Here is a 57,671-nt window from a genome sequence, read left to right as displayed (position 1 = left end):
GTCCGGGCGCAGCTCCCCGATCCTCTTCACCAGCCACCGCAGGTAGTCCTCGAGGAGTTCGCCACCCCGGCCCAGCTTGGTGTCGACGTTGTTGATCAGGGCGTGCGGCAGGACGTCCACCTGTTTGAGGATCATCTTCTCCGCGTTGGCGTACCGGTCGTCGCCGGTCTGCGCGAACATCGGCACCGGTTCCAGATCGACGCCGGTCGCGTATTCGTCACGCACGACCTCGGCCATGGTGAGCCGCCGGCTCTGCGCGACGGCGTCGAGCACCGCCTGCGTCACGCCGTACCGGATGGCCGTGTGCAACGGGCCGGAGGTCGTACGGCATGCGTCCACCCGCCCGGCCAGCTCGCGGAACGAGCCGAGCTCCGCGCCGGCCAGCATCGGGACGAGGTGCTCCTCGACGTCCCGGCGGGCCGCCGCGGCGCTGAAGAGCGGGTCGCGGCCACCGGCACCGCTGTACTGCACCGCCGCGCAGTCGCCGTGGGCCACGGAGCCGTCTTCGAGGAGCAGCAGGACCGACAGCGCCTCGCCCGCCTGCCGGATGGCGGAGAACCCGGGCGTGATCGGGGCGCCCGCGTAGGCGAAGCCGTCGTGCTCCGCACCGGCCCTGATCGCCGCCTGGTCGTCGGCGAAGAAGCCGGTGCGAACCGGCTGTGTGAGCACGTCGACTATCTTCATTCGACCAGCCCCCGGCACAGCAGCACGACCGTGATGAACGTCTGATAGATCCACAGCGGGTCGTCTCCGACGATGACCGCCGACAGGTCCCCGGTCCGCTCGACTCCGGCGATCCTGGCGGCCAGCTCGCAGTAGTCGCTGCTGCGGAAGGACATGCCGAGCGTGACCGGGAGGCCGATGGACGGCGGCGCGGCGCCCGGCAGGTGCTCGACGGCCTCGCGCGCCCGCTCGCGGATCAGGTCCCTCGCGGCCTCCGGGTGCAACGCCTCGGCGGAGAACCGGGACACCGACCGCTTCACGACCGCGGCCTTGATTCCCGGACAGAACCGCTCGGTCTCCTCTGCGGTCGTCGCGTCGCCGGTGACCAGCACGATCGGCACCCGGTATGCGGCCGCCACGAGCGCGTTGATGCCCGCCTCACCGGCGACGACGCCGTTGATCGTCACCTCGGCGAACGCCAGCGGGAAGTAGGTGTGCGACAGGACCGAGCCCCTGCTGCCCATCGATCCGTGATACGAGACCAGGAAGATCGCGTCGAAGCTCGGGTCGAGCCCCTGCATCATGTACATCGGCTTGTACCGGCCGGACAGATAGCCGGCGCGTCCGGCGAGTGCGTCCGGTTTCAGGTTCGCCATCTTCGAGTGCGCGTCGTTCACCAGGAACTCCGTGGCGCCCGCCCGCATCGCGCCCTCGATGGCGGCGTTGATCTCCCCCGTCAGCAGCTCGGTGTAGTACGGATACTGCGACCCGCCGATGACGCACTGGTCCCAGTCCACCACGCCGGCGGTCCCCTCCATGTCGGAGGAGATGAAGATCTTCACGACAGCACGCTCCTCGGGTGGGACTCCGGTCCGGTCGAGCTCTCGGTCATCACCACGTAGTACGAGCCGGCCTGTCCCGCCGCCGCGCCGTGCCGGCCGTCCGGCGTGAGGGCGAGACAGCGCAGCTCGGCACGGAACTCGTCGGGCAGGGTGGCCGCATCGGCGAGCATCGCCAGGCACGCCGCCGAGGGGTCGAGCCCGCGCGCGATGTCCGCGACGATGCCCCGGGCGCCGAGGACCCGCATGCTCAGCTCTCCCCGGCCCGTGCAGGCGGCGCCTCCGTACCGCGCGTCGGCGTAGTTTCCCGCGCCCGGAACGGCGGAGTCCCCGATGCGCCCCGGGTACTTCCAGGGGTAGCCGCTGGTGGACACGCCCACGACGAGCTCGCCTGAGGCGTCGAGGGCGATGATGTTGATGGTCCCCCAGGGCCCGTCGTGCGGGGCGAAGCGGTTGACGAGTTCGAGCGCGGTCCGGCGGTACAGCTCGTCGCCGGCCTGCGCCGCGGTCCGCTCGCCTTCGACGGACTCGTCCGACGGCTGGAGTGCCGACAGGAACAGCTTCTTGGACTCCTCGGTCAGCAGCTCCGCGCGGGCGAATCCGTTCTCCTCGGCGAACAGCTCGGCGCCCTCGCCGACGAGGAGGCTGTGCTGGGGTAGCCGCTCCAGGACGGCCCGGGCGATGGAGACGGGGTTGGGGAATCCCTTCACCGCGCCGACGGCGCCGAAGGCCCTCGTCGAGCCGACCATCACCGACGCGTCGAGCTCCACCACACCCTGGGCGTTCGGCAGCCCGCCGGTCCCCACGTAGTGGTCGTCCAGGTTGTCCTCGCACCTGCGCAGACCGGCCTCGACCGCGTCCAGGGCGGAGCCGCCGCGGGCGAGTGTCTCCATGGCGGCGGGCAGGCCGGCCTCGCTCCGCTCGCTGCCGATGACGATCGGACCGCTCACGCGATCACTCCTTCAGAATGGTGGGAAATGTGCACGCAGGCGGCGCGCCTGCGTGCGTCGCGGGGATCGGCGAGCAGCGGCGGCTCGGCGGCGCACGCGGCGACGACCGACGGGCACCGGTCCGCGAAGCGGCAGGGCTGGGTCCCGTCGCGCGTCGCGGACCGCGCGACCTCCTCCCGCACGGGACCGAGGTCGCCGGTCTGCTCCGCCTCCGCCTCCACCGGGCCCCGCGCGCCGACCAGGCGGGGAACCGAGCCGATGAGCAGCCTGGTGTACGGATGCGCCGGATCGTCGAACAGGGTGGCGGTGGCTCCGGTCTCGACGATGCGGCCCCGGTACATCACGGCGGTGCGTTCGCAGATCTGCCGCACGACCGCCATGTTGTGCGAGACGAAGATGACCGACAGGTGGAGCGTCTCCTTGAGGTCGGCCAGCAGGTTGATGATGGTGGCCTGGACCGACACGTCGAGGGCGGACACCGGTTCGTCCGCCACCAGCACGGCCGGCTCCAGCGCGAGCGCCCGCGCGATGCCGACGCGCTGCCGCTGCCCGCCCGAGAACTGCCGCGGGCGCTGGCCCAGGGCGCTTTCCGGCAGGCCGACCAGGTGCATCAGCTCGCGGTTGCGCGCGTCCACCCTGTTGCGCGGGACCAGCTTGTGGAACCGGAGCAGCTCCGAGAGCATCTGCCCGACCGTCATCCGCGGGTTCAGCGAGCTGTAGGGGTCCTGGAAGACCATCTGGATCGCGCGCTGCTGTGCCCGGGTGCGTTTCTCCGGCAGGACCTCGCCCTCGTAGTTGATCGTGCCCGCCGTGGGGCGGTACAGGCCGACGACGGTGCGCGCGAGGGTCGACTTGCCGCAGCCCGACTCGCCGACGAGGCCCAGCGTCTCCCCCTTGTGCAGCACCAGGTCCACGCCGTCGACGGCGCGGTTCACCACCGGCTTCTTCCCGAAGAGCCGGTCGGTCACCGACACGGGAGGGCTGAAGTGCCGGGCCAGGCCCTCGATCGAGAGAATCTCGTCAGCCGCCGTCACCGCGTGCTCCCCGCTTCTTCCTCGGCCATCGCAGTCCACCGCTCCGCCGTGTCCACGCGCCGGCAGGCGCTCAGTCTCCCCGTTCCGGCAGGCACCGGCTCCGGCTCCCCCACTCGGCAGGCGTCCTCGGCGAACGGGCATCGGGGGGCGAAGGAGCAGCCGGTCAGAGGCTGGGTGAGGTCGGGCGGCCGGCCGTGGATGGTCAGCAGCCGGGCCACGCGCCGGTCCGGGTCGGGCACCGACCGGAGCAGGGAGAAGGTGTACGGATGCCGGGGCTCGGTCACCAGGTCGACCAGGTCGCCGGACTCGACGACCTTGCCGGCGTACATGACGTACAGCCGCGAGCAGGTCTGGCTGACCACGGCCAGGTCGTGGCTGACCAGCAGCAGGCCGACGTGCTCCTCCTGCTTGAGCTGCCGCAGGACGCCGAGGACCTGGGCCTGGATCGTCACGTCCAGGGCCGTGGTCGGCTCGTCGGCGAGGATGAGCCGGGGCTTGGTGGACAGCGCGATCGCGATGCAGACACGCTGGCGCATGCCGCCGGACAGCTGGTGCGGATACAGCTCGTACCGGCGCTCGGGATCGGCTATCCCGACCTCTCTCATGAGGTCGACGGCGATCGACCTGGCCTCGCCGCGCGACTTGCCGAGCCTGCGCAGCGGCGCCTCGGCGATCTGGTCGCCCACGCGCATGACCGGGTTCAGCGCCGTCAGCGAGTCCTGGAAGATCATGCTCATCGTGTCGGCCAGCCGGCGCCGCAGTCGCTTGGCCGGCAGCCCGGTGACGTCCTCGCCGTCGATGAGGATGGTTCCCGAGACGATCCGCGCCGGGCGGGGCAGCAGTCCGAGCAGCGCGCGCAGGGTGAGGCTCTTGCCCGAGCCGGACTCGCCGACCAGCCCCACCGACTCGGCCGCGCCCACCGTGAGGGACACGCCGCGGACCGCGTGCAGCCGTGCGTGCGGCATGGGGATGTCGACGTGCAGGTCGTGCACCTCGAGCAGCGGAGGGGTCATTGGTTCGCCTTCTCCACGATGCCGTCCGCGATCAGCGCCAGCGCGAGTCCCGTGACGACGACGGCCAGGCCCGGGATCGTGGCCATGTACCACTTGGTCAAGATGAACTGCTGACCTTCCTGGATCATGGTTCCCCAGTCGGGGGTCGGCGGCGGCACGCCGAGGCCGAGGAAGCCGAGGGTCACGATCGCCAGCAGGGTGAGCACGATGTCGCTCATCGAGAAGATGATCGCCTGCAGGACGACGTTCGGCAGCAGGTGCCGGAGCAGGATCCGCCACGTCGGCAGCCCGCTGGCCCGCGCCGCCATGGCGTACTCCTGCTCCTTGGCGACCAGGACCTGACCGCGGACGATGCGGCAGTACGCCACCCACCCGACCAGAGTGACCGCGACGTAGATGCTGGTCGTCCCCGGCCCCATCGCGAAGACCAGCGCGATGACCAGGACCAGGAACGGGAACGCGATCACCATGTCCACGATCCGGCCGATGACGGCGTCCACCCATCCGCCGAACCATCCCGCGACCAGCCCGATCAGGCTGCCGATGATCAGCGGCGAGATGACCGCCACGACGCCGACCCGCAGGTCGACGCGGGCTCCGTAGAGCAGCCGGGCCAGCACGTCGCGCCCGAGCGCGTCGGTGCCGAGCAGGTGGCCCTTCGCGCCGGGGTCGAGGAAGGCGGCCTGGAGGTTCTGCTTGATCGGGTCCTGGCTCGTCAGCAGTGGCGCGCAGAGCGCGAGGGCGACGATCAGGCCGAACAGGATCAGCCCGGCGACGAGCGGCGCGTTCCACCGGCCACGCCGGCGGCGGGCGCCGGAACCCGCCGGCGCGGCGGGGCCCGCGGTGGCGACCGCGCTCATGTGAGCTGGACCCGGGGATCGAGGGCGGAGTGCGCCACGTCGGTCAACAGGTTCACGACGACGACCATGATCGCGAAGACCAGAGTGATTCCCTGCACGGTGGGGAAGTCCCTTCCGAAAATGGAATTGATCATCTGCTGTCCGATGCCCGGGAGCGAGAAGACCCGTTCGACCACCAGCGTCGATCCCGTGAGATAGGCGATGTTGACGCCCAGGACGGTGACGGACGAGACGGCGGCGTTGCGCAGGGCGTGTCCGAGCACCACCCGCGCGGTGCTGATCCCCTTGCTGTGCGCCGTCACGATGTAGTCGCTGCTCAGCACCTCGATCATGCTGGCGCGCAGGCTGCGGATCACGATCGGCGCGAGCGTCAGGGCGACCGTGACGCCCGGCAGCACGATGCCGCGCAGATGCTCGGCCAGGCTGTCGCCGTACCCCCCGACCGGGAACCAGCCCAGTTTCAGCCCGAAGACCAGGATGAGCACGATGCCCAGCAGGAACGCCGGCAACCCCAGACCCACGACCGGCACCGCCCGGATGATGTTGTCGGCGACCCCGTTGCGCCGCGCCGCGGCCAGGACGGCCAGCGGTACGGCGATCAGCAGCGTGAAGAAGGTGCCCGAGACCAGCAGCCAGATCGTCACCGGCAGACTGGTCCCGATCAGTCCCAGGACCGAGCTGTTGTACACGTAGGAGAATCCGAGGTTGCCCTGCAGCAGGTGGCCCAGGAACGTCAGATACTGGCTCAGCAGTGGCTTCTCGAGCCCCATCTGATCGCGCAGTTCCTTGACCGCCTCCGGGGTGGCGTGCACGCCGAGCAGGGTCGCCGCCGGATCTCCCGGGATCAGCCGGATCAGGAAGAAGACGATGAACGAGATCCCGAGCAACACCGGGATCAGCGACACCACCCGTTTCAGGATGTAGACGACATACCTCATCGTTGCTCTCGCTCCAGGTTCTCAGTCCGCATCGGCCCGGCTCAGAGCGAGACGTCTTCCATGTGGTAGGACCCGGTCGGCAGGACCTTGAAGCCCTTCACGTCGCTCGCCGTCGCGTACGGGAAGGGCGTGTAGAAGAGGAACGCGAGGAACGCGGACTCGGCGGCCTTCGCCTGGAGCTCGCTGTACAGCGCCTGGCGCTTGGTCTTGTCGAACTCCTTCTGCGCCTGGTGGACCAGATCCATGATCTCCGGGTCGTTGAAGCCGGTGTCGAAGGAGTGCCCGCCGGAACTGGGATCGAGGGCGAACTGCGCCAGCTCGTCGGGGTCGGCCAGGTCCATCGTCCAGTACGAGTGCGCGATCTCGTAGTCCAGCTTGCCGGTCATGTCGTGCTGTGCGCTCGGGTCCACGTTCTGGATGTTCATCGTGATGCCGAGCTCCTTCAGCGACGCCTGCAGGACCTGCGCGATCGCCGCGTCCACCGCGTCGCCCGACATGGCGAGCCACGTTGTGGTGAAGCCGTTCGGCACGCTCGACTGACGCAGCTCCTCCCGGGCCTTGTTCATGTCGTACTGGATGCCGGGGCAGTTCTTGTCGTAGAACGGCGTGGACGGCATCAGGAACGAGTTCGCCGGGGTGCCGTTGCCGAACAGGATGGTCTTGACCAGCGCCTCCCGGTCGATGGCATAGGAGATGGCGCGGCGCACGTGCACGTCGTCGTACGGCTTCTTGTGCTGGTTCATCATGATGTAGTCCGTCCTGGTGGACGGGAACAGGTCGACCTTCAGGTTCGGCGTGTTCTTGAGCTGGGCGAGGCTGGAGAACGGGGGGCTCTCGTTGATGTGCGCCTGCCCGCCCTGCAGCTGGATCGCGCGGGCGTTGCTGTCCGCGACCACCTTCCAGGTGACCGAGTCCAGGTACGGCTTGCCCGACTGCCAGTACGAGGGGTTCTTCTTCAGCGTGAGGGCACTGCCCTTCTGCCAGGTGCCCCACACGAACGGGCCGGTTCCGATCGGGTTGGCGTAGAACTCGTCCTTGGTCTTGCCCGCGTAGTCCTTGGGGATGATTCCGTTGTTCGGGCAGCTCAGGTCGGCCAGCAACGGCGCCCACGGATACTTGGTGGTCACCACGACGGTGTACTCGTCCGGCGTGGTCACCTCCTTGATCGCGGAGTTGATGAACTCCCAGCCGCCCTTGGTCTTACTCGACTCGTCGATGGAGAACTTCACGTCCGCCGAGGTCATGGGCTGGCCGTTGTGGAACTTCACGCCCTTCCTGAGCTTCAGCGTGCACGACTTGTTGTCGGGCGACATCTCGTAGCTCTCCGCGAGCCAGGGCTTCACCCCCAGGCCGTCCTCCGTCATGGCCACCAGCGGCTCGTAGATCTGTGCGTAGGTCCAGATCGAGGCGTTGCTGAACACCGTCGTCTTGTCCATGTTCACCGCGTCGTGGTCACGGACGATGACCAGATCTCCCCCCTTCTTGGCAGCGCCGGACGAGGCGCCGGTGGAGGTGTCCGATGACGATCCGCAGGCTGCCAGCAGCGGCGCGGACGCGAACGCCCCGATGCCGAGCGCGCCGAGTTGGAGCATCCGGCGCCGGCTGATGTCGGGCACCCTGAGGCCGGCGAAGATCTGTGAGGCCGATGGGGCCGATGCGTCAGTGCTGTGGTCAGACATGCCTATCCTTCACGAGATGTCGCGGTGGTGCGCAGGGGTCGCTATGGACGAAAAAGGGGCCTCAGCAAGGGCCTTCAGGGGTCCGACGGAGGATCAGATCGGCCCGCGACGAAGTATTGGAGCATCACGACGTTTCGTAAAGGTTACGCGTCGATCAGCTGTCATACGTAAGGTCGCCGTCCCGACTTCACCAGCAGATGCAGACTAGAGCATTCAAATCGGTTCAGGTAGTGTCCAACGGCAAAGCCCCCCAATCACTCCCAAACCAGGCGGCTTCTCATGCAACTGACGATCATCGGCGCGGGCGCGATCGGCGGCACGATCGGCGCGCACATGATCCGCGCCGGCCACGATGTGCTCCTGTGCGACGCCGACCCCGCGCACGTCCAGGCCATCAACCGCGACGGCCTGTCCATCGAGGGGCCCGTCGAGAACTTCACGGTGAGGGCACGGGCGGTCACCCCCGATGGTCTGCCGGAACGCCTGCACCACGTCGCGATCGCGGTCAAAAGCCATCACACCGACCAGGCCGCGGAACTTGTGCGTGATCGGCTCACTCCCGACGGATACCTGGTCAGCTTCCAGAACGGCCTGACCGCCGACCGGCTCTCCGCCGTCGTCGGCGCCCACCGGCTCCTCGTGAGCTTCGTGAACTTCGGGGCGGACGTACTGGGCCCGGGCCGGATCATGCAGGGCAACATCGGCACCTTCCGGGTCGGCGAGCCGACCGGCGGTGAGATCACACCTCGGGTCCGCGAGCTCGTCGAGGCCCTGCCCTACGCCGAGGCCACCGGCAACATCATGGGCTTCCTCTGGGGCAAGGAGGCCTACGGTGCGATGCTCTACGCGGGCGCGGTCTCCGACCTGTCCATCGCCGACTCCCTGGAGGCGCCCGAGTGGCGGCCGCTCATGCTCGGCATCGCCAGGGAGGTGCTCGCGCAGGCGCCGGTGAAGCCCGAGGGGTTCGACGGCTTCGACCCCGACGACCTCGAGGGCTCGCTCGACCGGCTCGTCACGTTCAACCGCAACAGCGCCAAGTCCCACAGCGGCATCTACCGCGACCTGATGGTCCGCAGGCGCAAGACCGAGGTCGACGACCTGCTGCACGACCTCTCAGGGCCGCTGACCACCTACACCGGCCAGCTGATCAAGGCGATCGAGCGGGGCGAGCGCACCTGCGAGGTCGCGAACCTGCGGCTGCTCGCGGCGTACGAACGAGCCGAACGACTCGGCCGGCCGCTCGACGCCGTGGTCACGCTGTTCCCCGCGCCGCCGCGCGCGCCCGAGGGACCCCTGCACGGCGTGCCGGTCGCCGTCAAGGACATGATCGACATCGCCGGACACCCGCGCGGCAACGGCAACCCCGCGTCGATGCGCGCCGAGCCGGCCGCCGCCGACGCCCCCGTCGTCCAGGCGCTGCGCGCGGCCGGCGCGGACGTCTTCGCGGCGACCTCGCTGCTGGAGTACGCGGCCGGCGCGGTCCACCCGGAGGTGCGGGAGGCGATGAACCCCTACAACCCCGGGCGGACGGCCGGCGGGTCCAGCGGAGGATCGGCCGCCCTGGTCGGCGCCGGCGTATGCCCGGCGGCGCTGGGTAGCGACACGGGCGGCTCCATCCGGATCCCGGCCCACTACTGCGCCACGGTCGGATTCAAGCCCAGCTACGGCGCGCTGCCACTCGACGGCGTCGAGCCGCTCGCCCCCACACTCGACCACGTGGGGCTGCTCGCCCGCGACGTCGCGACCACGACCACCGTCTTCTCGGCTCTTACCGGCGACCGTCCCGTGACTCGATCCGGTGCCGGTATCCGGGTGGGAGTGCTCCCCGGCCTGCTGGAGCGCGCCGAGGTCGAGCCGGACGTGGCCGCCGCGGTCAGGGCGGCGCTGGACATCCTCCGCAACGCCGGCGACTCCGTCGTCGAGGTGGACGGCTCCGTCTTCCACGAACTCGACGCGGCCTTCCCTCACATCCTGCTGTACGAGGCGTGGCAGGTTCACGGGGCGCGGGTGAGCGCGGATCCCGGCCACTACGGGCCGGAGACCCTGCGGCTGCTGAGTTCCGGCTCCGGGGTGAGCGAGGCCGACTATCGGAAGGCCCTCGCCGTACGGGAGCGACTGCTGCCCGCCGCGACCGGGGTCTACGCGGGGATCGACGTCTTGCTGACTCCCGCCGCGCCCTTCGTCGCGCCCGTCACGACGCCTCCCGTGGACACGCCGGAGGGGGCCGCGGAGGGTCTGTTCACCGGCATTTACAACCTCACCGGAGCCCCGGCCCTGGTGCTGCCCTGCGGCTGGAGCGCCGACGGCCTCCCGATCGGACTCCAGCTGTCGTCCCCGCTGGGCACCGACATGGAACTGCTGGCCGTGGCCGCCCACGTCGAGTCGACGCTCGCCGTGGACGTCCGCAGGCCGGCCTTTTAACTGATCGAACCGACCCCACGAAGGAATCCCCTTGCGCGCCGCCCTCTACATGTCCGCCGGCCACGTCGTCGTCGAGGACGTGCCCGACCCCGCGTTGTCCGAGCCGACCGACGCCGTCGTGCGTGTTCTGCGCGCCGCCGTCTGCGGCTCGGACCTGTGGTCCTATCGAGGCGTCATCACCCGTGCGGAGCGGTCCCGGCTGGGCCACGAGTTCATCGGCATCGTGGAGGAGGTCGGCGGCGAGGTCCGCGCCGTCCGCCCCGGCGACCTGGTCGTCGCGCCCTTCACGTGGTCCGACAACACCTGCCCCGCCTGCCTGGACGGAATCCAGTCCTCGTGCGAGAGGGGCGGCACCTTCGGCGCACCCGGCGCCGACGGCGGCCAGGGCCAAGCGGTCCGGGTGCCATGGGCCGACGGAACGCTGGTGAAGGTGCCCGGCGGTCCGACCGGTTTCGACGAATCCGTGTACGCCGCGCTGCTGTCCGCCTCGGACGTGATGGGCACCGGTCTGCACGGAGCCGTCATGGCGGGTGTCGCCGAGGGGTCCACGGTGGCCGTCATCGGCGACGGAGCCGTCGGGCTGTGCGCGGTGCTGGGGGCGAAGGCCATCCTCGGTGCCGAACGGATCTTCCTGATGAGCCGCCACGCGGACCGCGCCGCCGTCGGCGAGTCCTTCGGAGCGACCGACGTCATCGCCGAGCGGGGCGAGGAAGGCGTCGCGGCGGTACGCGAGCGGACCGGCGGCCTCGGGGTGCGGCATGTGATCGAGGCGGTCGGCACGCCGGAGTCCTGGGCCATGGCGGTCGGCATGGCCCGGGACGGCGGTTCCATCGGCGCGGTGGGCGTGCCGCACACGGCGCCGACGCTGCCGCTGTTCCAGCCGCTCGTCCACAACCTGAGCCTGAACCTCGGGATCGCCCCCATACGCCGGTATCTCCCCGACCTGATCTCGCGCATCACGACCGGGACCCTGGATCCCGGCCCCGTGTTCGACACCGTCCTCCCGCTGGAGAACGTGGCGCAGGGCTACGCCGCGATGGCCTCCCGAGAGTCGATCAAAATCATGCTCACCACGGGCGACCTCTAGATGATCGATCCCAAGGGTTAGTGGTCGTAGCGATCCCGGACTTGCCGGACGGGTGGCGCGGCCTCATAGGCTGAGCCCCCGTCCGCACTGTTGGGGGAGTCATGACCAGTAGGTTCACCGAGTTGGTTGTCGACTGCCACGATCCGGAGCGGCTCGCGGCCTTCTGGTGCGCGGTCCTGGACTTCAAGGTGATCGACCGGAGCGAGGGCAAGGTCGAGATCGGCTCCTGGGAGCCAACCGTCGAGGAGGTCCGGGCCCGCCAGATGCCGCCCACTCTGGTGTTCATTCGGGTGCCCGAGGGCAAGACCGTGAAGAACCGGCTCCACCTCGACGTCAGCCCGATCGACGGCGGTACCGACGAGGAGGTGGCCAGGCTGCTCGGCCTCGGCGCCGCCAAGGTGGACGTGGGGCAGGGCTCCGGCCGGAGCTGGGTGGTCATGGCCGATCCCGAGGGCAACGAGTTCGATGTCCTGCGCACGCTGGCACCGTCCACGTACACGATCGGCCCGGAGGGTTAGTGGTCGTAGGCGGTCAGTGAGCGCAGGACGGGCTGTCCGCTCTGGTCGTTGTGCCAGATGGCGATAGCAGCGCGCGTGAGCGGCCGCTGTCCACGGGCGTGGAGCCCAGTGTGTCGTCGACGACGACTGGCCAGTGTGCAGGGCAGCCGAACGTTTCCAGGTCGCCGTCACCACCGCCCGACGCCGGGCCGACCGCTACCGGCGATACGGAGCAACGGGCATGGCCGACCGTTCCTCGCGCCCGCACCACGGCCTTTGCCGCACGTCATTCCATAAACTATGAATATAAAAGTGCTATGCTTCGGGCATGAGCCGTCAAGACACCGCTCCTGACGCGTCCGCCGCCATCGGGGCAGCTCTCTACGGCCTGGCCACCAGGGCCGCGAGACGCCTGCCTCGGGACATGAGCCTGACGTCCGCCGCCACCCTGGCCACCCTGGACCGGACCGGCCCGCGGCGCATCACCGATCTGGCCGCGGTCGAGGGCGTCACCCAGCCCGCGATGACCACCCTGGTCCGGGTGATGGAGGAGTCCGGCCTGGTCGAGCGGCGGGGCGACGCATCCGACAAGCGGGTCACGCTGGTGTGCCTGACCGAGGCCGGCGCCTCCTATGTCCGGACGCGGCGTCAGGCGGGCATCCAGGCGTTCGAGCGGTTGATCGGCGAGCTCACCGGCGACGAGGTCGAGGCGCTGGTGGCGGCCCTTCCGGCGCTGAAGCATCTGGCAGAGCTCGAAAGCCAGGACCGCGAAGGGCCGAAGCAGTGACCGGGCAGCCGATCGGCGAGGTCGCGGCGAAGGCGTTTCCGGTGGCGCGGCTGCTGGTCCCCGCCCTGATGTTCATCGCTTTGGTCGTGGCGGCGGTCGGCAGCCTGGGGACGCCGCTCATCACCAGCGTGGCGACCTCGTTCCACGTCTCGCTCGGCAGCGCGCAGTGGACGCTGACCGTCGCGCTGCTCAGCGGCGCCGTCGCCACGCCGGTCCTGGGCCGGCTCGGAGCCGGCCCACACCGGCGGGCCACGATCCTCGCCACGCTGGCGGTCGTCGTCGCCGGCAGCGCGCTCACCGTGCTGCCGCTGCCGTTCGCGTGGCTGCTGGCCGGCAGGGCGGCCCAGGGCGTCGGGCTCGGGCTGACGGCGCTGATGATGGGCGTGGCCCGGGACCACCTCCCCGAGGAGCGCGGCGCGGCCGTGATCGCCCTGATCTCGGTGGTCTCGATCATCGGGGCCGGTGTCGGCTACCCGCTGGCCGCACTGCTCGCCGAGCTCGGCGGGGTACGGGCCGCCTACGGCCTCGGCCTGGTCGTCACCGCCGCCGCCCTCCTGACCGCGTGGCGCTCCATGCCCGAAGCCCCCGAAGGCCGCTCCGCCCACGTGGACGTGGCAGGCGCGGTCGTCCTGGCCGCTGCGCTGCTCCTGGTGCTGTTCCTCGCCGGCGAACGGAATCTGTGGAGCCGGCACCTCGCCCTGGCGGCGGGCCTCGCCGTCGTCGCGGTGGTGCTGCTCTGCGTCTGGGCCGTCATCGAGCTGCGCAGCACGACGCCCCTGATCGATGTGCGGGCGGTACGGCACCCGGCGGTCGCCGGGGCGAACCTCGCCATGTTCGTCGGCGGGATCGGCATGTACCTCCTGCTCACGCTCATCACCCGGTACGCGCAGACGCCGCATGGCGCCGGCTACGGCTTCGGGCTGACGACCTTCGTCGCCGGGCTGGTCCTCATCCCGTTCTCGGTGCTGGGATTCGTCGCCGGCAAGCTCACGCCGCGGGTCCGGACGCGGATCGCCGACCCCCTGCTCCTGGCCGGCAGCGCCGTCGTGGTCGGCGGCGGGTTCGCCCTGTTCGCGGCGGCCCGGTCGGACCTGGCCGAACTGTTCGCGGCGATGGGCGTGCTCGGCTTCGGCGTCGGCGGCTTCTCGGCCGCGATGCCCGGCGTCATCCTGGCCGTCACCCCCAAGAGCGAGACGTCGAGCGCCATGAGCTTCAACTACGTCGTCCGCAGCGTCGGGTACTCCCTGGGCAGCGCCATCGGCGGCCTGATCCTCGCCGCGGGCACCGGCCCCGGCCACCTCTTCCCCGACGACAGCGCCTACACCACCGCGGCGCTGGTCGGCATCGGCGCCATGGCGATCACGACGCTGACAAGCCTCGCTCTCGCCCGCCGACGCTCCTCCGAGACCAACCCGTAAGTCAGATGCACTCATCCCAACACTGGAGGTTCGATGCCCAAGGGCTACTGGGTCAGCGTCTACCGCACCATTTCAGACCCTGAGAAGCTGGCTGCTTACAACAAGCTGGCCGGTCCGGCCGTCGCGGCCGGGGGCGGCCGGACCCTCGTCCGTGGCGGTCGGGTCGTGGCGCGTGACGCCGGAATCGCCGAGCGCACCGTCCTGGTCGAGTTCGACAGCTTCGAGCAGGCCGTCGCGGCGTACGAGAGTGCGGCCTACCAGGAGGCGCTGGTCGCCCTCTCCGACGGCGTCGAGCGCGACTTCCGCATCGTCGAAGGCATCGACTGACCGAGGTCCAGTCGGGTCTTCACTGAAGATCCACCGTCTTGGTTTTCGCTGGTGCGGCCGCTGGTGTGGCGGGGTTCGTCCAGCTGCGGGTGCAGCGCCGTGAGCCGACTGCCGGTGCTGGCCGACGATCTTCTCCAGCAGGTCGCGGTCCTCTGCTGGGGTGGCGTAAAAGAACTCACGGCGCGGGTTGACCTTATTGACGCGCCGCTCGCGCAGTTCGTCGTGGAGCCGGCCTTCGAGGGAGACAGCGTCCTCGCTGAAGATCAGTGCGTGGGTGTCAAACCTGAACGGCACCGAGGCGTCCCCCAGCTCACGCACCCGGTCCTCGGGCTGCAGCCGCCGGGTCATGCCGATCTTCACGACGTTCTCGCCGAACGCGCCGATGTTGGAGATCACATACACGTAGCCCGCCCGGATGTCGGCCTCGCGCGCCTCTACATCGGCGACCGCGGCGCCGATCTCCTCCAGCTTCGCCTTCAGTCCCCCGCCCCCGCCGCATCACCGTTCGACAGCAGCTTGACCACTGGCCCCCTTCACTGCTCGTCGCGGTCCATCGGCGGTTCATCGATCCGACTCATCGTCCGGTGGGGCGGACGGGGGTCGAAGGGGTCCGTCCAGTCCACCTGGACGGACCCGCCATGGCGTGATGCGCGGCCCCCTTCGAGCAGGCTCGGGCCGCGCTCGACCAGGCCTTCATGTCACGCGTCGTGTGCCCTGAGTGTGCCGGAAGTGCTTGATGCAAAAGGTCTACTTAGTCCAACGTGAGCACGATCCGGTCGGTCCGGACGTCAGCCCCGGGGACGCCAGCAGACACGGTGAAGTGCGACATTCTGGGTTTACCAGGTTTTGGACTGTGCAGTCCTTCATGCGTGTAGTTGGACTGTATAGTCCTTCTTGCATGCGCTGCGACGAGATCCGGAACTCGGCGCTGACGGAGTCACCCCTCGCAATGCACTTCACCAAGCACCCGACGCGACCGACCGCCCTCTGCCGGGTTGCGGCCAACGCGGGTAAGGCCTGCGGCGGAGCTCTGTGGCGCCAAGAGGTCGACTTGGGCTTGATGAGGACTACTCGCACCCCGACCGGAGGTCGATTCGCTATGTCACGACCCACGCGGTCCGCGCACGCAGCCGCAACCCTCACCGACTCCACGATCACTCAGGAAAGGCTCCGACATGCCGGGCTCCGAGCTTTATGAGAAATTCATGGCGCTGCACACCCGCGACGGTGGCCTTGTCATGCCGAACGCCTGGGACGGCCTCTCGGCGCTGATGCTGGCCGATGCCGGCTTCGAGGCGATCGCGACATCGTCGGTGGCGCTCGCCAGCACGCTCGGCCGCCTTGACGGGCGTCACCAAGTCACCCGCGAAGAGCACCTCGAGCATGCGCGGCTGTTTGGCCGGCTCACCGGGCTGCCGGTCAACGGAGACTTCGAGGACGGCTACGGCGAGACGCCTGAAGACGTCGCTGCGACCGTGGAAGCCGCCGTGGCGTCCGGCCTGGCCGGTATCGGGATCGAGGACACCTCGGGCAACCCCGATCAACCGATCCGCGACTTCGACGATGCCGTCAACCGCATGCGTAGCGCCGTCAACGCGGCCAAGGGACGCATCGTCGTCACCGGCCGCACCGACAACTTCATTCAGGGGCGGCCCGATCTCGACGACACCATCCGGCGGCTGACGGCCTTCGCCGAGGTCGGCGCGGATGTGCTCTACGCCCCTTTCCCGCCCGACCTCGACGCACTCGTCGCGATCGTCACCGCCGTCGCGCCGACACCGGTCAACGTCCTCATCTCGCCGGCGGACAAGGTGCTGACCGTCGCAGAACTTCAGAAGGCCGGGGTCAAACGCATCAGCGTGGGTCCAGCGCTCTACACCCACGCGATGGAAGCACTCGAACAGGCCACCAAGGCGCTCGTCGCGGGTGACCTCACCGCCGCGACGACAGGCATCAGCTTCGAGCGCATCAGCGACCTACTTGCCCGCGGCACGAACTAGCCCAAACCCTACGGACCACCGCTCCTCACATAGCGATCGCAAGAAGAAGGCAGGTTGACATGGACCTCGACAAGCTCATGAACAAGCACCTCACCAGGTATTTCGACCCCAGCAAGACCATCCCGGAGGAAACCCTTCAACAACTGCTGACGTTTCTGCGCTCCGCGCCGACATCGACGAACATCCAGCCCAACCACTTCTACGTCCTCACCACGCCCGAAGCCAAAGAGCGCCTCGCGGCCAACCTGGGCGAACGATTCCAGGACAACAGCGGGAAGATCCTGAACTCGTCGCACACCATCATCCTCACCACCCGGGCAGATCTGCCCGAGAGCCACATCGAAGAGGTGTTCGACAAGGAGACCGCCGACGGTCGGTTCCCCGACCAGGCGAAGAACGCGCTGTGGCAGTCGATGACCCGCGACTTCCTCAACATGCGCATTTACCGCTACAAGGACCTGAACCACTGGATGGAGAAGCAGACCTACTTGGTGCTGGGCCTGACCATGATGGCGGCCGCTGAGCTCGGCGTCGAGGCCACGCCGCTGGAAGGGTTCGACCCGATCAGCGTCGACGCGGCGTTCAAGATCCGTGAAACCGGACACACCACAACAGTGCTGCTGGCCCTCGGCTACCCCGACCTTGCGAAGGTGTACAACGGCCCGGTGTCGCGCTTCGAAGCCGACCGGCTGTTCACCTTCGTCTAAAAATCCCCGGCATCGGGAACGACTGTGGTTGAAGTACGCAGACCGCAGACATCTCGGTCCTCGATGTCGTCCCACCCCGGACAACCAGCTCGGCGGCAGGCGCCGCCGGTCTATCATGGCCCGCGCGATGTCGTCGGCAGTGCCAGACCGTCATCCGCAGGCCTGATTCGGGCCTTCCCGGTGAGTGACCATGGCTGAGGTGACAGCAGCCATGACAGCAACACGCTCCCACCGGCCTTGAGTCCACGCTCGCACAGCTGTACGCCGTCTCGGCCTACCTCTTCACGTCCGTGGTGCGCATCCCCGCCGCCGACCCCGTGACGATCAAGCAGGTCCTCGACCCCGAGCCGTCGCTCCGTGTTGAGGCAGATCGAGACGGCCGAGGGCGCCGCAGCCGCGGAGGCGATCGCGGCGACCCCCGGCATCGACGGCGTCTTCGTCGGCCCGAGCGACCTCGCCGCCTCCATGGGCGTCCTGGGCCAGCAGACGCACCCCGACGTCATCGCCGCCGTCCACCGCGCCTTCGACGGCGTCGCCGCCACCGGCAAGCCCATCCGCGTCAACGCCTTCGACCCACAGGGGCGTGTACCCAGTGCCGATCTGCCACGAGTGAAACAGGATTGCTTACCGGACTCAAGAATGCCGAGCCGACGAGGCGCCAAGTCGGCCAAGGGCCGGATGACCCGTCGGGACTACCTTCCCGATTGCCCCAGGTGAGGTCTCAGCGAGCCCGATCACTGTGGCTCCCAAGAGCGCCGAGTGCGTCCGGGGCTCTGAGCGCCCGGCCACCCCCTGGCTCGCTCGGGTCTCCTCATTCCCTCCGGGCGAGTGTTATGAACCGCGCCGCCACCGTGGCGAGCACGGCGGCGGCAAGGACGGTGAAGCCCGCCGTGAGGAACACCGTCTGCAGGGTTGTCGACGAGACAAGGATCGCGCCGAGGCCAGACCCTGCCGCCAGGGCTACCTGAAGGTTCGTCACATTCACCGCCGACGCGGCCTCCGGAGTTTCCGGGGCCGCGTCGAGTAGCCAGACCAGCGTTCCCGGGTTCACGACTCCCCAGACCAGGCCCCACAGCGCGAGCAACAGGCCGGCCAGCCAGGGTATGGTGCCCGCGTTCGCCAGCCCGATGAGCAATGCGGCCACCACCGTCGCCGACCCGGCGAAGCTGCCGATCACTCCGCGCTTGAACAGCGATCCGGCGACGAGCGAGCCGACGATTCCACCGCAGCCGTAGACGACGTACAGCAGGGAGACCACGCCGCTGGACAGATGCGTGTGGTCCATCAGGAACGGGGTGATGTACGTCCACGCGGTGAACTGCCCGATGAACACCACCGCGCCCGCCGCCATCCCAAACCGGGCGGCCCGCCGCGTCACGACTCCCACGAGGTCACGCAGGTGCGTACGCCCGTCCGGTGGAATGCCCGGCAGCAGGACCGTCTGCACAACCACGACAATCAGTGTCGCCGCCGCCGCAGCGGCGAAAGTGAGACGCCAGCCGACGAGGTCGCCGAGGAACTGTCCCGCCGGCAGCCCCACCACCGTCCCACCCGAGATACCCGCCGCGATGATGGTGATGGCACGAGTGCCGCCGGCCGGGCCCACCAGCTTGGGTCCGACCGGTGAGACCACGGTCCAGAAGGCTCCGAGGGTGGCGCCGAAGAGCATACGGGCGATCAGCACCAGGACGAAGGTCGGCGCCATCGCGACGACCGCGTTCGACACCAGCACCGTTAGACCCAGAACGAGAATGGCCGAGCGCCGGTTGAAGCGGCCGGAGCCGAGGAAGAACAGCGGCGCCGACACCGCGGCGCTGAAGCCCGGCACGAGCACCATCAGCCCTGCGAGGCCGAGCGAGACATGCAGTCCGTCGGCGATCTGCGGTAGCAGCCCCACAGGCAGCGTCTCCGTCATGACGACGACGAACGCGCCGAGCGCGACCGCACCGACGGACGCCCAGCCCCGCCTGCTCCCGGGCTCCGCAGCAGTGGCGGGAGCGCGGACGGCTGCGGGCTGGGTCGGGACGGCCGCGGCGCACGACGATGCCGTGACCACGCGCACCTGCGGTGCGTGGTGTGTCGGCGTCGCCTCCGCATTTTCGATCATGTGTACTCCTCGCTCACGGCATGCTCCTGACGGGGCTCTGCTCTGTAAGCACTTCAGGGTTTATCTGCACGAGTCACACGGGCATTCGAAACAGCTCACGTCGCGATCTAGCTCCATGAGCCGGTGCGCGGCCGTGTCAGCCCTTGATGAGGTGGATGATGTGGCCGAAGTTGAAATTCGACGCGAGTGCCGTCAGGTCTCCCTTTGCAGGGCGACAGCCCTGATGACTGCGCTGATGGAGGCCCCGTCGGGCAGGTTCGGAGCGTAGAGGACATCAGCTCCTGCCTCCGCCTAAGCGGAGAGGCGGCGGATGGTGTCATCGATGTCGGAAATCCCCCATAAGAAGTTGTCCGTATGACCGGTCAGAACGATCCGTCCGTGCGCAGCTGCTGAACGGTTGTTCCGCCTGGTTGGTGTCAGATCCATCCGCACCGTCTTACTCCAGCATCGGCGCAGTCGGTTCCGCGGCTGACGGCTCCTGCGTGCTCCATCCTCGAGTTGCGGCGGGTGGCTGGCCCCATGAGTTCGGCCGATCCCTCGACCAGGAGCCAACAGGACGATTTCGTCCAAGCTAGGCTATCGCGGCTTCGGCAAGCGGTGCGCTTGGTCCCGACTCAGTCGATGCCGCTCATCCACGCGATCCCACCAGCGCCGGGCCGTCGCGGCCAGCCCCGCCGGCGACAAGACACGCTCTGCACCAACCGCGGCCACGACCACGACAAGTACCGCAGACAGGCCTGCAAGGTCGGAATCACTCGGCTCATCGGCCCGCGCGGCGAGGCGTACGGCTCCGGTCCGGGCGTGTATCGCTGCACGCTCGTCGATCACCTGACTGGACTAAATGGTCCTCTACGGTGCATGATAGGCGTTCTCAAGAACGAGGACGTCGGCATCCTCAAGCGGGCCACCTTCTATTCCGACCTTCACCACAACGGCATGTACGTCGGCGGCGGCATGATGGTTCACGCCCCGCAGACGGGAGACGCGGTGAAGATGTCAGCATCAAGACGCGCCCCTTCGTGGGCGGCGTACGCCCGGTCTCTTGACCGTCACCGGTAGGCGTTCTCGTCAGGGTCGGCGTGCCGAGGCGAGGAACAGCGGTATCGCAAGGAGGAGCCGCCCCGCCTTGGCCCGCGCGGCCTGCTCAGCGATCCACCTGCCGGCTTGCTCCCGATCGAGGGCGCCGGCCGCGAAGGCTCCCTCGGCGATGCCCGAGAGCATCGGCAACATGGTGGCGTCGGTGAAGATGCCGCTGCGGACCTCTACCGACACGTCCTCGAAGCCGGCGTCGAGCAGGAGATTGCGGTAGCGGCGAGCGGCGCGAGGATTCGGAACCATGTCCGCGCGCGCCTGGACAATGGTGCGGGTGATCGTGGGAGTGTCCGAGTCGATGATGAAGTTCTCCCAGTCCTGGCCGATCAGGGCGATTCGCCCGCCGGGTGTGAGCACGCGGAACGCTTCACCGAGCGCTTTCGCCGGGTCGTCGAGCTCGTGGTACACCTTGTCGGCTCGGTAAGCCGCTACAGAGCCGTCCGGAAGGGACAGCTCGTAGGCGTCGCCCACCCTCAAGTCCAGATCCGGCCGGCGTCGACGGCCCTCATCGATCATCTGCACGCTGGCGTCGATGCCGATGGCTTCGGTCCCCCGCTCGCTCATCTCCGCCACGGCGCGGCCGGTACCACAACCGACGTCGACCGCTGGGATTCCGGGGGCGATGTGCAGCAGTTCGTAGGTTCGGGCACGGAGGGCTGCCGCGCCGGGGGATGCGTCGGCCGCGTCGAGCAGCCGGATGAGCGGATTAAGATCTTCGGCTGGCACACGGGGCATCTCGTCGTTGGACATGTGCCCCACCATGCGACTTAATGTCGACATGAAGTCAAACTCGAACCCTCCGGCGATGAGGATCGGAGAGGTGGCGGAACACTTCGGCCTGGCCACGCACGTCCTGCGCCACTGGGAGGCCGTCGGCCTGCTGGAGCCGGCGCGGATCGGAGGCGACCGCCGCAGGTACGGTCCCGATGACCTCTACCGGATCGCGGTCATCCTGCGGGCGAAGGAAGCCGGGTTCGGGCTCGACGACATCCGGGAGATGACCGCGGCCAGGGAGCCGGCGGAACGGCGCGTCATTCTGCGGCGTCTCGAGAACGATTTGAGACGGCGCATCGCCCAGGCGGAAGCCTCGCTGGAGCTCATCCGATGTGCGCTGGACTGCGACCACGATGACTTCACCTCATGTGCGCACTTCCAAGCCATGGTCACCGAAAGGATCGGGCGGGAAGCGCGACCGCATGTCCCTGTCTGAGTACGCTGAATCGAACCGGAGCCTGGCGGGTGGGCGGAGGTCAGCTCGGGGGCACGATTTTCAACGCCTGCCGAAGCGCCTCCACCTCCTTGGGGGTGAGCTCGGCGAGGAAGTGGACGAACGCCGCCGCCTGGTTGTTGCTCGTGGCCAGCGCTCCGCGCATCAAACGAGCCGTGTACGCCTCGCGCGAGGCCACAGCCTCGTAACTGTAGGCGCGGCCCTCCAACCGACGGCGCAGCCAGCCCTTGCCATGCAGGGTGTCCATCACCGTCATCACCGTGGTGTAGGCGATGTCGCGGCTCTTCTGGAGCTCGGTCAGCACCTCGCGTACGGACACGGGCCGGCCGAGAGCCCAGACGCAGTCCATCACCGCCGCCTCGAGCTTGCCGAACTCGCGCACGTCTCCTCCGCTTTCGTCCTTCCTAAGTAGGCTAGTAGATCAGGCCTGGTGCAACAAAGCGATCACCGATTCCGGACTCCTGTCGTAGGCAGTGACAGTCGACCGGCAACTGCCCCCGGGATGCCGCGACGGGGATCAGTGGCGTCTCCTCCCGGCGCCGACGATCACAGTATCCCTGTTGAGCTCCACAGCCGTCGACCTGCCGCCTGGTGGCCGAGTCCGCTGCAGAGAGAGGCGGTAGTTCAAGGCGTGTGTGGCAATCGCGCTATCGGATGTCTCTCCCGACCTACTGTCCCCAAGACGGCACCACGACTCGCTTCTTCTGCTTCCGGTCTCGGTCGACGATCGCGGTTGAACGTCAGATGCCGATGGCCCGGCAGTGGTATCGCCGGAGGCCATCACGTTCACTAGTGCGGATAGTAGTGAGTGCATAGGAAGGCATTGCCGGGTGACGCGGGAAGCGCCTGGATCGATGGGTAATGTGTCCACTGTGACTAGGGACGGTGTGGCGCGCAGGCTCGCTTCCTTGAGCGGACTACTCCTGCTTGCCGCCGTCCTGTGCGGCCTGCTCGCCATGCACGGGCTGCAGCCCTCACCAGGACCTCTTCCTACTTCTAGCGTCCTGGCCCTGCACTCCGCTCAGAGCGATCATTCGGCGATGCCGACGGCCGGATCCCACGACCGGCACAGCGGCGAACCCAGCTCTCCCCACCAGGGTCACGGTGGCGGCCAGGTCTGTCTCGCCTTCCTCCTGGCCGGGTGGGTCCTACTACTTCTCCTCGTCATAGTGGGTGCAGGCCGCTTCGGTGCCCCGCCGATTCGGCTGTTCTTGCAGTCGTTCCTCCCCCGCGGGCCGACCGCCCGTCCCAGAGGGCCGACTCTCGCGCAACTCTGTGTGATCCGGGTGTAGAAGGCGCACTCGACGGTCTGCCTCGCCGTCGAGCTCCCGCCACCTGCCTGCATCTACACACGGAGAGTGTTCATCCATGACGCGTCTTGCCATTCCCGCCGCCCTGCTGTCGGCCGGTCTGCTGGTCAGTGCCTGCGGCTCCACGGACACCGCCACCGGCGACATGTCCGCCACGTCGTCGATGTCGGCGATGCCTGCCGAATCACCGGCTCCTGCCACCAGCCCGGCCGCGGACCACAACGACCGGGACATCTGGTTCGCGCAGATGATGATCCCGCACCACCGTCAGGCCCTTGAGATGGCGAAGCTGGCCGAGGACCGTGCTGGCAGCAGCAAGGTCAAGGAGCTGGCCAAGCAGATCGAGGCCGCCCAGGGTCCCGAGATCCAGACGATGACCGGCTGGCTCGAAAGCTGGGGTGTTCAGGCCCCCGGCGAGGACGCCATGCCGATGGACCATATGGACCACGGAATGCCCGGCATGATGTCCGGCGAGGACATGAAGAAGCTCGAAGGCCTCAAGGGCGCCGCGTTCGACAAGGCGTTCCTGACGATGATGATCCAGCACCATGAGGGCGCCATCACCATGGCCAAGGAGGAGCGGGAATCCGGCGTCTACGAACCGGCCAGGCAGATGGCCGACTCCATCATCACCAGCCAATCCGCGGAGATCAGCACCATGAAGAAGCTCCTGAAGTAGGACTCCCGGCGGGTGGGCGACGGTGGCCGTCGCCCACCCGTTCCTCGAATCCCAGGCGCGAGAAGGTGAGAACTGGGAATGATCGCCGCAATCATCGCCTTGGCCGGATGCGTGTTCCTGCTCGGGCACCTCGCGGGCCCCATGCTGCTGCGTGCGCGATGGTTCGCAGGGTTGCCCGGCACCGCCGTAGCACTGTGGACCGCCGCCCTCGCCGGCACCATGCTGGCCTTGACCGGGCTGACCGCTATCGCACTCGTCTGGCCCTCCACTCCCGGTCACCGGCTCATCGACTGGCTCGCCGACTGCCTGCCAAAGGACGGCCATGCCATATCCCCGGTGGCGGCATTCGCGACGGTCCTGCTTCTCGCGGCGGTGATCACGTCCCTTGGCCTGGCCGTGCCCAGGGTGGTCCGGACCGTTCGGGAACGCCGCGAGCACCGGCAGATGCTCGACGTGGTCGCGGGGGATCTATCCGGGACACCGGACGTCCGCGTGCTCGAGCACCCCATGCCGATGATCTACTGCCTACCGGCGCGAGAACGGCCCATCGTCGTGACCACAGGCGCGCTCGACCGGCTCGGCCCGGCCGAGATGGAGGCGGTGCTGGCCCACGAGCGGGCGCACCTGCGGCAGCGGCACCACCTGGTCCTGATGCTGGCCGACGCACTGCGTGCCGCGGTTCCCTGGCTCGGCACGCTACGGCTCGCGTACGCCACCCTGCCCGGCCTGCTGGAACTGGCCGCCGACGATCACGCGGCGCACCACCACGGAAGGGCTCCACTCATCGGTGCGCTACAGAAGCTCTCAGTCGCGTCGTGCTCAGTGGGTGCCCTGGCCGTCAACCCCGCCACCGCGTACATCGCCAGGCTGAGAATCGCCCGGCTGACCTCTCCACAGACGCCTCCACGACTGCCTCACGTCAGGTCTCTGTCTTGGTTCGCCGTCGCCGCCGCGGTCGGCGTCCCCGCCGTACTGGTGACGCTGGGCGTGATGATGCTGCCGCTTCCTTGCTGAGTGTCTTCGGCAGACATGCCATGACCTTCCCAATCGCGTCAGCGACTGCGATCTTGCACGGTGCGCAGCTGAGTCCCTTGAGCGCAAGGGCGTTCATGGCCCCGATGAAGCCGGAGCCTGACATCGACAGCGCCGCGATCTCAGGGCGCAGCACCAGGCCGAGGGCGGGTACGAACACTCCCGCAGCGATGGGCAGCACCAAGGTGTTGTAGCCGATCACCCAGGCCAGGTTCTGCCGCATCTTGTGTACCGTCCCGCGCCCGATACGCGGAGTGGTGGGCACGTCCAGCGGATCGGCCCGTGTCAGCATCGCGTTTCAGTGGATGCAAGAACTACTAGGGCTCCTAGTAGCAGGGCTTCATAGTTGTGGCACCCAGCACTTTCCTGGCCGGCCGCCATCCTTCCCTTGCCGACGCCGCAGCGGGGGCGCACGCACACCTCGGACTGATCCGCACCACCGACGCCGGGCGCACCTGGACCGCCATGCTTGCCGATACCCCCTGGGGGTATTACTCTCTGACGAGTAACGAGGCCCACCTACATGTGTCGGAGTCGTCATGACCGAGCAGCACCGCCACGACCAGATGGAGCACGAGCACGGCGAGCACCCGCCGACCCTGGACCATGCAGCCCACTCGCATCACGGCGTCGGAACGAAAGCATCCTGGCGGACAGCCGCGTCCGCGACGCTGCACTGCCTGACCGGGTGCGCCATCGGCGAAGTGCTGGGCTTGGTGATTTCCACCGCGCTCGGCTGGACCACCGGCCTGTCCGTCGCCTTGGCCGTCGTGCTCGCCTTCTTCTTCGGCTATCTGCTGACCCTGCTCCCCCTCCGAAAGGCTGGAGTGGGCTGGGCCGGCGCGATCAAGTTGGCGCTGGCAGCCGATACCGTTTCCATCATCATCATGGAGATCGTGGACAACGGCGTCATGATCGCCATCCCGGGCGCCATGGCCGCCACTTTGACGTCCGCCCTGTTCTGGGGCACCCTGGCGCTTTCCCTGTTCGTCGCCTTCTTGGTCACCACGCCGATCAACAAGTGGATCATCGGCAAGGGCAAGGGACACGCCGTTGTCCACGCCTACCACCACTGAGCTGCGGTCTCGCCGGCGTGTTCGGTCAGGCCGCGGTGATGGGCCCGCCGCGGAATCCGCCACTCGGGACGGACGTCGTCTCGGCGCCAACCCCTGCTGCCCCGGGGACAGATACGCACCGAGGTCGCGCGAAGATCGCCGCCAAGAAAATCAGGGCCGACGTCCGGTGGGATCGCCGGCGGCGCGTTGCCAGGCGGCGCCTCGTAGCAGGCGCAGGCCGTTGAGCCCGACGATGACGGTGGAGCCTTCGTGCCCGGCGACGCCGAGCGGCAGCGGCAGGTCGCCGAGCAGGTCCCAGGCCACCAGTACGGCGATGAACGCGGCGGCGATGGCGAGGTTGGCGATGACCAGGCGGCGGGCGCGGCGGGCCAGGGCGATCACGGTGGGGACGGCGGCGAGCTCGTCGCGGGTGATGACCGCGTCGGCGGCCTCCAGGGTCAGGTCGGCGCCGGTGTCGCCCATCGCGATGCCGGTGTGTGCGGTGGCCAGGGCGGGGGCGTCGTTGACACCGTCACCGATCAGAGCCACTCGTGCCCCCTGCTGATGGAGTTCGCGTACGGCGTCGACCTTGTGCTCGGGCACCAGACCGGCGCGGACGTCGGTGATGCCGGTCTGTGCGGCCAGCCGGGCGGCGGCGCGGGGGTTGTCCCCGGTCAGCAGCACCGGCGGCGCCGGGATGAGGGCGCGAAGGCGGGCCACGGCGTCTGGTGCGCCGGGCCGGACGCGGTCGGCCAGGGCCAGCACCGCGGCCGGGCGGCCGTCCAGCAGCATCACCACGGCGGTATGCCCGCCGTCTTCGAGCTCGGCCACCAGGGCACGGGACGCACCGGCACCGGGCGCCGTTTCGGGTAGCAGGTGGGTAGGGCTGCCGATCTCGACCAGGTGACCGGCGACGTGGGCCCGCACGCCACGTCCGGGCACCGCTGTGAACCCTGCGGCCTGGGGCAGCCGCAGGCCCTTGCCGTGGGCGGCGGCGGTGACGGCCCGGCCGAGTGGGTGTTCCGAGCCGTCCTCGGCCGCGGCGGCGAGCGTGAGCAGCTCACGCTCGCTGAGGCTCGTGCCGGGCAGGGCGCGGATGTGGGTCAGGTCGGGGCGGCCCTCGGTGAGGGTGCCGGTCTTGTCGAAGGCCACCTGGGTGACGTCGGCGAGTTGTTCCATGACCACGGCGGACTTGACCAGCACCCCGTGCCTGCCGGCGGTGGCGATGGCGGCCAGCAGCGGCGGCATGGTGGCCAGCACCACCGCGCACGGCGAGGCGACGATCATGAAGGTCATCGCGCGGAGCAGGCTGCCCCGCAGGTCCTGCCCCAGCGCGAGGGGGATCACGAACAGCGCGAGGGTGGCGGCGACCATGACCACCGAGTAGCGCTGCTCGACCTTCTCGATGAACAGCTGGGCGCGTGCCTTGGTGGCACTGGCCTGCTCGACCATGGCCACGATCCGGGCGATCACCGTCTCACCGGCCGGGCTGCCCACTCGCACCCGCAGCACGCCGGCGCCGTTGACGGTGCCGGCGAACACCTCGTCGCCGGCCTGTTTGTCCACCGGAAGGCCCTCACCGGTGATTGACGCCTGGTCGACGTCGCTGACCCCGTCGACCACCTGGCCGTCGGCGCCGATGCGCTCCCCGGGCCGTACCACGATGACGTCGCCGAGGGCCAGATCGGCGGTCTCGACGACCTCTTCCCGCCCCGCCGGGTCCAGCCGGGTCGCCTTTTCGGGCGCCAGGTCTAGCAGGGTGCGCACCGAGTCGGCGGTGCGCTTGGTCGCCACCGCCTCCAGCGCCCCTGAGGTGGCGAAGATGACGATCAGCAGCGCGCCGTCGAAAACCTGCCCGATCGCGGCGGCGCCGATCGCCGCGGCGACCATGAGCAGGTCGACATCCAGCGTCCGCTCACGCAGCGCACGCAGCCCGTCCAGCCCCGGCTCCCACCCACCGGCGGCATAGCAGCTCAGATACAGCCCCCACCACAGCCAGGAGGGTGCCCCGGCCAGCCGGCAGACGCCGCCGGCGGCGAACAGACCGGTCGCCGCGATGGCCCAGCGCACCCCGGGCAGCGATCCGGCCCCGGACTGCCACCACGCCCACGGGCGGCCGGGTGCGGCTGCCCCCCTGGGAGCGGGTCGCGTTGTCAGGTCTGTCGTCACCCTGCCAGCCTATATGCGCACTCATGCAGATACGCAAGTAGAAGGATTCGGGGCTATGCTGGCGGCATGCACACCTCGCTGCCCGACTTCGAGATGCCGAACGAGGAACAGGTGCACCTGGCCGCCGAGTCGTTCCGGCTGCTGTCCGACCCCACCCGCATCAAGATCTTGTGGGCGTTGCTGCAGGGCGAGTCGTCGGTGGCCTGCCTGGCCGAGCTCGCCGGCGCCGCCCCGACCGCGGTCAGCCAGCACCTGGCCAAGCTGCGTCTGGCCGGGCTGGTCAAGGGCCGGCGCGAGGGGACCTTCGTCTACTACAGCGCAGCCGACGAGCACGTGCGCCGGCTGCTGGCCGAAGGCCTGTTCCACGCCGACCACATCGATCGCGGGGACCAGGACTCCGCCACCACGGCCGGGCCCGCACGCGCCGCCTCCTGACACACAGCCGGACCGCCCCCGCAATCAGCCTTGGCGGTGCGCGGCGGAATCCCGGCCCTCTCGCCGGAGGGCCGGCGCCTCGGGCGAGACGCCGGCGGGGCGAGCAGTCCTCCTCCCCCCGGCTGTCCACCGTACGGCTTTCGTGTGCCGTGACAATGCGTGAAACCTCGGTCCTCAGTGAGCGTGCGGCCCCGCAACGTGCTGTGGCCTGCCGCCTGGGACCAGAGTCAAGGCGACGAGGGCACCGAGGGCGGCACTGACGGCGCACACCGTGAAGGCCGTTCCGAAGCCGGTGATCGTGCCGGTCTCGATACCGCCGGCCGCGACGGTGGAGACGACGGCGACGCCGACCGACCCGCCGACCTCGTGGAAGGTGTTGACCACGCCGGATGCGAGGCCGGCCTCCTGATGGGAGATGTAGCCGAGTGCGGAGGTGGTGGCCGCGACGAACACGGCGCCGAGGCCGACGGCAGCCACGGCGAGACCGGGGACCAGGACCGCCCAGACGTCGGCCCCCGCGGACAGGCCGGTGAGCAGCCAGGAGCCGACGGCTGCAAGCGCCAACCCCGCGGCGGCGATCGGACGGCTGCCTATGCGCCCGATGAGACGACTGCCGACGTGCGCACCGATTCCGGTGGCCATCGCGACGGGCAGGAACATGAGGCCGGTGCCGAGGGGGGTGTAACCGCGGGCGTGCTGAAGGTAGACGGAACCGAGAAAGAAGAAGCCGATCAGCAGCGCGCTGGCGACCAGCATGAGGAAGGCACCCGCGAGGACGGGACGCCGGGAGAGCATGCGAACGTCCATAAGCGGCGCACGAACCCGCCCTTCCACGATGCCGAACCCGGCGTACAGCGCCAGGGCGGCGATCAGTGCCACGAGCGTCGCCGTCCCGCCCCAGCCGGCGTCGCCCGCTTTGACCAGTCCGTAGATGAGGGAGGCGGTCGCCCCGGTGACCAGCAGCGCCCCGAGCAGATCGATCCGACCCCGCTGAGCCTGGCGTGCCGGGGCCGGGACGGTGAACGGCAGGGCGACCAGCACCACGACGCCGACAGGGACGTTGATGAAGAACACCCATTCCCAGCCGGGGCCGGCCGTGATCGCGCCGCCCAGGATGACTCCCGCCGCCGATCCGATACCGCCCAGAGCGGCCCAGACGCCCAGCGCTTTGTTGCGCTCAGCGCCGTGGAAGGTGGTGGTGACGATGGACAACGCCGCCGGGGAGAGCAGGGCCGCTCCGACTCCCTGCGCCACACGACCGGCGATGAGCACGGATCCGCTCGGGGCCAGGCCCGTTCCAAGCGACGCGAGGGTGAAGACGGCGAGACCGGCCAACAGGGTCCGTCGCGCGCCGAGCCCGTCCGCGAGCCGGCCGCCCAGCAGCATCAGCCCTCCCAAGCAGAGGGTGTAGGCGGTGACCACCCATGTGAGCGTTTCGCGGTCCAAGTGAAGGTCGGCGCTCATGCTGGGCAGCGCGACGTTCACGACGGTGACGTCGAGGATCAGCATGAACTGGGCCAGGCACACCAACGCGAGGGCCGTCCAGCGGCGCCGGTCAGGTGGGGTCTCGGGATGTGCCTGCACGGCATGCGCATGGTGAGCGGAGACGGGATGGCTCATGAGAGACCTCCGGAAGGGGATGTGAAGGCTGCGCGACGAACCCAAACGCAGCGAATGATTCGAGCAGTTATGTACGGGTCAACGGGGCTCGATCACGAGGGCTGGCAGGGCAACCATGGCGACTCCCGGCTCGATCGGCCGGCGTGCGCGTGACGTCCGGCGCGAACCTGGCCGTCGGCGGGGTTGCGCGAGCCGTCAATCGCGAGCAGCGCGACCCGGAGCAGTTGCCCGACGAGCGTGTGACCACTCCGGCGAGCGCACTACGCCCGGCCTTTCACGCGATTGGGAAAGAGGCGGCGACCAGGCATACAGCGATCAGCATCGGGCTCAGGACCTGAAAACTGCGTGTGAGCCCGTGCACCTGGCCGTACGCACGGATCCCGGCGCGTCTCGGGCCGGGTGCGGGATCACCCCGAGCAGGAACGGTGGGCCTCCGGTCCACCCGATCACAGCCGCGAGCCGGCTCAGTGAGCGGACCACTTCGCGATCCCGCTTGCCCTGCGGTGTCTGCGTAACTGCCACGATCCCGCCCCCTCGTGAAAGTTGTACGATGCAACTCTTGAGAGAGAGTAGCGAGCAGAGTTGTATGTTGCAACTATGGAGGATCTGTGCAGCAGGAACCGACACCTGACGGCCTTGAAGCGCTCCTGATGGAGCTCGTCATCGAGATGGGCCTTCAGCGGGGCGACGCACTGGTGCCGGATCTGGCGATGACTCTCTCCGAAGGACTGGCCCTCCTCGAGATCTGGCACACCGGCCCGGTGCCGCAGCAGCACATCGCCGACCGTCTACGCCTGGAGAAGAGCAGCGTCAGCCGCCTTATCGCGGGGCTGGAGCGCAAGGGCTGGCTCGTCCGGGAACGCGATCAGGCCAACCGTCGCTACTACCGCCTCATGCTGAGTGAGGCCGGTCGTGTGGTCGTGGCACGAATGTCAACGCACCTGCACGAGCGTCACGGCCAGGTTCTCACGAGGCTTACGGGCGCCGAACGCTCCGCTCTGGCCGTGGCGCTGCCCGCTCTCACCCGTGCTCTGCGTGAGACCACCGCCGCAGCGGCCACCTGAGGAGATCGCCGGCCGTCGATGGTCACGATGCCGGGCAGGGGCGGACAGGCGCCACCCCCGGTGATCAGGCCTGGACGTAGCCGAGGTTGGTCATCATCCCGACCTCGGCGTGATAAACGTTGTGGCAGTGGATCATCCACAAGCCGAGGTTGTCGGCGTCGAAGTCCGCCTCGACAGTGCTGTTCGGCAGCACGATGGCGGCGTCCTTGCGGATCCCGCCGGCGGTCAGGGCGAAGGTGTGGCCGTGCGGGTGCATGGGATGCCACATCAAGGACCGGTTGACGAACCGCAGCCGGACCCGTTCCCCGGCGCGGACGGGGAGGACGCGCTCGCGCGGCGGCCTGACCAGCAAGGTTCGCCTGTCCGCCGACCGGTGCTGCCGCCCGCTGTCGTTCGTCGTGACGCCGGGTCAGGCCTCCGACAGCCCGCAGTTTCGGGCTGTCCTGGCCGGCATCAAGGTCCGGGCGCGCATCGGCCGCCCGCGTACCCGCCCTGATGCGGTGGTCGCCGATAAGGCGTACTCCTCCCGCACCAACCGCTGCTACCTGTGCCGGCGCCGCATCCGGGCGGTGATTCCCGAGAAGGCCGACCAGGCGGCCAACCGCAAGAAACGAGGGTCGCGCGGTGGCCGCCCGGTCAGCCATGACCGGGGCCTGTACAAGGAACGCAACACAGCCGAGCGCTGCATCAATCGGATCAAGGAGTGGCGGGGCCTGGCCTTCCGCTTCGACAAGACCCCCGAGAGCTATCTCGCCGGCCTCTACTTACGAGGTGCCATCTTGTGGATCCGTAGCCTTCAGCCCGCCTGAAGATCCGAACACCGTACAGGCCCTAGTGGTGCCGAGTCAGTCGTCGCACCCGCAACCATCGCAGCTGCAATCGGCACATTGACAGCTACCGGACTGACAGCTTCCGGCGCCGTGTACGGTCACGGCACTGGCGGGACTGGCGTAGGTGAGGGCGCCCAGGCAGACAGCACTGCCGGCCAGAGCGGTGCCGGCCGCGACGCCGGCGATGATGTTACGGAGTACAAGCATCTCATCGTCTCCCTGATGGATTACCGAGAATTAGATGCGTATGGAAATGCCACTCGTAGACTTGAAGTGACCACTCCAGACGAATCATTGATTACCTCTCCAAAAGCCCACAAACGGACATTCCGGCTCTTTAGTAATCAATTAAATCTACTATCACCCCTAGTAGAAGCGTCCTGCGGCATCTGGCACTGGAACAACCCATCTGTCCCGATTTGTTGATCGGTTAGCCCCGGGTCGAGGAGGTGATCGGCTAGTTCAAGCGGTATCGACACCAACGTTGGGCTGCCGTGAATCGAGACTGTTTGACGTCCCGATCGGTATCGCCTCTACGGCGGCTTGTAGCTGGCTCGGGTTGCTTTTCGAAGGAGAGGAACCGTCGCCAGGCATAAGGGGCCCTACTATCACAGATAGAAGGTATCGACCCTGGAGGACATAATGGCGGCCCGGGGACCAGCAGCGGCGCTTCTCCGCGCGATGCTGCCGATGATCCTCTGACAGGCGTGGCCGCCATACACGCGCTCGGGCATGAGCACGATGACCCCGGCGCGATGTCGATGTCAGCGGCCATGACAACGCATACGGCCGACATTGGGCTTGCTACTTCGCATCACAGCTCCTCCGGCAGCGACTCGTCCACGCACGACGCCGGCTCCCACTCGCCGTTCGATCCGAGCACGGCGTGTCTTGTGATCCTGTCGGCTCTGGGCCTGGCCTTGGGACTGCCGCTGTTCCTGACTGCGTTCACCGCCGGGACCTACTGGGTCCACCCGCATTCCGGGCCGCAGCTCGATGGCGGTCTCTACGCGCCGTTGATCGTCGAGTTAGGTCGGCCTTCGCTGGCGTCACCTGCGGTACCCGCCGCTGGTGACGCCCCTTTTCCCCCTCGACGACCTACGCGGCTGACGCCGGCGCGACCATGTCGGGAATCTGCCAGCACGGCCGCTGGTCGGAGAAGTCCCCGGTGGTGATGCAGTACATCCGCCACCGCGACAAGTGGAAGAACAACCCGATGCTGCGTGTGGGACTATGACAGGGGCGACGACCGTGCAGGGTGACAGGCCGCCGCGACCTGGTCCGTGCTGCTCACATCTCTCGGCACGACCAGTTGGCTCGGGACATCGCCGACCTGTCCAGGTTCGTCCATGCGCACCGGCATGCGGTGTGACAACCTTTGGCAGGTTGGCTTATGCCCGCCGCTGAAATGGTTCCGGAAAATAGGCTTGGGTGAAGTGACTGCCCAACTGTGTCAAACACTGGTGCAGGGCCGGTCTCACACCGGGCACGTCCAGGCCGAGCAGCGGGAACGCTCTGAGCAAGGCCTGGGCAGGAGACGAGGGTCAGGTGAGGCCGGAGACGATCCGCGCTGTGGCTTCGGCGATCAGTGAGTCCTTGGGCGGTGTGTGGTATCCGGGCCGGTCGGACATGATGGCCATTACGAGCGGGGCGGCGTGCGGCGGCCACACGATGGCTATGTCGTTGGCCCTGCCGTAGTCGCCGGTTCCGGTCTTGTCGGCCACCGTCCATCCCTTGGGGAGCCCGGCCCGTACGCGTTTAGCTCCGGTGGTGTTGCGTACGAGCCAGTCCTTGAGCAGGGCGCGTTTGCCGGCGCTCAGCGCCTCACCGAGCACGAGCTTCTGGTAGTCGGCGGCGATCGCCCGGGGAGTGGTGGTATCGCGCGGGTCCCGTGGGCGGTCCCTGTTCAGCTCGGGCTCGTAGTTGTCCATGCGGCTGACGGTGTCGCCGAGCCTGCGCAGGTAGGCGGTCAACCGCGCCGGACCGCCGATGTCGCGCATCAGCAGGTTGCCGGCCGTGCCGTCGCTGTATCGGATGGCGGCGTCGCACAGTTGCCTGATGGTCATTCCGGTCGCGATGTGATCCTTGGTGATCGGCGAGATGGAGTTGACGTCGGCTCCGGTGTAAGTGACGCGCTTGCCCAGGTGACTGACGGGGTTTTGGTGCAGGACCGCCGCCGCGGCGAGCGCCTTGAAAGTGGAGCAGAACGCGAAACGCTCGTCGGCGCGGTAGGCCAAACTGGCGCCGGTACCGGTTTCCAGGACGTACACGCCCAGCCGGGCGCCGTGCTTGCGTTCGAGTGCCGCGAACTGCGATCTGTCTGGGAAGCCCACCGCACGGCGCTCCGGTGCCGGGGAACCGGGTGAGCGGCGATCCGGTGCCAGCGATGGCCCGGACGCTGAGCCATCATCTGCGTCGCACCCCGCCAGCGGCAAGAGCGCCGCGGCCATCAGTAAAGCGCGGCGGGACCGGCCGGGCGGCTCAACGGGCATCGGTAGTACCTCCTTTCACTTGCCGGGGCTCTAGGCAATCACGACATCATGGCGGTCAAACCCGCCTCGTGCGAATCACCGACCGGGAAAACTCCGGCCGCGGCGACCGCGCTTTCGAACTCGCCGAGGTGGCCGGACACACCTCCCGCCGGGTCTGGGCCTTTCGGTCGGCGGGTCTTTAGCCACTGATGTTGCCCCGGTCTTGTGGACACCTAAGTGCTAGGGACGATGTGTCCCGGAGGAGTTCACAAGTGCCGATGTCACGTCCGCCGTACCCGCCGGAGTTCCGGCGGCAGGACTGCCGCCTTCAGGCAACGCGCTCGACCGGTAGAGACCGGGCGGGCGACGAGGGTGCTCCACCCGGTGGGTTCGCCGCCGGCATCCTCAGGGTCCCATCCCTGGTGCAGGCCCACGTACAGGAACTTGACTTGCCGGTCGTCCCGGTAGAGCACGCTGCGTCGGCCGCGCCGAGAAGGTCAAGGACATGCTCGGCGAGTTGGTGGATCGCCGGTGAGTTCCTGCGCTTGTGGTCGATCAGGATGGGCCGGTTCTCCATGGCAGGGCTCCTTCGGCCGGGAGTTGCCGTCGTGACCATCATGGGAAGACGCCGACATCCCGAGCGTGCTCCGGTCGGGCCGTGGTTACCGAGGCCGCGCACCGAGGCCGGTGGCGTCGTACGCCTGCACCTCGATCATCACGGCGGCCGGCTCGAACAGCGGTGGCCAGCCCGGGCCGGGCCACCAACACGCTCGAGCGCCACGGCCTGTATGACAGCATCTCGATCGAGGTGGTGTTCCCCTGGTGGTCGCGGACTCCAGCCGTACCACGCAGTGCAGCTCGTCCTCGTGCGCGGGAGGACGACGCATCTCGATGACGCTTGAGACTCAGGACCGCGACCTTTACAGCGTAGATTAACTATCACCGAATCCCGCCAAAACGGACAGTTCCATGGATGACGAGGAAGCTCATTTGAACACTGCGGACAGGCGCACCGTCGTTGACCGTGGATCCGCTGGTCGGGCCCGACATTAAGTGGCACGGGTCGGACCGGATCGGCACGTTCTGCTTCACGGTCAAACGACGGTCAGACATCAGAAGAGCCTGATCACTTTAGAAGTGATCAGCCCTCTGACCTGCTACGACAGTGTCGGGACGGCGGGATTTGAACCCACGACCCCTTGACCCCCAAGTAGGTGATCCCGTGGGTGCGGCGGTAGGTGGCCGGCAGCCGGTCCGGCCCTGCTTGGCCCATCCGGACCCGTGGGCAGGGCGGATGCCCAACGGGCCGAACTCATCGAAGGCGAAGGTCCGCTCCGGGCGCTGGGTGAGGGCGTACTCGATGCGGTCCAGCTTGGCGTCGACGTCGGGGTCAGGGGAGTCCTTCCAGGTCTTGGTGCGCTGGAAGGTGACCTCATGCCGGGCCAGCAGAGCACGTAATGCCTCCCGGCCGAGCCGGAGGGCCCGGCCGACAGCGGTTGCGCCGGCAGGAGCGATCAACGAGGCCGATCGCGAGGTCGTGATGAGCCAGCCGAATGAAATGAAAGAACGCGTTCCGCGACGCGGAGAACGGATGCGTCCGCGATCGGAGGAGAGGAAGATGACGGTGACCCTTGGTCGAATTGCCGGGCTGTCGCGGGCGCCGCCCCGCAGACCGGCGTCACGAGTACGCCGCGACGTACTGGGTCTTCAGTCAGTCGAGAAGTCCTTCGGTCCTTGTGTGGCCCGGTGGCGAACCGAGCAGGACGTCGAGCATGCTCAGGGGAGCTTTAGGTGGTCGAAGTAGGGCGCTGGCGGGCGGTTCCGCGATAGTGCAGGATGACTAGCATCCGTCACCTTTCCTATACGATCCGAGTCGTCGTTAGCATGCAGCAGCGTTGCGACCGATGTCAACAGGTTCGCGAAGACGCTAGAAGGGACCTCACGTCACGACGGACGACGAAGCGACGATCGCGCGGGGCCGTGAGGCCAGGACGGGCGGAACGCGCCGGGAAGATCCCACGGCCGGCTTGCCGACGAGGTGTACGACACGCTGCTTGGACAGCTGGAGGACTTCCCGAAACTCGGCTATTACGTATGTTGATGTGACGGTCGGTGACTTGCAGGTTGTTGGGGCCGTCGGGTGTGTCGGGGCCGGAAGCGGCCGAAGCGCTCGCTCGCCTGCACACGCACGTGCACCTGTTCCGGCTTCTCCACGACACCCAGGTCACTCACCTGGCCATGGCCGAGCACGAAGAGGTGCTGGCCGCGATCGCCGCGCGTGACCCCGCCGCCGCCTACGCCATGCGCCGGCACATCCTGCTGTCCGGCGAGCGGTTCCGCCGATTGTTCGACGAAGTCAAGGGCTCGGACGGAATGACGGTAAAGGCTTGACGGGCGGGCTGGGCCGAGGAATGCTGACGCAGTCGGATCGGATCGGATTGGATCCGTCTCACCCGCCCCAGATGCGAGGAGAAGTAGGTGCCCAGAGCGCTGCTCCTTACCGGCGACGCCGCCGAGGAGCTCGACACCATGTATCCCTACTATCGCGTGCAGGAGGGCGGCTGGGACGTCGACGTCTCGTCACGGACGATGCGTGACGTTCAGCTGGTCATCCACGAGTTCGACCCCAACTCCGACGCGTACGTGGAGAAGAACGGCCGAAAGCTGCCGGTCGACGTGCCCTGGGCCGAAGTCGACGTCGAGCGCTATGACGCCCTCATCATTCCCGGGGGACGTGCCCCCGAGTGGATCCGGGTCGACGCCGACGTCAGGCGCATCACCGAGCACTTCTTCGCGCGCAACCTCCCGATCGCGCTCGTGTGCCACGGCGCGCAGGTGCCGGCTGTGTACGGGCTGCTGAAGGGCCGTAAGACGGCGTGCTTCCCCCCCATCACCGGTGACATGGAGAACGCGGGCGCGACGGTCATCGACGCTCCCGACGTCGTGGACGGAAACCTTGTCTCCTGCCGCGGCTGGCCTGACATGCCGCAGTTCGGCCGGGTGATGATGGAGGTCTTCTCGAAGTCCGTCAACTCCGCGTCCGCATGAGCACACCTGGCCTGTCCCGGTGACGGCGCTTCGGACCGTCACGGTCGACGGCTCCCCCGTTCAGGTCATGGAGAGCGGCACCGGGCCCGCGGTGCTGATGCTGCACGGCTCCGGACCCGGTACGACCGGATCCGGAGCCTGGGCGGCGACCGCACAGGCGCTGGCGACCGGCGCATGATGCAGGCGGTGGCGCAGGTCGGCCAATGGCTCGGGCTCGGCGGCTCGATCGCGGCCAACCTGTTCAACCCGCGACTGATCGTCATCGGGGGCTACTTCGCCTCACCGGCCGAGTGGCTGCTGCCCCACGCGCAGGATCAGCTGCAGCGGCTCGTGGTGGCAGCCCCCGCCGCCCAGTGCCGATTCGTCGCCTCCACGCTCGGCTTCGGCGCCGCTTCCCGCGGCGCCGCGAGCATGGTGGTCAACCGGATCATCGACGACCCGACAACGATCATGGATTCACTACCCCGGCCGACAGCCTACTGACGGCCCCCACAGACCTGGAGGCGGCACCTCTCCAGCAACCCCCCGTATCCGCAACCAACGCAACAAGCGGCAACAAGCGCGGCGGCGCGCGCCTTGCCTGACGTCCCCCCAGTCAGGAAAGGGTTTCCCATGTCACCACGTCATCGAACGTGGGCCAGGCTGCTCGACGCAGCCCTGCCAGAAAACGGACGACGCCCGAGACGTCGCACCGCGACCACGATGGCCTTAGCCCTCATCGCCCCTTTCATCACGCTCCTCGCGACGCCGGTGAGCGCCGAGGCCCCCACGGCGGCTGAGCCCGCTTTCAAGGTCGCTGCAGCGGCGCTGCCGCAGCCGTCCGCGCCTGCCGCCAAGGCCGCACCACCAGACGCCCGCTTCAAGGTGCTCGTGGTGCGCAGCACCCAGGACGCGGTGTCGTCGGCCGGCCTTGCCGCGATCCGGGATGCGGCCAGAACCGGTCATTTCACGGTCGTGGCGCCCGGGCCCGCTGACGTGGGCGACCATTTCACGGAGAAGAAGCTGGCGCAGTACCGCGCGGTCGTGTTCTTGGACACGGGTCACGCGAGCCCGCTCACGGACACGCAACGCGCGAACTTCGAGAGCTACTTCCGCGACGGCGGCGGCTTCGTCGGCGTCGGCTCGGCGGTCGAGACCGACGAGTCCTGGTCGTTCCTGACTGACCTCCTGGGGACGCGTGCGTCCGGCAGGACCGACGTGCAATCGGGTGACGTGAAGGTCGCCGACCGTGTCCACGACGCGACCAAGGATCTGCCGCAGATCTGGTCGCGGACCGACAACTGGTACAACTTCACGAAGAACGTCCGCGGTGTGTCACACGTCCTCGACACCGTCGTCGAGGACCCTTTCGGGCCGCAGCCGCAGGGCGCCAACCTCGACGGGATCGCCGGGGGCACGATGGGCGCCGATCACCCGGTCTCGTGGTGTAAGGACTTCCAGGGCGGCCGCTCGTTCTACACCGGCCTGGGCAACACGGCCGCGAGCTTCGACGCCGGCCTCACCAAGCACCTCAAGGGCGCGATCGGCTGGGCCGCGGGCCAGGCCGACCCGGTCTACAGCGATTGCGGCGCGACCGTGCTGGCCAACTACCAGCAGACGAAGATCGGCTCGCCGCCGAACCTGCAGGAGCCGATCGGCTTCGACCAGCTGCCGGACGGCCGCGTTCTGCAGACGGACCGCCTCGGCTCGCTGCGCATGCACGACCCGACCACGGGCGTCACCACGGTCGTCGCCAACTTCGCCGATCCGAGCCTGCCGATGACGCAGCAGATCTACTCCGCGGGCGAGGACGGGCTCTATGGCCCGGCGGTCGACGCCAACTTCGCGACCAACAAGTGGGTCTACCTCTACTACTCGCCGAAGGAGGTCACCGACGTCAAGCTGAGCGACGGATCGGTCGTCACCCAGATCACGCCGAACACCACCCCGCCGGACGTGGCGGCGTCCAAGACCGCGTGGGATCCGTACGTGGGCTATTTCCAGCTCAGCCGCTTCAAGTTCGTCGACGCCACCGACAGCACGCCGGCGCACCTCGACATGGGCTCCGAGCAGCAGATCATGCGCGTGCCGGTCAACCGCCAGGAGTGCTGCCACGTCGGGGGTGACATCGACTTCGACAAGCACGGCAACCTCTGGATGGTCACCGGCGATGACACGCCCGCGGGCGGCATCAACGCCGGCGGCTACGGGCCGTACAACTCGCAGAAGACCGACGAGCAGCAGACCGTGCGCGTCACCAACGCGACGGGCGGCACGTTCACGCTGACCTTCGAGGGCCAGACGACGGAGCCGATCGCGTGGAACGCGGATCGCAATGCGATCGACGCGGCGCTCGAGGCGCTCTCGAACATCGAGACGGATGAGATCCAGACCAGCGGCGGCCCGGTCAACACGTCGAACGTCAACGTGTTCTTCCGCCGCGGCAAGCAGCAGTCCGATCAGCCGCAGATCACCGCCGACGGCGCCGGCCTGACCGGCACCGCCACGCCGGCGATCGCCACCAACACGACGCAGGCGGGCGGCTGGTATCAGCGGCTCACCGGTGACTCGCGCCGCAGCGCGCTGAACACCAACGACCTGCGCGGCAAGGTGCTGCGGATCAAGGTCAAGGACGGCGGCATCTCCGCCGCCGACGCCAACAAGGCCGACTTCGGCTCCGGCACGGGCGCCTACTCGATCCCGTCGGGCAACCTGTTCCCGCTGGTCGCGGGCGCGCCGCAAGCCAAGACGCGGCCGGAGGTCTACGCGATGGGTTTCCGCAACCCGTTCCGGATCCAGGTCGACGAGAACGACGTGGCCTACATCGGCGACTACTCGCCCGACGCCCAGACACCGCAGCGCTCGCACGGCCCGTCGGGCACCGGCCGCTACGAGATCGTGCGCAAGCCGTCCAACTACGGCTGGCCGACGTGCTACAAGCGCGACCTCGCGCACTACCAGTGGAACTTCCACGAGTTCGCGCCCGGCACCACCACCGCGGGCACGCCGCTGAACAACCCGCCTCAGAAGTTCGACTGCGACGGGCCGACGCAGCGCAACGACTCGCTGTGGAACATTGAGGGCGGTCCGACGGTCGAGCCGGGCCTGAGGGACGTCCCGCCGGTCACCGACCCGGACATCTGGTACTCCTACCGCGACAACAACCCGAGCGCGCCGCTCGGCACCCCGTGCGAGGCCTACTACGCGCCGACCCCGGGCCCGATCGCGCCCGGCTCGACGACCGAATGCCCGCGGCTGTTCCCCGAGCTCTACACCGGCGGCGTCGGTCCGCACGGGGTCACGAAGTACCACTACGACCCGGAGAACCCGAACCCTCACAAGTTCCCGCCGTACTACGACGACTCGGTGATCATCAGCGAGTGGACGCAGGACACGCTGCGCGAGGTCAAGCTCGACAAGCAGAACAACCACGTCCAGAAGATCAACAACTTCCTGGATTGCGGCAGCCGTGCGAACGCCGGGGCAGGCAGGTTCCGGTTCGAGTGCGACAACCCGATGGACTTGCAGTTCGGTTCTGACGGCGCGTTCTACCTGCTGACCTACGGCAACGGGTTCAACGTCATCAGCCCCGACGCGGGCATGTACAAGTGGGAGTACGTCAAGGGCAAGCGCGCGCCGAAGGCCGTGCTCACCACGGACCGCACCGACGGCTCAACGCCGCTGACCGTGAACTTCTCCAGCGCCGGCTCGCTGGATGAGGATCCCGGCGACTCGATCCGCTACGAGTGGAACTTCGGCGACGGCTCGGCGATCGAGACCGACCCGAACCCGACACACACCTACACGCAGTCCGGCCGCTACACGGCCGTGCTGACCGTGCTCGACTCGTCCGGCAAGCAAACCCCGACCAGCACCGTGATCACCGTGGGCAACACGAGCCCGACGGTGGTCGTCAATACGCCGGTGGAGGGCGGGACGTTCGCGTTCGGCGACGACATCCCGTTCTCGGTCACGGTCACCGACCCCGAGGACGGGACGGTGAATTGCTCCGAGGTGCAGGTGACGTTCGTGCTCGGCCACGACGCGCACGGCCACGCCGAGGAGTCCGTCAACGGCTGCTCGGGCGTGCTCCACACGGTCGCCGACGACGTCTCACACGGCGGCAACGTCTCCGGCGTGGTCCAGGCGCGCTACACCGACCACGGCGGTCCGGGCGGCATCCCACCGCTGACCACGACCGGCCAGCACCAGATCCGCCAGAAGCACCAGGAGGTGGAGTTCGTCGTCAACCAGTCCGGCACCAACACGGCGACCAACACCGACGGCGGCGCCGGCGTGCACCGCGGCAGCCTGGGCTCGGGCGACTGGCTCCAGCTCAACGGCCCATTCAACCTGACCAACATCGATTCGATCACGTTCCGCGTGGCGGACGCGGCGACCGGCCGCACGCCCGGGTCGCCGCTGGCAGCAATCGAGGTCCGTCAGGACTCGATCACCGGGCCGATCCTGACGACGGCCAACCTCATGTCCACCGGCGGGACGGGAACCTGGACAAGCCAGACGTTCCCAGTCTCGATGTCCGGGACGCATGAGCTGTTCCTGGTGTTCCGCTCGGTCACGGGTGGCGCCACGGGCGGCAACCTGTTCAACCTCAACTGGGCCGAGTTCGTCGGCACGGGCATCGGCACCTAGCGAACCCGCCCGTGCCGACGAACCCGAGTTCGTCGGCACGGGCATCGGCGCCTAGCGAACCCGTCCGTATAGCGGTAAGAGAGAAGACACTCATGCGAAGAAGATTTCGCGCATCGGCAGTGGCCGCCTGTGTGACGGCGGCCGCACTCATCCCCGCGGCACCGTCGTGGGCAGAGGAAACGACACCGCCGACGATGAACGTGGCGACGCTGTCGCCCTCTGCGCCGACCGGCCAGAACAACTGGTACCTCGGCTCGGTGACGCTGAACATGTCGGCGACCGACGACGTCGGCATCGCCAAGTTCCAGTACTCGCTCAACGGCGGCGCCGCCTACATCGACGTGCCCGTCGAGGGGGCGCCGGCGTCGGCCAATGCGTCGGCGGTGATCACGCAGGAGGGCAACACCAGCGTCCGGTACCGCGCGGTCGACACGTCCGGAAACGTCGCTGCGTTCCGCTCGATCTCGGTCCGGATCGACACGCGCGCGCCGGCTGCATCGTACCCGGCGATCGCTGACGGTCACGTCGGTCACGTCGCCACACTTATCCCGACGCGCACGGACCCCGCCCCCGGCTCGGGCGGAGTGGCTGTGCTGAACATGTACCTCGACGGCAAGCTGGTCCCGCCGTTGCCGGTGCAGACGTCCGACCTGTCGCTCGGCGTGCACACGCTCGCGGTGCATCTCTCCGATGCTGCTTCCAACAGCGCGAAGTACACGCAGACGTTCATCGTGACGACATCGTTCGCGGACGTCGGCACGCTGATCACCCGGTTCGTGACCGCCGGCAGCGTCCCGGCGGAGGTCGGCGCGGCGCTCCAAGCCAAGCTCGACGAGGCGAAGGCGCTCGCCGACGCCGGTTCGGCCAAGCGCGCGAGCCAGGTCCTGAACGAGTTCGTGTCGATCGCCGGCGACGGGATCGCGCCCGGCTCGGCCCGCAGCACACTCGTGGGCGATGCGCGTTACCTGATCGACCAGCTCAAAGGCCGGCTCGCGCCGGAGCCCGCGACGGGCCTGAAGTCTGAGCCCGCGGAGGGCCCGAAGTTCATCCCGGACCCGGTGCTCGCCCCGTTCCCGCACAACCCGGACGCCGACTACAACGTCCTGGTCTTCTCCAGGACGACGGGCTTCCGGCACGACCACATCCCGCACACCGTGGCCGCGATCCAGAAGCTCGGCATCGCGCACAACTTCAACGTCGACGTCTACGACCCGCAACTCCCGACCGTCACGCTGCCCACGAGCCCGTTCCTGAGCCTCGACACGCTCAAGCAGTACGACACGATCGTCTTCGAGTCGAACGTCGGGCACCCGGGCCCGCTTAATTCGATCACCGAGCAGCCGAACTTCGAGGCCTACATGCACCAGGGCGGCGGCTATGTCGGCATCCACGGCGCCGCCGACTCGTTCGAGATCGGCACCTGGCCGTGGTACGGCGACCTCGTCGGTGGGTTCTTCACCAACCATCCGAGCGGCCAGAACGGGTTCGGCCAGTGCGGCAGCTGCATCCACACCGAGGTGGTGACCGAGGACAACACGCACCCGGCGACCGCGCATCTCCCTGACCGGTGGATGACGGTCGACGAGCTCTACAACTTCGACCGCAACATGCGGGCCGACGTGCACACGCTGCTGAGCCTCAACGAGGACAGCTACCAGCGCAGCCTCAACAGCGGCAACGCGGCCACCAACCCGCTGCGGCTGATGAACGGCGACCACCCGATCGCATGGTGCCAGAACTGGGGCGGTGGCAAGGCGTTCTCGAACATCCTCGGCCACTTCCGGACGCAGTACTACGACGACTCGTTCATGCGGATCATCCTCGGCGGGATCGAGACGACCGCCGACCGCAAGGGCGCCAACTGCTCGTCCTACCGCGAGACCAGCCTTCTGATCGAGGCCGACCGAGCGGCCGGGCTGCTGACCGCGGCCGCCGCGGACGCCGCCGGTGCCGCCCTGGACACCGCGCGGGACAGCTACCTGGCACGCAACTACACCACCGCCATCCCGGCGCTGAACTCGATCGTCGACCTGGCAAACGACAAGGCCTCCGGCGACGCTGCGGCGCGTTCTGAGCTCGCGCGGCAGGCGCGCGAGCTGCGGGAGTGGATGCAGAACCTCAACCGCCACTGACCCGTTCACGCGGCGGGGGCGGTGGATCGCCGCTCCCGCCGCGCTGACGCTGGAGCGCTGCTCGGCGTGTCCACCCGCCGTATGGACAAACTGGTCGAGCAGCTCGGGGTCGGCGGCATCTCCAAAAGCCAGGTCTCGCAGATGGCCAAGACGCTGGATGAGCAGGTGGAGGCGTTCCGTACCCGGGCGTTGGACGGCGGCCCGTACACCTTCGTCTGGCTGGACGCCCTCACGCAGAAGGTCCGCGAGGGCGGGCGCACGGTCAACGTGCACGCACTGGTCGCCACCGGCGTGAACGCCAACGGACAGCGGGAGATCCTCGGCTGGAGGTCACCTCACGCGAGGACGGCGCCGGCTGGCTGGCGTTCCTGCGTGGCCTGGTCGCCCGCGGCCTGTCGGGGGTGCAGCTGGTCATCTCTGATGCCCATCTCGGGCTGGTCGAGGCGATCGGGTCCACCCTGCCGGGCGCGTCGCGGCAACGGGTGCCGGACCTACTACCTGCGGAATTTGCTCACGACCGTGCCCAAATCGGCTCAGCCGTGGGTGGCGACCCTGGTCCGCACCATCTTCGACCAGCCCACCGCCGAGCAGGTACGCGCCCAGCACCGCTGGGTTATCGACGCTCTGGAGGCCAACTACCCGGCCGCCGCCGATCATCTGGACCACACGCGAGAGGACCTGCTGGCGTTCGCCCAGTTCCCGCGGGAGATCTGGAAGCAGGTCTGGTCGAACAATCCCCAAGAGCGGCTGAATAAGGAGATTCGCCGCCGCACCAACGTGGTCGGCATCTTCCCCGACCGGGCCGCGATCATCCGTCTGGTCGGCGCTGTGCTGGCCGAGAAGACCGACGAATGGACCGAAGCCCGCCGTTACATGGGCCTGGATATCCTCGCCAAAGCCCGCCTCCGAGTGATCCCCGGAGACACGCCGAATCAGGAACAGCCCCCCCGGCACCCTCACCGCTTAACCTGCAGAAACGGATCACGCGGTGGCAGCTCATACACCACCTCAGTGGACGTGACCCTTCATCGGCCTGCACCAGGCGGGCGCCAGCTCGGTGCGGTACCGGCGAGCAATGCTACCCCGGCGCACGATCCGCTGCAGCTTCTGCCCTTCCTGATCCATCAGTCTTCGCACCCTGACCAGTTCTGCCACCGCGCCTCCTCGCGCCGATCGGACCTGTACGGCACATCCAATCGGCGCGACGGACTACACGCGAACCCGGTGATCGTTTCCGGTCACAGCACTTGGTGAACCGAGTGATGCGCTGCCGATTCGCAGCGTTGGGGCTGCTTCAACAGGAGCGCTCGATCGGAGGAAGAGTCACGGCGACATGCACCTCATCCCCCGTCTGCCGTCTCAGGAGCATTGGGCAGGTGGAAGGCCAGGCCGGATACCCGGCCTGCCTGGATCACGGGCCCGTGTCGCACTCCCCCCGTGATCACGTTGTGCACCTCTCTCAAGGGCCATGCCTGCGGCATATCTCCCGCTGTCAGCAGGCGTCGCAGATCCTCGGCGAGAGCAGGCTCAGCCTGGAGCAGATGCTGCAGCCGGGCGTGTCGACGACGCGTGAAAACTGGCTCTGGCACTAATTCTGTGATCTTCACGCGCTCGGCTGCGGGGCATTGCTGATCATGCTGGGTGACGATCTCGGAGTTGCTCGCGGCCCTCTTTCCCCACCTGGCCAGCCTGCAGATTGACCAGGTGTACCGGTCAGGCAGATCGATACGGATCCAGGCCAGGACCCGCGCTTCGCAGGCGGCGTGCTCGCGGTGCGGCATGATCTCCCAGCGCGTGCACAGCAGTTACGAGCGGCGAGTATGCGACAGCGCCGTCGGCGGCCAGGAGACTGTGCTCCTCCTGCGGGTACGGCGGTTTCGGTGCGGCAACGACGACTGCGCTGTGAAGACCTTCGCCGAGCAGGTGCCCGGGCTGACCGTCCGCTACGGCCGCTACAGCGTCCCGCTCCGCACGCGGCTGCGGACGATCGCCCTGGCTCTGGGCGGCCGGGGCGGTGCCGGGCTCACCTGCCGCCTGGCCGCCGCGGTGAACCGGATGACATTGATCCGGCTGATTCGATCCCTGCCCGACCCGGAACCCACCGAAGGACCCCAGGTGCTGGGCGTGGACGACTGCGCCCTGCGCCGCGGCCGCACCTACGGCACGATCCTGATCGACATCACCGCCAGCCGTCCGGTCGACGTGCTGCCCGAACGCTCATCGGATGCGCTGGCCGCCTGGCTGCGCGACCGACCCGGTGTGGAGATCATCTGCCGGGACAGGGCCGGCTGCTACGCCGACGGCGCCGCCCGCGGTGCCCCGCAAGCGATCCAGGTCGCGGACAGGTGGCATATGTGGAGAAATCTGGGTGACGCCGTCGAGCGCACGGTCACCAAGCACCGCGCTCACTTACGAGACCTGGCGGCCGTCACCCGGCCGGACGAGACACCCGCACCAGCCCCAGTCACGATCCCGTCTGCAGATGAGCCCGCTCGCTCGGAGCGGCGCTCCGGACGCCTGGCCGAGCGGACCCGCCAGCGGCACGCCCTGATCCACCAGTTGCTCGCGCAAGGCCGCGACCTGCGCGCGATTGCCCGCGAGCTGAAGCTGGCCCGCAACACCGTCCGGCGCTTCGCCCGCGCCAGCGATCCGGAGGAGCTGCTCGTGCACAACGGCACCGGCAAACGCCCGAAGATGATCGAGGAGTACGCCGGCTACCTGCGGCAGCGCTGGGCGCAGGGCTGCACCAACGCCGAGCAGCTCTACCAGGAGGTCACGGCCATGGGCTACCGCGGCATGGTCACCATGGTGCGCCAGCTCGTAGGGCCGTGGAGGTCCCGGACCACCATCGCCCTGCCGCCGCCATCACCGCCCACCGTCCGCCAGGCCACCGGCTGGTTCCTCCGCCACCCCGACACCCTCGAGAGCGACGAGCACCAGCACCTGCAGGCATTGACCGCACTCTGCCCCGCCCTGGCCGCGCTACGCGAGCACGTCCGCGCCTTCGCCCAGATGATGATGCAGCCCACCGGTGAGGGCCTGGAGCAGTGGATGAAGCGGGTCCAGGCCGACAACCTGCCGGAACTGCACTCCTTCGTCACAGGGCTGCAGCGCGACTTCGACGCCGCCAAAGCCGGCCTGACCCTGCCCCACGGCTCCGCGGGCCGCACACGGCCACAGGCAAACACGGGGAGTCGGAGGGCTGTACAGCAACACCGCCATACGACCACTGTCGGCGGCGGTCGATACCCTGCTCGCGATGGGGACCAGCCCCGTCTACTGGCTACAGCCACTGTTCGCGGGCCGCGTGCCAGGCCAACTGCATCCGTGTCTGGACGCCGGCGGCCTCCATGATGTGGGAGATCCGTCGCTGGACGGTTCGCTGGCTGATGCCCAACTGGCTGGCGATGGACTTGTCCGGCACGCCCGTGACCAGCAGGGAGAGGAGGAAAAGGTCGTCTGAGTCCAGGGGGGGCATCGCCTCCACGGACAGGACGCCGTCGTCGAGAACGCGCAGCGGGATTGCACGTGCCCAGTAGGCGTCGAACAGGGCGAGTATCGCATCCAGCAGCGTGCTGTCGCGGATCAACGCAGCCGTCGGTTCGGCGACTCCGCAATCCTGGATCAAGGGGAGCAACGCGACCTCGCGGTCGACGACGGTGATCCGTACAGGAAGGTGCGGGACGGCCCGGGCCTGCTCCCCCAGCTTGATGCCGTACGCCACGTTGGACTGCATGCCCGGTTCTTCAAGATGCGCTCGTTCGTAGATGACTCGATAGGAGACTCCGCGGGCCAGCGCCGCGGGTTCGGCGTCGTTCTCCTGGGCGGTCAAGACGACCGGACCGACCCGGCAGAAGCACACGACCTCGTCGCGGGCGTTGTCCTGCAGGTAGATCAGCCGTTCCCGGATAGCGTCCCGGGTGGGCACCAGCTCAACGAGCTCTCGGGAGTCAAAACGGCGGATGTTGCCGCGATACTCCGCCGACAACTGGTTCACGAACATGCGCGCCCGATCGAGCGACTGACGCTGTCGCAACAACGAGGCGCCCAGGGCGATCTCCGGGGGCACCGGAGCATACCGCCGCCCCTCGGGAGACACCGGCCGCACGAGGCCTTTGTCCCGCATGGACCGCAGCGTCCCCTCGACATCGGCCACGTCCATCCCGAGGAGATCCCCTAGGTGCGAGACATCGGCCTCGACCGCTGCGACGAGCAGCCGGTACGTGCGTTCCTCCACGGCGCTGAGCCCCGCCACCTCCAGCATCGTCCAATCATGACATCCGTAATTCAGATTTTGTTACGCGGTCAAACGTGGGAGTGAGGTGGCCCGTTTGACCGCGTACTCGTGCAGGTCAGGGTTGTCGACCATAACCTCTGAAGGCCTTGGCGGGAACTCACTGCCCATCACACGACGGCTCGGATCAGGTCTTGTCCGTGAGCTTGGAGCGCGCCTCGACAGCTTGGCCTCACACCCGACCGACGGTACGCCACCGGACCAGCCGGCCGTCGCGGTCCGGACGAAGCTGGTTGACGAACTTGTGACATGTCGTAGTTCGGACACCAGCTGAGCGGTGACAGTAGACGACGAGCTGATCAACGCTGATCGCATGAATCGCAAATCCCCCCAGGAACGGATCGTGCTCGCAGCGGGCTTGGGCGTGGTCCTTGCCGTCGCGGCCGCCACATCCGCCACGACGGCCGCGGCCGCGACGGGTACGGTCGCGGCGGGTACGGTCGCGGCGCCCGCGGTCGCTACGAGCGCGGCGAATACGGCGTCCCTTTCGCATTGGCAGTCGATGGGCCCCAACGCCAGCGGTGGCCATCTCGCGTTCACGCCGGCCGCACCATCGCGGCTGTACGTGCTGCCGGACGCCGGATACAGCGTCTTTCGCAGTGACGACCATGGTCTGACATGGCGTCAGCCGGGCTGGCTGGGCGTCCCTGATGCGAGCGGCCTCCGTTTGGCGGCGGACCCCCGCGACGCCGACGTGGTCTGGGTGGCGGCGACCGTTCTGGGCACCGGTCAGGGCCACGTGCTGCGCAGCGACGACGGCGCCGAGACGTTCCACTCGGTCCTCGACAGCCCGACGGACATCACCGACGTGGTGGTGTCGCCCACGGGCCGGCAGGTCTTCGCCGCGGGGACCGCGGGCGTCTACGAGAGCCTGGACCAGGGAGCGCACTGGACGCTGCTCCCCGGCTCGCCCGGCCAGGTGAGCCGACTCGCGCTCAGCGGCAACGATCTGTTCGCCGGCGCGGGCAGTGCGCTCTACCTGATCGAGGACGCGCTGACGAACCCGCAGGCAGCACGGAAACTTCCCCTCCCCGGCGACGTCTTCGTGCAGCACCTGGCCGCTCGCGACGGGCTCGTCGTGGCCTCCCAGACCCGGGACGGCAGTGCGGTCATCTCCACCGACAACGGCCGCAGCTGGCGTACGCTGACCGGCCCGTGGGGGACGGATTTTGTCCTCTTCATCGCGCTGACCGCGAGCGGCGAGATCCAGGTGCAGGCGAGCCAGGCGGCCGCCGACGGCACGAGCGCCGGCAGGAACCTGTGGATCAGTCCCGATCAGGGTCGCACCTGGACTCCCCGGCCGAACGCGTTCACCGCGGTCGACCTCTACACCGATCTCGGCAGTTTCCCGGACCGTCCGGACGAGGAGGTGGTGACCGGACCTGCCGGTACCTTCACCACCCGCGACTCGGCCAGCTACCAGCGCATCGGCGTGCCCGCCGTCGAGGTCGACGCACTGGCCGTGTCGGGCCCGATGCTCGTCGCCGGTACGACCGTGGACAGCTACGGTTCACGCGCACCGCTGTCCGAGAAGCTCAAGACCGGTTTCCAGGACTGGGGCTGGACGGGACGATCGCCTGCCGCCGTGGGTAACGCGATCGGCGCGCTGGCCACCCTGCCGGCCCGAGGCCTGCTCAGAGCACGAAACGCCTTCTGCCCGGACTCCTGCATCGCGCTTGAGCGGTCCAGCGACGGCGGGGCCCACTGGCGGACACTGACCTTCGTGGGCGGAACTTCCCGGTCGCTGGCTGTCGACCCCCGTCACCCGTCACCCGTCTACGTCGCCGCCTCCTTCTACGGGTTCTACTCCAGTACGGACGGCGGCAAGACCCTCCAGCAGCACTTCCTCCCGGGCGTGGAAGGCGTTCGGTCGGTCGCCATTGATCCCCGCGCAGATGGCTCCCTGTGGATCGGCGATGTCACCGGGCTCTACCTGAGCAGGGACTCCGGCGCAACCGCGGACAAGGTGCTCACAGGAGAAGTCGAACGGGTCGCGGTCGACCCTGAAGACCCCGAGCACATCGTGGTCGTCGGCGACAACCTGATCAAGGTCAGCCATGACGGCGGCGCGTCGTTCAGCGACGCCGTCGGCTTCACCGCGGCGAGCTACGACGACGTGGCCTTCGCGCCGGACGGAACGGTGTTCGCCGCGTCCGGTGACGCGGCAAGCGGGCCTGGCCAGGGTTTGGCCCGCAGCGTGGACGGCGGCGCGCACTGGGTCGATGTCTCCGCGGACCTGCCCGACCGCGATGTGCGCTCGGTACTCGTCTCGCCCGACGGCGGGTGGCTGTTCGCAGGCACCGGACACAGCGGCGTGTATCGGCTCGCCCTGTAACCAAGCCGTGAACGAGTCGCGTCAACCCATAACCGGGCACGCGCCGGGTGCCTCCCGCCCTCCCCAAAGGGAGGCACCTGTGGAGGCAGCGGGACCAACCAGCGCCGCGACCTGTTCCTGATCCCGCCGGCGCGACGCAGTGAGCTCGTCGCGTAGTGCAGCGAGTGGGGCTCCGGTCGTCGGTGTCGAGCTGCGGCGGCAAACAAGTTGGAGTTCCAGCTCTACACAAAACTGAATACGATCTCCGGCCGCCTGGCACGTTACGCGGCCGACCCCCCTGTAAGGAGCAAGATGCTCAAAATAATGCGATGGCTGCCGGCCCTCGCGGTCACAGCGACGATGCTGAACGTCGTGCCCGGCCATCCGGCGATGGCCGACACCCCCTCCTCCAGCGGGGGCAAGAGGTACACCGTCACCCTGTTGACGGGCGACGTGGCAACCGTCGAAACGACCGATTCCGGCTGTCCTCGAGTCACGGTGCAACCCGTCGAACGCAACGCCGTGATCCAGCAGACCTGCGGCCCCAACGGGCACGTGCACGTCATCCCAGCCCGCGTGGCGGCGCAGGTCGGCTCGGTCCTGGACCCGACACTCTTCGACGTCACCGCGCTGATCGACGACGGGTACGACGACGCGAGCACGCAAGAGCTGCCCGTGATCGTGCAGCCCGCGGCGAACACCCGGATGACGGCCATCGGCGACGTTCGGCCGCTGCCGAGCATCGGCTCGGTTGCCGGGCACATCCCCAAGAAGAACCCGGCCGTCGCCAGGCAGGCCACCAACTCGCTGCTCGCCGGCGCCAAGAAGGTCTGGCTCGACCGCAAGGTGCACGCCAACGCGCTCACCACCACGGGGCTCACCACCACGGGGCTCACCACCACCGCTGCCTCGGCCACCGCCGAGCTCGACCACAACCTGAGCCAGATCGCCGCGCCGCAGGCCTGGGACGACGGGTACACCGGCAAGGGCGTCAAGGTGGCCGTACTCGACACCGGCGCCGACTTCACCCACCCCGACCTCGCCGGCCGGGTCGCCGACAAGGCCGACTTCACCGTCGAGGGCGGCGACGCCGTGGACCACTTCGGCCACGGCACCCACGTCGCCTCCACCATCGCCGGCACCGGCGCCGCCTCCCACGGCGAGCGCCGCGGCGTCGCGCCGGACGCGCAGCTGATCATCGGCAAGGTCCTCGACGACTCCGGCTCCGGCTTCGACAGCCAGATCATCGCCGGCATGGAGTGGGCCACACACCGGGCCGACGTGATCAACATGAGCCTCGGCGGTAGCGAGCCGAGCGACGGCACCGACCCGCTGTCGCTCTCCGTCGACGCGCTCTCCAAGGAGACCGGCGCCCTGTTCGTCATCGCCGCGGGCAACAACGGCGGGCCGATCTCGTCGCCCGGCGCCGCCGCGAGCGCGCTGACGGTCGGCGCCGTCGACAGCGACGACCATCTGGCGGACTTCTCCAGCCGCGGGCCGCTGACGAACACCCACGCCGCCAAACCCGAGCTCGTCGCGCCCGGCGTCGACATCGTCGCCGCGCGAGCCGCCGGCACCACGCTGGGCCCGCCCATGGACGACCACTACGTCTTCTCCTCCGGCACCTCGATGGCCACTCCGCACGTCGCAGGGGCCGCAGCGCTCCTCGTCCAGCGGCATCGTGATTGGAAGGCCGACCGGCTCAAGGCCGCGCTCGTCGGCGCCGCCGACCCACTGACCAGCTCCGACCAGTACGCGGTCGGCGCGGGCCGGCTCAACGCGGCCCGCGCGCTCTCCGGGCCGGTCAGCGACCAGCCGACGGTCAACCTCGGCACGTTCCGATACCCGCAGTCGGGAACCAGCGAGGCGAAGCTCAGCTGGACCGGCGAGCCGACCCCGGCGACCCTCGACCTCGACCTCGACGTCACGGTCACGGACCACGCGGGCACGTTCGCACCGCGCGGCACCGCGACCCTGTCGGAGAGCCGGTTGAAGCTGAAGCGGGGCGTCACCGCCGGTGCGACCCTGCGGATCAACCGCGGGGCCCTGGCCGAAAGGCCGGGCTACTACACGGCCATGGTCACCACGCGCACCCCAGACAAGAAGGTCGTGACGAGCACGCCGGTCGCCTTCTACGTCGAGCCTCCGAGCTACGACCTGACCATCACCAGCGTGAAGATGCCGCCGATGTCGGCCGACGCGGTGGACTGGCTCAACATCACCGTGATCAACCGTGACGACCCGGTGGTCTACGCCGACGGCGTGTCTCCCACGCCGGGCGAGAGCGTCACACTGCGGGTCCCCGCCGGGCACTACTCCGTGATGGGCGGGTACGTCGCCTACGACCCGAGGATCGACCAGGATCTCGCCAAGGAGCGCGGCGTCCTCGTCGGAGACGCCGACGTCAGCATCACCGGCGACCGCACGGTGCAGCTGGATCCCGCACAGGCCAAGCGAGTGACCGCCTCGGTTGACGGCGTGGCGACCAGGATCTCCGCCGTCGACGTCGGCACGCTGCACACCTCGCGGAACGGCCTCGTCTGGCAGTTTGCCGTGGCCGGCTTCGGCGACGGGGAGGTGTCGGTCGCTTCGATGAAGCAGCCCTCCGTCGGAAGCCTGCGGGCCTACGCGGGGTTCGCCCTGGAGTCGCCGCAGGGGACGGCGCAGCCGTACCGCTACAACCTTGTCCACGAGTACGCCGATGGTGTGCCCGCCGACCCGACCTATCAGGTGACCAAGGCCGAGCAGGCGCAACTCGCCCGGATCGACGAGCGGTTCAACCAGATGGACGTGCCCGGCATGGTGACCCAGCTGATACGCACCGGCTACAGCATGGACGGGGCCTACCTGACCTGGGACCTCAGCTTCGACCTGCCGGTGGCCCGGACGGACTACCTCTCTCCCGGCGTCGTCTGGCAGGACGAGGGCGTCTACGGCGGCCTGCCCGCACAGGAGGGTGCCCGGAGCTACCAGCCCGGCAGCCGGCAGACCAAGATCTGGGCCCGGCAGCCGCTGCACTCCGACTGGTACGACGACCCGGTCGGCGCGGAGTACAACCTCTGCGCCACTCCGCCCTCGCGGACGAGCGGCAACCTGCACGTGGACATGGTCATGCTCACCGACCAGCACCAGCGGGCCGACTGCCTGCAGGGCGGGACGGTCGGCGTCAAGCGAACGCTGTCGCTCTACCGGGACGGAAAGCTCGTCGACAGCCAGGCCGCCTCGCGCGCCGACTTCACCGTCCCGGAGCAGGCGGCGGACTACCGGCTGGCCTTCGACGTCGAGACCAGCCTGATTCTGCCGGTCTCGACCAAGGTCTCCACCTCGTGGACGTTCCGGTCGGCCGGCCCGAGCGGCACGAAGAGGGTGCCGTTGCCACTGCTGTCGGTCGACTACGCGCTCGGGCTAGACGCTGCCAACCACCCCACCGGGGATGCGGCGACGTTCGCTGTCCGGCAGGCCACCCGACTGCCGGCCCAGCCGGTCACCTCCTTCCAGGTGTGGACCTCCACCGACGACGGCGCCACCTGGACGCCGGCCCAGGTCCACTCCGACCACGACGGCTACCGCGCCGACCTGCCACAGGTCACGGCCGGTCAGTTCGTCTCGCTGCGGGTGAAGGCCGCCGCCGACGGCGGTAGCGGTATCGAACAGACGATCATCCGCGCTTACCGGGCCGGCTGACGTCCTACGACGGCGCGGTCCGGCTCACCGCCGGGCCGCGCCCGTGCGGCGCATGGGTGATGCCCGCATCCGGATGCCGGCGGCACAACTGGCATTGCTCGGCTTGGTCATCGGCGGGGCGGCGGCCCGTGACGGCGAGCACAGCCCTTCCCGCGCCAACGGAGCAGACGCCGCGAAAACCCGCGGAACCGCGATTCGGCGCTCACCCAGCGGCGTACTCCTTGCAGGCGCTAAGCAAGACCGTCGATGCGCTGATTGCTCGGGAAGGGCCAGGACGTTGGCCACTGACACCGCCGACCCGGATCGATCGCCCGTGGACATCCGCCGAGCGCGACTTCCGGACGCTCGCCTGCGCGCCCAGCAGCCTCGCCGTCGGCGGCAGACAGGTCGGGCACGGCCTCCCCCCGCCGGCAAATGTCGCTGATCGAGCTGCGGGATGTGCTGATCCACCTGTTCCGCCGGTGGCAGCGCAACGGCACCTGGCATCGGATCTTCACCGCGCTCCAGACCCGGGCTGACGCGAAGGATCTGATCACCTGGGACATCAACGTCGACTCCACGGTGTGCCGGGCCCACCAGCACGCCGCCGGGGCGAGGAAAAAGGGGAGCTGCAGAAGGAGCCGCCCGGCGGCGTCACCGTCGAGCCGGACGACCACGGGCTCGGGCGCTCGCGCGGCGGCCTGACTACCAAGCTGCACTTGGCTGTCGAACAGGGCCAGAAGCCCATGTCCATCGTGATCACGGCCGGGCAGCGGGGCGATTCGCCGCAGTTCGAGCCTGTTCTGAACAAGGTCCGTGTCCCGCGTCTTGGGCCGGGCAGGCCGCGCACCCGGCCGGATCGCGTGCGCGCCGATAAGGCGTATGCCTCCCGGAAGAACCGCGCTTACCTGCGGCGGCGCGGGATCCGCTGCACCATCCCGGACAAGGCCGACCAGGCCCGCAACCGCAAGAAACGCGGCTCCCACGGCGGCCGTCCGCCGAAGTTCGACCCGCAGGACTACAAGGCTCGGCACGCGGTCGAGTGCGGCATCAACCGCCTCAAGAGGCACCGGGCTGTGGCCACGAGGTACGACAAGCTCGCGGTCCGCTACGAGGCGACCGTCCTCGTCGCGGCCATAAACAAGTGGCTGTGACCAGCACAGCCGACGCCATGCCCTCTCCGAGGCGGCCAGCAGCTGATGAACCGCCCGACCACGCCTGAGCGCTACGGCGTCTGACGGGGGATACCTGTCAACGCCGGGGATGTCAGGAAGACGTCAGGCAGAAGGGGTGGCCAGCCGGATCCAGGAGTACCCGCCAGCGTCCGTCGCCGGGCTGATGGGCCGGTTTGGCCGCGCCGAGTTCCAGTGCCAGCTCTTCCACCGCATCGAGGTCGTCAGCGCGGAAATCCAGGTGGAACTGTTGTGGCACGTCCTGACCCGGCCACTGCGGAGCCCGGTATCCGTCAACCCTCTGGAATCCCAGATCACAGCCGGAGTCGTCCGTCAGAGCGACGAACTCGTCCGTACTGAAGAGCTCGCGCATCCCGGTCAGTGCACCGTAGAAGCCCGCCAGCACCTGCGGGTCGGCACAGTCCAAAGTCACCCCTCGCAGTACAGCGCCTGGCACCATTCGCTCCTTCGTGTCCGCGCGCCTGTCTCCGTAAGCCGCCGCTGCACGCGATCACCGGCCACAGCCACACCGTACCCGCCACATCCACCGCTGAAGTAGCGGTTTACCCCTGCTCAGAGCAACGGGTGACTGTGACCGGCGCTTTCGATACACGCCCTAGTGATCTCCGGGGATGCGGGCAGTGGGAAGACCACATTGGCGGTGCAGCTGCTACTGGAGTTGACCCGCCCTGACCGGCGGCCGGTCGAGCAGGTGCCGGTGCTGCTCCCGATCGCCGGCTGGGACACCACCGTCCACCCCCGGTTGCAGGACTGGCTCGCGGTCCGCCTCGCTCAGGACTACCCGGCGCTGTCAGCTCCAGAGTTCGGGCCCGGCGCGGCCAAGGCCCTGGTCGAGCGCGGGCACATCCTGCCTATCCTGGACGGCCTGGACGAACTGCCCGAACCATCACGCGCCGCGACCGTATCCCGCCTGGCTGGTTCACTGGCCGAAGGCGACGGGTTGGTCCTCACAACCCGAACCCGTGAGCTGGCCGGTGCGGTACGCCAGGCCGGTGACGTACTCGGACGTAGACCCATGCCTGAGTGTCCCGAGTGTGGCCGCTGTCAGAGGTAGGGGCAAAGGACGCGAGGACATCGCGCAGACGCTGAGCGAACAGAAGTACGGCGTCCTGCGTGACGTCGTCGGACACGTCGTCCGTCCCGTACGGCGCGTGCCCGCCCTTGACGATGGTTGCGCTTCCGTCCATTCGCTTACGCGAACGGGTGGCGTCGACCGTACGGCAGTAGCCACGCGCGAACCGCTGGATCTCCGCCCAATCGTCCGACGTCACACGCGCCATGTCTTCGGGCGTGAGCCTCTCCCCCGGAACATTCGCAGGGACGCACTTACCGGGAGCTCCATTCGACATCTCTCGTTCTCCGATCTCTAGGGCCACGAATGCGCGGCACCCTTTCTCTACTCGCAATTTAATTGAACCGCAGAACGAAGGCCGATACAACGATATCCAGCACACCTTTACCGTGTTTTCCCTAGGCGGGAATGGGGTGCGACATAGGGCAAAGGCGACAATGAGCGATGGCAATCGAGAATGGATCACGAACAGCGGACGATTGACATCAAGAAGAGCGAGCCAAAAATAGAATGACAGAAAGAATACAGTTGGGCCTAATCCAATAACTCGCAATCACGGCACATTAGCGAGCGTGTCCTCTACCTCACCTTCGAGCATGGCGTTGCCCATCGAGTCGGGCCAGCGAGAGGCCCTTCTACAAGTCGCCCACCAGCGGTGATACAAGAGTGATCATGACCAGTCATAAGTGGCGAACCAGCGGCCAGGCAGTGGCCATGCGATTGGCCACCCTATGAACGCACCTATCGCCACGGCGTGATCAAGACATCTCGGAGCATGAACGCATGCCCCCGGCTCGCGAAATCCGCATTTCTTTCAGAATTGACAATGACGCGGACGGGCACCCTCATGGCGGAATCTGCCGCCCTGTGAAGACCTCTACAACCGGCAATGGCCCGAGCGGTCAAGCAGCTCAATGAGCCTTTTTCATCCTGAGTAGCGGTCGTCTTCGACGGCTTGCAGGACGAGGATGGCCTGCACGATCGGGGTGGCGCGGTGAGGGCAGCAGCGGA

The 57,671-nt window shown here is 68.3% G+C and carries 47 protein-coding genes and 6 pseudogenes (1 of these 53 running past the window's edge); 32 read left to right on the top strand and 21 right to left on the bottom strand.

Going from position 1 to position 57,671, the window contains the following annotated elements; all coding sequences use genetic code 11:
* The 8 genes in view from ACIBK1_RS34865 to ACIBK1_RS34830 are tightly spaced (at most 41 nt apart) and all read right to left on the bottom strand, a layout consistent with a single transcriptional unit that may run on beyond the window.
* Positions 1-684: the 5' portion of a methylaspartate ammonia-lyase gene (locus ACIBK1_RS34865; protein ID WP_030511287.1), read on the bottom strand. 573 nt of this gene lie to the left of the window's left edge; 684 of the gene's 1,257 nt are visible here — the first part of the coding sequence; the start codon lies at positions 682-684; the stop codon falls past the left edge of the window.
* On the bottom strand, positions 681-1,505 hold the full coding sequence (locus tag ACIBK1_RS34860) for a M55 family metallopeptidase (protein ID WP_030511286.1): 825 nt from the start codon (positions 1,503-1,505) through the stop codon (positions 681-683). Before ACIBK1_RS34860 ends, ACIBK1_RS34865 begins: the two co-directional genes overlap by 4 nt.
* On the bottom strand, positions 1,502-2,452 hold the full coding sequence (locus tag ACIBK1_RS34855) for a N(4)-(beta-N-acetylglucosaminyl)-L-asparaginase (protein WP_051762446.1): 951 nt from the start codon (positions 2,450-2,452) through the stop codon (positions 1,502-1,504). The genes ACIBK1_RS34860 and ACIBK1_RS34855 overlap by 4 nt, the downstream gene beginning before the upstream one ends.
* Entirely contained in the window at positions 2,449-3,486 is a 1,038-nt protein-coding gene (locus ACIBK1_RS34850; protein WP_396739969.1) for an oligopeptide/dipeptide ABC transporter ATP-binding protein, read from the bottom strand. Before ACIBK1_RS34850 ends, ACIBK1_RS34855 begins: the two co-directional genes overlap by 4 nt.
* Positions 3,483-4,499, bottom strand: a complete 1,017-nt coding sequence (locus tag ACIBK1_RS34845; RefSeq protein ID WP_363528976.1) for an ABC transporter ATP-binding protein — start codon at positions 4,497-4,499, stop codon at positions 3,483-3,485. Before ACIBK1_RS34845 ends, ACIBK1_RS34850 begins: the two co-directional genes overlap by 4 nt.
* Positions 4,496-5,359, bottom strand: coding sequence for an ABC transporter permease (locus ACIBK1_RS34840; RefSeq protein WP_396739966.1), 864 nt, complete (start codon positions 5,357-5,359; stop codon positions 4,496-4,498). The genes ACIBK1_RS34845 and ACIBK1_RS34840 overlap by 4 nt, the downstream gene beginning before the upstream one ends.
* Complete coding sequence (locus tag ACIBK1_RS34835; RefSeq protein ID WP_030511281.1) at positions 5,356-6,297, bottom strand: ABC transporter permease; 942 nt, start codon at positions 6,295-6,297, stop codon at positions 5,356-5,358. The genes ACIBK1_RS34840 and ACIBK1_RS34835 overlap by 4 nt, the downstream gene beginning before the upstream one ends.
* 41 nt (positions 6,298-6,338) lie before the next feature.
* On the bottom strand, positions 6,339-7,976 hold the full coding sequence (locus ACIBK1_RS34830) for an ABC transporter substrate-binding protein (protein ID WP_396739964.1): 1,638 nt from the start codon (positions 7,974-7,976) through the stop codon (positions 6,339-6,341).
* A gap of 279 nt (positions 7,977-8,255) precedes the next feature.
* On the opposite strand from ACIBK1_RS34830, the gene ACIBK1_RS34825 reads away from it, so the two are divergent.
* The 7 genes and pseudogenes from ACIBK1_RS34825 (at position 8,256) to ACIBK1_RS34795 (ending at position 14,513) form a co-directional block, all read left to right on the top strand.
* Positions 8,256-10,397 carry an amidase family protein gene (locus ACIBK1_RS34825; protein ID WP_396739962.1) on the top strand — a complete coding sequence of 714 codons (2,142 nt, stop codon included), beginning with the start codon at positions 8,256-8,258 and terminating at the stop codon, positions 10,395-10,397.
* A 31-nt stretch (positions 10,398-10,428) separates the two neighbouring features.
* Positions 10,429-11,484 carry a zinc-binding dehydrogenase gene (locus ACIBK1_RS34820; RefSeq protein WP_396739960.1) on the top strand — a complete coding sequence of 352 codons (1,056 nt, stop codon included), beginning with the start codon at positions 10,429-10,431 and terminating at the stop codon, positions 11,482-11,484.
* A gap of 101 nt (positions 11,485-11,585) precedes the next feature.
* Positions 11,586-12,002, top strand: a complete 417-nt coding sequence (locus tag ACIBK1_RS34815) for a VOC family protein (protein WP_076438030.1) — start codon at positions 11,586-11,588, stop codon at positions 12,000-12,002.
* A 97-nt stretch (positions 12,003-12,099) separates the two neighbouring features.
* Positions 12,100-12,267, top strand: a pseudogene (locus tag ACIBK1_RS34810) (helix-turn-helix domain-containing protein); the annotation flags it as partial.
* Between the two features lie 42 nt (positions 12,268-12,309).
* The gene (locus ACIBK1_RS34805; RefSeq protein ID WP_396739958.1) at positions 12,310-12,768 is read left to right on the top strand and encodes a MarR family winged helix-turn-helix transcriptional regulator; all 459 of its coding nucleotides are present in this window, start codon (positions 12,310-12,312) and stop codon (positions 12,766-12,768) included.
* Entirely contained in the window at positions 12,765-14,186 is a 1,422-nt protein-coding gene (locus tag ACIBK1_RS34800) for an MFS transporter (protein WP_396739956.1), read from the top strand. Before ACIBK1_RS34805 ends, ACIBK1_RS34800 begins: the two co-directional genes overlap by 4 nt.
* Before the next feature lie 33 nt (positions 14,187-14,219).
* Positions 14,220-14,513 carry a DUF1330 domain-containing protein gene (locus tag ACIBK1_RS34795; RefSeq protein WP_396739954.1) on the top strand — a complete coding sequence of 98 codons (294 nt, stop codon included), beginning with the start codon at positions 14,220-14,222 and terminating at the stop codon, positions 14,511-14,513.
* A gap of 189 nt (positions 14,514-14,702) precedes the next feature.
* Here ACIBK1_RS34795 and ACIBK1_RS34790 read toward each other — a convergent pair.
* Positions 14,703-14,861 (bottom strand): annotated as a pseudogene (locus tag ACIBK1_RS34790) (GIY-YIG nuclease family protein); the annotation flags it as partial.
* A gap of 827 nt (positions 14,862-15,688) precedes the next feature.
* Between ACIBK1_RS34790 and ACIBK1_RS34785 the strand changes: the two are divergent.
* The 3 genes from ACIBK1_RS34785 to ACIBK1_RS34775 all read left to right on the top strand — a co-directional run bounded on the left by ACIBK1_RS34785 (position 15,689) and on the right by ACIBK1_RS34775 (position 17,937).
* Positions 15,689-16,513, top strand: coding sequence for an isocitrate lyase/PEP mutase family protein (locus ACIBK1_RS34785; RefSeq protein ID WP_030511274.1), 825 nt, complete (start codon positions 15,689-15,691; stop codon positions 16,511-16,513).
* A gap of 59 nt (positions 16,514-16,572) precedes the next feature.
* Complete coding sequence (locus tag ACIBK1_RS34780; RefSeq protein WP_030511273.1) at positions 16,573-17,220, top strand: nitroreductase family protein; 648 nt, start codon at positions 16,573-16,575, stop codon at positions 17,218-17,220.
* Positions 17,221-17,577: 357 nt separating this feature from the next.
* Complete coding sequence (locus ACIBK1_RS34775) at positions 17,578-17,937, top strand: aldolase/citrate lyase family protein (RefSeq protein ID WP_396739952.1); 360 nt, start codon at positions 17,578-17,580, stop codon at positions 17,935-17,937.
* A 94-nt stretch (positions 17,938-18,031) separates the two neighbouring features.
* On the opposite strand, the gene ACIBK1_RS34770 is transcribed toward ACIBK1_RS34775, so the two are convergent.
* On the bottom strand, positions 18,032-19,327 hold the full coding sequence (locus ACIBK1_RS34770) for an MFS transporter (protein ID WP_396739950.1): 1,296 nt from the start codon (positions 19,325-19,327) through the stop codon (positions 18,032-18,034).
* 858 nt (positions 19,328-20,185) lie between these two features.
* On the opposite strand from ACIBK1_RS34770, the gene ACIBK1_RS34765 reads away from it, so the two are divergent.
* Positions 20,186-20,386: a hypothetical protein gene (locus ACIBK1_RS34765; protein ID WP_030512456.1), complete on the top strand. Its 201-nt coding sequence runs from the start codon at positions 20,186-20,188 to the stop codon at positions 20,384-20,386.
* Between the two features lie 9 nt (positions 20,387-20,395).
* Here the strand turns inward: ACIBK1_RS34765 and ACIBK1_RS34760 are convergent, their stop codons facing one another.
* Positions 20,396-21,169 (bottom strand): methyltransferase domain-containing protein, encoded by a 774-nt coding sequence (locus ACIBK1_RS34760; protein ID WP_396739947.1) that lies wholly within the window; start codon positions 21,167-21,169, stop codon positions 20,396-20,398.
* Between the two features lie 55 nt (positions 21,170-21,224).
* Between ACIBK1_RS34760 and ACIBK1_RS34755 the strand changes: the two genes are divergently transcribed.
* Positions 21,225-21,629: a MerR family transcriptional regulator gene (locus ACIBK1_RS34755; protein WP_197042990.1), complete on the top strand. Its 405-nt coding sequence runs from the start codon at positions 21,225-21,227 to the stop codon at positions 21,627-21,629.
* Positions 21,630-21,669: 40 nt separating this feature from the next.
* Here ACIBK1_RS34755 and ACIBK1_RS34750 read toward each other — a convergent pair whose 3' ends face one another.
* Entirely contained in the window at positions 21,670-22,029 is a 360-nt protein-coding gene (locus ACIBK1_RS34750; protein WP_030512459.1) for a BlaI/MecI/CopY family transcriptional regulator, read from the bottom strand.
* A gap of 472 nt (positions 22,030-22,501) precedes the next feature.
* Here ACIBK1_RS34750 and ACIBK1_RS34745 point away from each other — a divergent pair, with 472 nt between their 5' ends.
* The 4 genes from ACIBK1_RS34745 (at position 22,502) to ACIBK1_RS34730 (ending at position 25,744) form a co-directional block, all read left to right on the top strand.
* The gene (locus tag ACIBK1_RS34745; RefSeq protein ID WP_357323064.1) at positions 22,502-22,939 is read left to right on the top strand and encodes a DUF6153 family protein; all 438 of its coding nucleotides are present in this window, start codon (positions 22,502-22,504) and stop codon (positions 22,937-22,939) included.
* A 76-nt stretch (positions 22,940-23,015) separates the two neighbouring features.
* The gene (locus ACIBK1_RS34740; RefSeq protein ID WP_396739945.1) at positions 23,016-23,636 is read left to right on the top strand and encodes a DUF305 domain-containing protein; all 621 of its coding nucleotides are present in this window, start codon (positions 23,016-23,018) and stop codon (positions 23,634-23,636) included.
* Between the two features lie 78 nt (positions 23,637-23,714).
* Positions 23,715-24,650, top strand: a complete 936-nt coding sequence (locus tag ACIBK1_RS34735) for a M56 family metallopeptidase (RefSeq protein WP_051762878.1) — start codon at positions 23,715-23,717, stop codon at positions 24,648-24,650.
* Between the two features lie 557 nt (positions 24,651-25,207).
* Complete coding sequence (locus ACIBK1_RS34730; protein ID WP_357323075.1) at positions 25,208-25,744, top strand: DUF4396 domain-containing protein; 537 nt, start codon at positions 25,208-25,210, stop codon at positions 25,742-25,744.
* A 150-nt stretch (positions 25,745-25,894) separates the two neighbouring features.
* On the opposite strand, the gene ACIBK1_RS34725 is transcribed toward ACIBK1_RS34730, so the two are convergent.
* Positions 25,895-27,892, bottom strand: coding sequence for a heavy metal translocating P-type ATPase (locus ACIBK1_RS34725; protein ID WP_396739942.1), 1,998 nt, complete (start codon positions 27,890-27,892; stop codon positions 25,895-25,897).
* Positions 27,893-27,958: 66 nt separating this feature from the next.
* Here ACIBK1_RS34725 and ACIBK1_RS34720 point away from each other — a divergent pair, with 66 nt between their 5' ends.
* Entirely contained in the window at positions 27,959-28,327 is a 369-nt protein-coding gene (locus ACIBK1_RS34720) for an ArsR/SmtB family transcription factor (RefSeq protein ID WP_357314699.1), read from the top strand.
* 174 nt (positions 28,328-28,501) lie between these two features.
* Here the strand turns inward: ACIBK1_RS34720 and ACIBK1_RS34715 are convergent, their stop codons facing one another.
* The gene (locus ACIBK1_RS34715; RefSeq protein WP_396739940.1) at positions 28,502-29,911 is read right to left on the bottom strand and encodes an MFS transporter; all 1,410 of its coding nucleotides are present in this window, start codon (positions 29,909-29,911) and stop codon (positions 28,502-28,504) included.
* 644 nt (positions 29,912-30,555) lie between these two features.
* On the opposite strand from ACIBK1_RS34715, the gene ACIBK1_RS34710 reads away from it, so the two are divergent.
* Positions 30,556-31,011 carry a MarR family winged helix-turn-helix transcriptional regulator gene (locus tag ACIBK1_RS34710; protein ID WP_051762880.1) on the top strand — a complete coding sequence of 152 codons (456 nt, stop codon included), beginning with the start codon at positions 30,556-30,558 and terminating at the stop codon, positions 31,009-31,011.
* A 64-nt stretch (positions 31,012-31,075) separates the two neighbouring features.
* Here the strand turns inward: ACIBK1_RS34710 and ACIBK1_RS34705 are convergent, their stop codons facing one another.
* Positions 31,076-31,363 carry a multicopper oxidase domain-containing protein gene (locus ACIBK1_RS34705; RefSeq protein WP_030512469.1) on the bottom strand — a complete coding sequence of 96 codons (288 nt, stop codon included), beginning with the start codon at positions 31,361-31,363 and terminating at the stop codon, positions 31,076-31,078.
* Here ACIBK1_RS34705 and ACIBK1_RS34700 point away from each other — a divergent pair.
* Positions 31,338-31,820 (top strand): annotated as a pseudogene (locus ACIBK1_RS34700) (IS5 family transposase); the annotation flags it as partial. The gene ACIBK1_RS34705 and the pseudogene ACIBK1_RS34700 overlap by 26 nt on opposite strands.
* A gap of 835 nt (positions 31,821-32,655) precedes the next feature.
* Here ACIBK1_RS34700 and ACIBK1_RS34695 read toward each other — a convergent pair.
* The 3 genes and pseudogenes from ACIBK1_RS34695 to ACIBK1_RS34685 all read right to left on the bottom strand — a co-directional run.
* Positions 32,656-32,793, bottom strand: a complete 138-nt coding sequence (locus ACIBK1_RS34695; protein ID WP_396739938.1) for a hypothetical protein — start codon at positions 32,791-32,793, stop codon at positions 32,656-32,658.
* Positions 32,794-33,385: 592 nt separating this feature from the next.
* Complete coding sequence (gene bla, locus ACIBK1_RS34690) at positions 33,386-34,333, bottom strand: class A beta-lactamase (protein ID WP_396739936.1); 948 nt, start codon at positions 34,331-34,333, stop codon at positions 33,386-33,388.
* Between the two features lie 1,189 nt (positions 34,334-35,522).
* A pseudogene (locus ACIBK1_RS34685) lies at positions 35,523-35,800 on the bottom strand (IS630 family transposase); the annotation flags it as partial.
* Between the two features lie 654 nt (positions 35,801-36,454).
* Here ACIBK1_RS34685 and ACIBK1_RS34680 point away from each other — a divergent pair.
* The 8 genes and pseudogenes from ACIBK1_RS34680 to ACIBK1_RS34645 all read left to right on the top strand — a co-directional run bounded on the left by ACIBK1_RS34680 (position 36,455) and on the right by ACIBK1_RS34645 (position 47,478).
* Positions 36,455-36,703 carry an FCD domain-containing protein gene (locus ACIBK1_RS34680; RefSeq protein WP_396739934.1) on the top strand — a complete coding sequence of 83 codons (249 nt, stop codon included), beginning with the start codon at positions 36,455-36,457 and terminating at the stop codon, positions 36,701-36,703.
* A gap of 87 nt (positions 36,704-36,790) precedes the next feature.
* Positions 36,791-37,360 (top strand): DJ-1/PfpI family protein, encoded by a 570-nt coding sequence (locus tag ACIBK1_RS34675; protein ID WP_139572575.1) that lies wholly within the window; start codon positions 36,791-36,793, stop codon positions 37,358-37,360.
* 19 nt (positions 37,361-37,379) lie between these two features.
* Positions 37,380-37,538, top strand: a complete 159-nt coding sequence (locus ACIBK1_RS34670; protein ID WP_231513978.1) for a DUF868 family protein — start codon at positions 37,380-37,382, stop codon at positions 37,536-37,538.
* Between the two features lie 8 nt (positions 37,539-37,546).
* A complete protein-coding gene (locus tag ACIBK1_RS34665) occupies positions 37,547-37,843 on the top strand; it encodes an ROK family protein (RefSeq protein WP_396739932.1) in 297 nt (98 codons plus the stop codon).
* A 219-nt stretch (positions 37,844-38,062) separates the two neighbouring features.
* On the top strand, positions 38,063-41,992 hold the full coding sequence (locus tag ACIBK1_RS34660; protein WP_396739930.1) for a ThuA domain-containing protein: 3,930 nt from the start codon (positions 38,063-38,065) through the stop codon (positions 41,990-41,992).
* Positions 41,993-42,186: 194 nt separating this feature from the next.
* Positions 42,187-44,124: a ThuA domain-containing protein gene (locus tag ACIBK1_RS34655; protein WP_396739928.1), complete on the top strand. Its 1,938-nt coding sequence runs from the start codon at positions 42,187-42,189 to the stop codon at positions 44,122-44,124.
* A gap of 57 nt (positions 44,125-44,181) precedes the next feature.
* Positions 44,182-45,063: pseudogene (locus tag ACIBK1_RS34650) on the top strand (IS256 family transposase); the annotation flags it as partial.
* A gap of 702 nt (positions 45,064-45,765) precedes the next feature.
* Positions 45,766-47,478, top strand: coding sequence for an ISL3 family transposase (locus ACIBK1_RS34645; RefSeq protein WP_396739926.1), 1,713 nt, complete (start codon positions 45,766-45,768; stop codon positions 47,476-47,478).
* On the opposite strand, the gene ACIBK1_RS34640 is transcribed toward ACIBK1_RS34645, so the two are convergent.
* A complete protein-coding gene (locus ACIBK1_RS34640) occupies positions 47,408-48,388 on the bottom strand; it encodes a helix-turn-helix domain-containing protein (RefSeq protein WP_396739924.1) in 981 nt (326 codons plus the stop codon). The genes ACIBK1_RS34645 and ACIBK1_RS34640 overlap by 71 nt on opposite strands.
* A 343-nt stretch (positions 48,389-48,731) precedes the next feature.
* Between ACIBK1_RS34640 and ACIBK1_RS34635 the strand changes: the two genes are divergently transcribed.
* The 4 genes from ACIBK1_RS34635 (at position 48,732) to ACIBK1_RS34620 (ending at position 55,549) form a co-directional block, all read left to right on the top strand.
* On the top strand, positions 48,732-50,753 hold the full coding sequence (locus tag ACIBK1_RS34635; RefSeq protein WP_396739923.1) for a WD40/YVTN/BNR-like repeat-containing protein: 2,022 nt from the start codon (positions 48,732-48,734) through the stop codon (positions 50,751-50,753).
* A 291-nt stretch (positions 50,754-51,044) separates the two neighbouring features.
* Entirely contained in the window at positions 51,045-54,416 is a 3,372-nt protein-coding gene (locus ACIBK1_RS34630) for a S8 family peptidase (protein ID WP_396739921.1), read from the top strand.
* A 414-nt stretch (positions 54,417-54,830) separates the two neighbouring features.
* Positions 54,831-55,100, top strand: a complete 270-nt coding sequence (locus tag ACIBK1_RS34625) for a hypothetical protein (protein ID WP_396740071.1) — start codon at positions 54,831-54,833, stop codon at positions 55,098-55,100.
* Entirely contained in the window at positions 55,025-55,549 is a 525-nt protein-coding gene (locus ACIBK1_RS34620) for an IS5 family transposase (protein ID WP_396740068.1), read from the top strand. The genes ACIBK1_RS34625 and ACIBK1_RS34620 overlap by 76 nt, the downstream gene beginning before the upstream one ends.
* Before the next feature lie 112 nt (positions 55,550-55,661).
* On the opposite strand, the gene ACIBK1_RS34615 is transcribed toward ACIBK1_RS34620, so the two are convergent.
* Positions 55,662-56,000: a VOC family protein gene (locus ACIBK1_RS34615; protein ID WP_396739919.1), complete on the bottom strand. Its 339-nt coding sequence runs from the start codon at positions 55,998-56,000 to the stop codon at positions 55,662-55,664.
* Positions 56,001-56,186: 186 nt separating this feature from the next.
* Here ACIBK1_RS34615 and ACIBK1_RS34610 point away from each other — a divergent pair, with 186 nt between their 5' ends.
* Complete coding sequence (locus ACIBK1_RS34610) at positions 56,187-56,642, top strand: NACHT domain-containing protein (protein WP_396739917.1); 456 nt, start codon at positions 56,187-56,189, stop codon at positions 56,640-56,642.
* A gap of 943 nt (positions 56,643-57,585) precedes the next feature.
* On the opposite strand, the pseudogene ACIBK1_RS34605 reads toward ACIBK1_RS34610, so the two are convergent.
* Positions 57,586-57,671, bottom strand: a pseudogene (locus ACIBK1_RS34605) (IS5/IS1182 family transposase); the annotation flags it as partial.

It is taken from the genome of Microbispora rosea (assembly GCF_044460045.1).
GTDB classification, from domain to species: Bacteria; Actinomycetota; Actinomycetes; order Streptosporangiales; family Streptosporangiaceae; genus Microbispora; species Microbispora rosea.
Note: the sequence above shows the minus strand (reverse complement) of the source record. Positions and strands in the feature narration are given on the sequence as shown.

Coding starts and splice junctions, on each gene's coding strand:
- ACIBK1_RS34635 (WP_396739923.1), top strand. CDS start 48,732: ATGAATCGCAAATCCCCCCAGGAACGGATCGTGCTCGCAGCGGGCTTG.
- ACIBK1_RS34625 (WP_396740071.1), top strand. CDS start 54,831: ATGTCGCTGATCGAGCTGCGGGATGTGCTGATCCACCTGTTCCGCCGG.
- ACIBK1_RS34740 (WP_396739945.1), top strand. CDS start 23,016: ATGACGCGTCTTGCCATTCCCGCCGCCCTGCTGTCGGCCGGTCTGCTG.
- ACIBK1_RS34845 (WP_363528976.1), bottom strand. CDS start 4,499: ATGACCCCTCCGCTGCTCGAGGTGCACGACCTGCACGTCGACATCCCC.
- ACIBK1_RS34730 (WP_357323075.1), top strand. CDS start 25,208: ATGACCGAGCAGCACCGCCACGACCAGATGGAGCACGAGCACGGCGAG.
- ACIBK1_RS34770 (WP_396739950.1), bottom strand. CDS start 19,327: ATGATCGAAAATGCGGAGGCGACGCCGACACACCACGCACCGCAGGTG.
- ACIBK1_RS34640 (WP_396739924.1), bottom strand. CDS start 48,388: ATGCTGGAGGTGGCGGGGCTCAGCGCCGTGGAGGAACGCACGTACCGG.
- ACIBK1_RS34745 (WP_357323064.1), top strand. CDS start 22,502: ATGGGTAATGTGTCCACTGTGACTAGGGACGGTGTGGCGCGCAGGCTC.
- ACIBK1_RS34780 (WP_030511273.1), top strand. CDS start 16,573: ATGGACCTCGACAAGCTCATGAACAAGCACCTCACCAGGTATTTCGAC.
- ACIBK1_RS34785 (WP_030511274.1), top strand. CDS start 15,689: ATGCCGGGCTCCGAGCTTTATGAGAAATTCATGGCGCTGCACACCCGC.
- ACIBK1_RS34835 (WP_030511281.1), bottom strand. CDS start 6,297: ATGAGGTATGTCGTCTACATCCTGAAACGGGTGGTGTCGCTGATCCCG.
- ACIBK1_RS34765 (WP_030512456.1), top strand. CDS start 20,186: ATGATAGGCGTTCTCAAGAACGAGGACGTCGGCATCCTCAAGCGGGCC.
- ACIBK1_RS34795 (WP_396739954.1), top strand. CDS start 14,220: ATGCCCAAGGGCTACTGGGTCAGCGTCTACCGCACCATTTCAGACCCT.
- bla (WP_396739936.1), bottom strand. CDS start 34,333: ATGCCCGTTGAGCCGCCCGGCCGGTCCCGCCGCGCTTTACTGATGGCC.
- ACIBK1_RS34720 (WP_357314699.1), top strand. CDS start 27,959: ATGCACACCTCGCTGCCCGACTTCGAGATGCCGAACGAGGAACAGGTG.
- ACIBK1_RS34815 (WP_076438030.1), top strand. CDS start 11,586: ATGACCAGTAGGTTCACCGAGTTGGTTGTCGACTGCCACGATCCGGAG.
- ACIBK1_RS34755 (WP_197042990.1), top strand. CDS start 21,225: ATGAGGATCGGAGAGGTGGCGGAACACTTCGGCCTGGCCACGCACGTC.
- ACIBK1_RS34660 (WP_396739930.1), top strand. CDS start 38,063: ATGGCCTTAGCCCTCATCGCCCCTTTCATCACGCTCCTCGCGACGCCG.
- ACIBK1_RS34805 (WP_396739958.1), top strand. CDS start 12,310: ATGAGCCGTCAAGACACCGCTCCTGACGCGTCCGCCGCCATCGGGGCA.
- ACIBK1_RS34840 (WP_396739966.1), bottom strand. CDS start 5,359: ATGAGCGCGGTCGCCACCGCGGGCCCCGCCGCGCCGGCGGGTTCCGGC.
- ACIBK1_RS34735 (WP_051762878.1), top strand. CDS start 23,715: ATGATCGCCGCAATCATCGCCTTGGCCGGATGCGTGTTCCTGCTCGGG.
- ACIBK1_RS34655 (WP_396739928.1), top strand. CDS start 42,187: ATGAACGTGGCGACGCTGTCGCCCTCTGCGCCGACCGGCCAGAACAAC.
- ACIBK1_RS34825 (WP_396739962.1), top strand. CDS start 8,256: ATGCAACTGACGATCATCGGCGCGGGCGCGATCGGCGGCACGATCGGC.
- ACIBK1_RS34630 (WP_396739921.1), top strand. CDS start 51,045: ATGCTCAAAATAATGCGATGGCTGCCGGCCCTCGCGGTCACAGCGACG.
- ACIBK1_RS34830 (WP_396739964.1), bottom strand. CDS start 7,976: ATGTCTGACCACAGCACTGACGCATCGGCCCCATCGGCCTCACAGATC.
- ACIBK1_RS34760 (WP_396739947.1), bottom strand. CDS start 21,169: ATGTCCAACGACGAGATGCCCCGTGTGCCAGCCGAAGATCTTAATCCG.